Origin of the sequence: Pseudomonas sp. BW16M2 (assembly GCF_014268865.1) — a bacterium.
Classification (GTDB): Bacteria; Pseudomonadota; Gammaproteobacteria; order Pseudomonadales; family Pseudomonadaceae; genus Aquipseudomonas; species Aquipseudomonas peradeniyensis.
Map to the genome: position 1 here is coordinate 1 of NZ_JABWRI010000019.1, position 56,951 is coordinate 56,951.

General features: G+C 65.0%; 52 protein-coding genes and 4 tRNA genes (1 of these 56 running past the window's edge). 21 read left to right on the forward strand and 35 right to left on the reverse strand.

The window, feature by feature from the left end:
* The 20 genes from HU735_RS17230 to acs form a co-directional block, all read right to left on the reverse strand.
* Window positions 1-73, reverse strand: a tRNA-Arg gene (locus HU735_RS17230).
* Window positions 74-146: 73 nt separating this feature from the next.
* Window positions 147-223, reverse strand: a tRNA-Arg gene (locus HU735_RS17235).
* Window positions 224-293: 70 nt separating this feature from the next.
* Window positions 294-370 (reverse strand) — tRNA-Arg (locus HU735_RS17240).
* Between the two features lie 48 nt (window positions 371-418).
* A tRNA-Ser gene (locus HU735_RS17245) sits at window positions 419-509 on the reverse strand.
* Between the two features lie 72 nt (window positions 510-581).
* Window positions 582-770 carry a carbon storage regulator CsrA gene (csrA, locus tag HU735_RS17250; protein WP_003254503.1) on the reverse strand — a complete coding sequence of 63 codons (189 nt, stop codon included), beginning with the start codon at window positions 768-770 and terminating at the stop codon, window positions 582-584.
* A 167-nt stretch (window positions 771-937) separates the two neighbouring features.
* Window positions 938-2,173, reverse strand: a complete 1,236-nt coding sequence (locus HU735_RS17255; protein WP_028691060.1) for an aspartate kinase — start codon at window positions 2,171-2,173, stop codon at window positions 938-940.
* An 83-nt stretch (window positions 2,174-2,256) separates the two neighbouring features.
* Window positions 2,257-4,881, reverse strand: coding sequence for an alanine--tRNA ligase (alaS, locus tag HU735_RS17260; RefSeq protein ID WP_186714498.1), 2,625 nt, complete (start codon window positions 4,879-4,881; stop codon window positions 2,257-2,259).
* Between the two features lie 423 nt (window positions 4,882-5,304).
* The gene (astE, locus tag HU735_RS17265; protein ID WP_186714499.1) at window positions 5,305-6,312 is read right to left on the reverse strand and encodes a succinylglutamate desuccinylase; all 1,008 of its coding nucleotides are present in this window, start codon (window positions 6,310-6,312) and stop codon (window positions 5,305-5,307) included.
* Window positions 6,313-6,322: 10 nt separating this feature from the next.
* Window positions 6,323-6,613, reverse strand: coding sequence for a hypothetical protein (locus tag HU735_RS17270; RefSeq protein WP_011534960.1), 291 nt, complete (start codon window positions 6,611-6,613; stop codon window positions 6,323-6,325).
* Between the two features lie 15 nt (window positions 6,614-6,628).
* Complete coding sequence (astB, locus tag HU735_RS17275; RefSeq protein ID WP_186714500.1) at window positions 6,629-7,978, reverse strand: N-succinylarginine dihydrolase; 1,350 nt, start codon at window positions 7,976-7,978, stop codon at window positions 6,629-6,631.
* A gap of 23 nt (window positions 7,979-8,001) precedes the next feature.
* A complete protein-coding gene (astD, locus tag HU735_RS17280; protein WP_186714501.1) occupies window positions 8,002-9,465 on the reverse strand; it encodes a succinylglutamate-semialdehyde dehydrogenase in 1,464 nt (487 codons plus the stop codon).
* Window positions 9,466-10,494 carry an arginine N-succinyltransferase gene (gene astA / locus HU735_RS17285; protein ID WP_050706733.1) on the reverse strand — a complete coding sequence of 343 codons (1,029 nt, stop codon included), beginning with the start codon at window positions 10,492-10,494 and terminating at the stop codon, window positions 9,466-9,468. It abuts the gene before it with no gap.
* A 55-nt stretch (window positions 10,495-10,549) separates the two neighbouring features.
* Window positions 10,550-11,569: an arginine/ornithine succinyltransferase subunit alpha gene (gene aruF, locus HU735_RS17290; RefSeq protein ID WP_050706734.1), complete on the reverse strand. Its 1,020-nt coding sequence runs from the start codon at window positions 11,567-11,569 to the stop codon at window positions 10,550-10,552.
* 136 nt (window positions 11,570-11,705) lie between these two features.
* Window positions 11,706-12,926, reverse strand: coding sequence for an aspartate aminotransferase family protein (locus HU735_RS17295; RefSeq protein WP_186714502.1), 1,221 nt, complete (start codon window positions 12,924-12,926; stop codon window positions 11,706-11,708).
* A 279-nt stretch (window positions 12,927-13,205) separates the two neighbouring features.
* On the reverse strand, window positions 13,206-14,186 hold the full coding sequence (gene argR, locus HU735_RS17300) for a transcriptional regulator ArgR (protein WP_186714503.1): 981 nt from the start codon (window positions 14,184-14,186) through the stop codon (window positions 13,206-13,208).
* 103 nt (window positions 14,187-14,289) lie between these two features.
* Window positions 14,290-15,054, reverse strand: a complete 765-nt coding sequence (locus HU735_RS17305; RefSeq protein ID WP_186714504.1) for an ATP-binding cassette domain-containing protein — start codon at window positions 15,052-15,054, stop codon at window positions 14,290-14,292.
* 22 nt (window positions 15,055-15,076) lie between these two features.
* Window positions 15,077-15,775, reverse strand: a complete 699-nt coding sequence (locus HU735_RS17310) for an ABC transporter permease (protein WP_050706737.1) — start codon at window positions 15,773-15,775, stop codon at window positions 15,077-15,079.
* On the reverse strand, window positions 15,772-16,461 hold the full coding sequence (locus HU735_RS17315) for an ABC transporter permease (protein ID WP_028691070.1): 690 nt from the start codon (window positions 16,459-16,461) through the stop codon (window positions 15,772-15,774). Before HU735_RS17315 ends, HU735_RS17310 begins: the two co-directional genes overlap by 4 nt.
* A 91-nt stretch (window positions 16,462-16,552) precedes the next feature.
* Window positions 16,553-17,338, reverse strand: a complete 786-nt coding sequence (locus HU735_RS17320; RefSeq protein WP_186714505.1) for an ABC transporter substrate-binding protein — start codon at window positions 17,336-17,338, stop codon at window positions 16,553-16,555.
* A 549-nt stretch (window positions 17,339-17,887) separates the two neighbouring features.
* Window positions 17,888-19,849 (reverse strand): acetate--CoA ligase, encoded by a 1,962-nt coding sequence (gene acs, locus HU735_RS17325; protein WP_186714506.1) that lies wholly within the window; start codon window positions 19,847-19,849, stop codon window positions 17,888-17,890.
* Between the two features lie 406 nt (window positions 19,850-20,255).
* Between acs and HU735_RS17330 the strand changes: the two genes are divergently transcribed.
* A complete protein-coding gene (locus tag HU735_RS17330) occupies window positions 20,256-20,510 on the forward strand; it encodes a DUF2790 domain-containing protein (protein ID WP_023630669.1) in 255 nt (84 codons plus the stop codon).
* A 222-nt stretch (window positions 20,511-20,732) separates the two neighbouring features.
* Here HU735_RS17330 and HU735_RS17335 read toward each other — a convergent pair whose 3' ends face one another.
* Complete coding sequence (locus HU735_RS17335) at window positions 20,733-22,292, reverse strand: sigma-54-dependent transcriptional regulator (protein ID WP_186714507.1); 1,560 nt, start codon at window positions 22,290-22,292, stop codon at window positions 20,733-20,735.
* Between the two features lie 256 nt (window positions 22,293-22,548).
* Between HU735_RS17335 and phhA the strand changes: the two genes are divergently transcribed.
* From phhA to HU735_RS17355, 5 genes are all read left to right on the forward strand, one after another.
* Complete coding sequence (gene phhA / locus HU735_RS17340; RefSeq protein WP_062360651.1) at window positions 22,549-23,337, forward strand: phenylalanine 4-monooxygenase; 789 nt, start codon at window positions 22,549-22,551, stop codon at window positions 23,335-23,337.
* Window positions 23,338-23,375: 38 nt separating this feature from the next.
* Window positions 23,376-23,732: a 4a-hydroxytetrahydrobiopterin dehydratase gene (locus tag HU735_RS17345; RefSeq protein WP_023628481.1), complete on the forward strand. Its 357-nt coding sequence runs from the start codon at window positions 23,376-23,378 to the stop codon at window positions 23,730-23,732.
* The gene (locus tag HU735_RS17350; protein ID WP_186714508.1) at window positions 23,729-24,925 is read left to right on the forward strand and encodes an aromatic amino acid transaminase; all 1,197 of its coding nucleotides are present in this window, start codon (window positions 23,729-23,731) and stop codon (window positions 24,923-24,925) included. Before HU735_RS17345 ends, HU735_RS17350 begins: the two co-directional genes overlap by 4 nt.
* A gap of 238 nt (window positions 24,926-25,163) precedes the next feature.
* The gene (locus tag HU735_RS27300) at window positions 25,164-25,292 is read left to right on the forward strand and encodes a hypothetical protein (protein ID WP_256582346.1); all 129 of its coding nucleotides are present in this window, start codon (window positions 25,164-25,166) and stop codon (window positions 25,290-25,292) included.
* A gap of 96 nt (window positions 25,293-25,388) precedes the next feature.
* Window positions 25,389-26,576, forward strand: a complete 1,188-nt coding sequence (locus tag HU735_RS17355) for an MFS transporter (RefSeq protein ID WP_186714509.1) — start codon at window positions 25,389-25,391, stop codon at window positions 26,574-26,576.
* 49 nt (window positions 26,577-26,625) lie between these two features.
* Here the strand turns inward: HU735_RS17355 and HU735_RS17360 are convergent, their stop codons facing one another.
* Window positions 26,626-29,643 (reverse strand): FAD-binding and (Fe-S)-binding domain-containing protein, encoded by a 3,018-nt coding sequence (locus HU735_RS17360; protein WP_186714510.1) that lies wholly within the window; start codon window positions 29,641-29,643, stop codon window positions 26,626-26,628.
* A 152-nt stretch (window positions 29,644-29,795) separates the two neighbouring features.
* On the opposite strand from HU735_RS17360, the gene HU735_RS17365 reads away from it, so the two are divergent.
* On the forward strand, window positions 29,796-30,680 hold the full coding sequence (locus tag HU735_RS17365) for a LysR substrate-binding domain-containing protein (protein WP_186714511.1): 885 nt from the start codon (window positions 29,796-29,798) through the stop codon (window positions 30,678-30,680).
* Between the two features lie 70 nt (window positions 30,681-30,750).
* On the opposite strand, the gene HU735_RS17370 is transcribed toward HU735_RS17365, so the two are convergent.
* From HU735_RS17370 to HU735_RS17395, 6 genes are all read right to left on the reverse strand, one after another.
* Window positions 30,751-32,169, reverse strand: coding sequence for an amino acid permease (locus tag HU735_RS17370; protein ID WP_186714512.1), 1,419 nt, complete (start codon window positions 32,167-32,169; stop codon window positions 30,751-30,753).
* A gap of 642 nt (window positions 32,170-32,811) precedes the next feature.
* Complete coding sequence (gene rluB / locus HU735_RS17375) at window positions 32,812-33,876, reverse strand: 23S rRNA pseudouridine(2605) synthase RluB (protein WP_186714513.1); 1,065 nt, start codon at window positions 33,874-33,876, stop codon at window positions 32,812-32,814.
* Window positions 33,877-34,050: 174 nt separating this feature from the next.
* Complete coding sequence (gene scpB, locus HU735_RS17380) at window positions 34,051-34,812, reverse strand: SMC-Scp complex subunit ScpB (protein ID WP_186714514.1); 762 nt, start codon at window positions 34,810-34,812, stop codon at window positions 34,051-34,053.
* Window positions 34,813-34,826: 14 nt separating this feature from the next.
* On the reverse strand, window positions 34,827-35,525 hold the full coding sequence (locus HU735_RS17385; RefSeq protein ID WP_186714552.1) for a ScpA family protein: 699 nt from the start codon (window positions 35,523-35,525) through the stop codon (window positions 34,827-34,829).
* 125 nt (window positions 35,526-35,650) lie between these two features.
* Entirely contained in the window at window positions 35,651-36,280 is a 630-nt protein-coding gene (locus HU735_RS17390; protein ID WP_082337815.1) for an L-threonylcarbamoyladenylate synthase, read from the reverse strand.
* A gap of 13 nt (window positions 36,281-36,293) precedes the next feature.
* Entirely contained in the window at window positions 36,294-37,154 is an 861-nt protein-coding gene (locus tag HU735_RS17395) for a PHP domain-containing protein (RefSeq protein ID WP_186714515.1), read from the reverse strand.
* A 67-nt stretch (window positions 37,155-37,221) separates the two neighbouring features.
* Between HU735_RS17395 and HU735_RS17400 the strand changes: the two genes are divergently transcribed.
* The 6 genes from HU735_RS17400 (at window position 37,222) to HU735_RS17425 (ending at window position 41,407) form a co-directional block, all read left to right on the forward strand.
* Window positions 37,222-37,818, forward strand: a complete 597-nt coding sequence (locus tag HU735_RS17400) for a septation protein A (RefSeq protein ID WP_050706754.1) — start codon at window positions 37,222-37,224, stop codon at window positions 37,816-37,818.
* A gap of 1 nt (window position 37,819) precedes the next feature.
* Complete coding sequence (locus HU735_RS17405) at window positions 37,820-38,119, forward strand: YciI family protein (protein WP_186714516.1); 300 nt, start codon at window positions 37,820-37,822, stop codon at window positions 38,117-38,119.
* 141 nt (window positions 38,120-38,260) lie between these two features.
* The gene (locus HU735_RS17410; protein ID WP_050706756.1) at window positions 38,261-38,653 is read left to right on the forward strand and encodes a hypothetical protein; all 393 of its coding nucleotides are present in this window, start codon (window positions 38,261-38,263) and stop codon (window positions 38,651-38,653) included.
* 7 nt (window positions 38,654-38,660) lie between these two features.
* The gene (locus HU735_RS17415; RefSeq protein WP_186714517.1) at window positions 38,661-39,338 is read left to right on the forward strand and encodes a response regulator transcription factor; all 678 of its coding nucleotides are present in this window, start codon (window positions 38,661-38,663) and stop codon (window positions 39,336-39,338) included.
* 251 nt (window positions 39,339-39,589) lie between these two features.
* Window positions 39,590-40,006: a Spy/CpxP family protein refolding chaperone gene (locus HU735_RS17420; RefSeq protein ID WP_028691091.1), complete on the forward strand. Its 417-nt coding sequence runs from the start codon at window positions 39,590-39,592 to the stop codon at window positions 40,004-40,006.
* Window positions 40,007-40,018: 12 nt separating this feature from the next.
* Entirely contained in the window at window positions 40,019-41,407 is a 1,389-nt protein-coding gene (locus tag HU735_RS17425) for a HAMP domain-containing sensor histidine kinase (RefSeq protein WP_186714518.1), read from the forward strand.
* A gap of 132 nt (window positions 41,408-41,539) precedes the next feature.
* Here the strand turns inward: HU735_RS17425 and HU735_RS17430 are convergent, their stop codons facing one another.
* A complete protein-coding gene (locus HU735_RS17430; RefSeq protein WP_186714519.1) occupies window positions 41,540-42,097 on the reverse strand; it encodes an NAD(P)H nitroreductase in 558 nt (185 codons plus the stop codon).
* 158 nt (window positions 42,098-42,255) lie between these two features.
* On the opposite strand from HU735_RS17430, the gene HU735_RS17435 reads away from it, so the two are divergent.
* Window positions 42,256-43,710 (forward strand): TrkH family potassium uptake protein, encoded by a 1,455-nt coding sequence (locus tag HU735_RS17435; protein ID WP_186714520.1) that lies wholly within the window; start codon window positions 42,256-42,258, stop codon window positions 43,708-43,710.
* Here HU735_RS17435 and HU735_RS17440 read toward each other — a convergent pair.
* The gene (locus HU735_RS17440; RefSeq protein WP_050706761.1) at window positions 43,667-44,713 is read right to left on the reverse strand and encodes an AraC family transcriptional regulator; all 1,047 of its coding nucleotides are present in this window, start codon (window positions 44,711-44,713) and stop codon (window positions 43,667-43,669) included. The genes HU735_RS17435 and HU735_RS17440 overlap by 44 nt on opposite strands.
* 154 nt (window positions 44,714-44,867) lie before the next feature.
* Between HU735_RS17440 and HU735_RS17445 the strand changes: the two genes are divergently transcribed.
* Together HU735_RS17445 and HU735_RS17450 are read left to right on the forward strand one after the other, a co-directional pair.
* Window positions 44,868-45,179: a DUF962 domain-containing protein gene (locus tag HU735_RS17445; protein WP_186714521.1), complete on the forward strand. Its 312-nt coding sequence runs from the start codon at window positions 44,868-44,870 to the stop codon at window positions 45,177-45,179.
* A 103-nt stretch (window positions 45,180-45,282) separates the two neighbouring features.
* Window positions 45,283-45,867 carry an HD domain-containing protein gene (locus HU735_RS17450; RefSeq protein WP_186714522.1) on the forward strand — a complete coding sequence of 195 codons (585 nt, stop codon included), beginning with the start codon at window positions 45,283-45,285 and terminating at the stop codon, window positions 45,865-45,867.
* A 41-nt stretch (window positions 45,868-45,908) separates the two neighbouring features.
* Here HU735_RS17450 and HU735_RS17455 read toward each other — a convergent pair whose 3' ends face one another.
* A complete protein-coding gene (locus HU735_RS17455) occupies window positions 45,909-46,724 on the reverse strand; it encodes a UDP-2,3-diacylglucosamine diphosphatase (protein WP_050706764.1) in 816 nt (271 codons plus the stop codon).
* A gap of 124 nt (window positions 46,725-46,848) precedes the next feature.
* Here HU735_RS17455 and HU735_RS17460 point away from each other — a divergent pair, with 124 nt between their 5' ends.
* A complete protein-coding gene (locus HU735_RS17460) occupies window positions 46,849-47,643 on the forward strand; it encodes an AraC family transcriptional regulator (RefSeq protein ID WP_186714523.1) in 795 nt (264 codons plus the stop codon).
* Window positions 47,644-47,697: 54 nt separating this feature from the next.
* A complete protein-coding gene (locus HU735_RS17465) occupies window positions 47,698-48,585 on the forward strand; it encodes a DMT family transporter (RefSeq protein WP_186714524.1) in 888 nt (295 codons plus the stop codon).
* Here HU735_RS17465 and HU735_RS17470 read toward each other — a convergent pair whose 3' ends face one another.
* Window positions 48,586-48,867: a SelT/SelW/SelH family protein gene (locus HU735_RS17470; RefSeq protein WP_096049580.1), complete on the reverse strand. Its 282-nt coding sequence runs from the start codon at window positions 48,865-48,867 to the stop codon at window positions 48,586-48,588.
* Between the two features lie 66 nt (window positions 48,868-48,933).
* On the opposite strand from HU735_RS17470, the gene HU735_RS17475 reads away from it, so the two are divergent.
* Entirely contained in the window at window positions 48,934-51,120 is a 2,187-nt protein-coding gene (locus tag HU735_RS17475; RefSeq protein WP_186714525.1) for a patatin-like phospholipase family protein, read from the forward strand.
* Window positions 51,121-51,215: 95 nt separating this feature from the next.
* On the opposite strand, the gene HU735_RS17480 is transcribed toward HU735_RS17475, so the two are convergent.
* Window positions 51,216-51,653 carry a MarR family transcriptional regulator gene (locus tag HU735_RS17480; protein WP_028691103.1) on the reverse strand — a complete coding sequence of 146 codons (438 nt, stop codon included), beginning with the start codon at window positions 51,651-51,653 and terminating at the stop codon, window positions 51,216-51,218.
* Between the two features lie 138 nt (window positions 51,654-51,791).
* Window positions 51,792-53,939, reverse strand: coding sequence for a DNA helicase RecQ (gene recQ, locus HU735_RS17485; protein ID WP_186714526.1), 2,148 nt, complete (start codon window positions 53,937-53,939; stop codon window positions 51,792-51,794).
* A gap of 245 nt (window positions 53,940-54,184) precedes the next feature.
* Between recQ and HU735_RS17490 the strand changes: the two genes are divergently transcribed.
* Window positions 54,185-54,772 carry a YecA family protein gene (locus HU735_RS17490; RefSeq protein ID WP_028691105.1) on the forward strand — a complete coding sequence of 196 codons (588 nt, stop codon included), beginning with the start codon at window positions 54,185-54,187 and terminating at the stop codon, window positions 54,770-54,772.
* An 8-nt stretch (window positions 54,773-54,780) separates the two neighbouring features.
* On the forward strand, window positions 54,781-55,143 hold the full coding sequence (locus HU735_RS17495; RefSeq protein ID WP_186714527.1) for a DUF454 family protein: 363 nt from the start codon (window positions 54,781-54,783) through the stop codon (window positions 55,141-55,143).
* Window positions 55,144-55,227: 84 nt separating this feature from the next.
* Here HU735_RS17495 and HU735_RS17500 read toward each other — a convergent pair whose 3' ends face one another.
* Window positions 55,228-56,951, reverse strand: the final stretch of a protein-coding gene (locus HU735_RS17500; protein WP_186714528.1) for a retention module-containing protein. Its footprint extends 5,386 nt past the window's final position; 1,724 of the gene's 7,110 nt are visible here — the last part of the coding sequence; its start codon lies beyond the right edge, outside the window — the gene reads right to left on this strand; the stop codon is at window positions 55,228-55,230.

Sequence of the window (56,951 nt, forward strand, 5' to 3'; positions counted from 1 at the left end):
GGACTCAGCAGGATTCGAACCTGCGACCGCTCGGTTCGTAGCCGAGTACTCTATCCAGCTGAGCTATGAGTCCGTGGTCGGTAGTTTTAGGCCAGATTACCACTGGCTTGTTGAAGCGTCTTTGCAAGCAGAGCCACTTCAAAAAGTGGCGGACTCAGCAGGATTCGAACCTGCGACCGCTCGGTTCGTAGCCGAGTACTCTATCCAGCTGAGCTATGAGTCCGTGGGGTAGTTTTAGACCAGATTACCACTGGTGGTTTGAAGCAGCCTTGCATGCAAAGCCACTTCAAAAGTGGCGGACTCAGGAGGATTCGAACCTCCGACCGCTCGGTTCGTAGCCGAGTACTCTATCCAGCTGAGCTATGAGTCCGTGTCTTGCTGTGCCATTCGGATCGCTTGAAGCGCTCCAGGCAAATAATGGCGGTGAAGGGGGGATTCGAACCCCCGATACCCTTATGAGGTATACTCCCTTAGCAGGGGAGCGCCTTCGGCCACTCGGCCACCTCACCGCAACACGAGGCGAATATTAAACACACCCTTCCTCGTTTGCAACCCTTTTTTTGAAAAAAACTTCAAAAAAATTAAAGGCTTGGCTCCTCGTCCTTCTCTTTCTTGATCCGCAGGTAGATTTCCTCGCGGTGAACAGCCACTTCCTTGGGCGCGCTAACGCCAATACGCACCTGGTTGCCTTTGACACCCAGGACCGTCACGGTGATCTCACCGTCACCAATGATCAGGCTCTCGGCGCACCGACGAGTCAGAATCAGCATAGTTTTCTCCTCACATGAATCTTCAGGGACAACAGTCTTAAAAGCAGGGCCTTGGCCGGGAACGACGGCACTGGCCCGGATCGACCGCCACGGCTGCCTGGACAGGGACAGCCGCAGCGACCAGAAACGCGAAGGGCGCGGCAAGCCGCGCCCCTCCAGGCAGCGTGTCACTCACCCTGTCGGGCGGGTGCGTCGAGCTCGAACGCGGTGTGCAGCGCGCGTACGGCCAGCTCCAGGTACTTCTCTTCGATCACCACCGAGACCTTGATCTCGGAGGTGGAGATCATCTGGATGTTGATGCTCTCCTTGGCCAGGGCCTCGAACATGCGGCTGGCAACGCCCGCGTGGGAGCGCATGCCGACGCCGACGATCGACACCTTGGCGATCTTGGTGTCGCCGATCACTTCACGCGCGCCGATTTCGCGGGCGGTGTTCTCCAGCACGCTCAACGCCTTCTCGTACTCGTTGCGGTGCACGGTGAAGGTGAAGTCGGTGGTGTTATCGTGCGAGACGTTCTGCACGATCATGTCGACTTCGATGTTGGCCGCGCTGATCGGGCCGAGGATCTTGAAGGCGACGCCCGGGGTATCCGGGACGCCACGAATGGTCAGCTTGGCCTCATCACGGTTGAAGGCGATACCGGAAATGATCGGCTGTTCCATGGATTCCTCTTCATCGATGGTAATGAGGGTACCCGGACCCTCCTTGAAGCTGTGCAGCACGCGCAGCGGGACGTTGTACTTGCCGGCGAACTCCACCGAGCGGATCTGCAGCACCTTGGAGCCGAGGCTGGCCATTTCCAGCATTTCCTCGAAGGTGATCTTCTCCAGGCGCTGGGCCTGGGGCACGACACGCGGGTCGGTGGTATAGACGCCATCGACATCGGTGTAGATCTGGCACTCGTCGGCCTTCAGCGCCGCCGCCAGGGCCACGCCGGTGGTGTCGGAGCCGCCACGGCCGAGGGTGGTGATGTTGCCGTGCTCGTCGACGCCCTGGAAACCGGCGACCACCACGACCCGGCCGGCCTTGAGGTCGGCGCGGATCTTCTGGTCGTCGATCTGCAGGATGCGCGCCTTGTTGTGCGCGCTGTCGGTGAGGATGCGCACCTGGTTGCCGGTGTAGGACACCGCCGGCACGCCGCGCTTCATCAGGGCCATGGACAGCAAGGCGATGGTGACCTGCTCGCCGGTCGAGACGATCACGTCCAGCTCGCGGGGTTCGGGCTTGTCGGTGATCTGCTTCGCCAGGTCGATCAGGCGATTGGTTTCACCGCTCATCGCCGACAGCACAACCACCAGGTCGGTGCCTTGCTCGCGGAATTTCTTGACCTTGTCGGCAACCTGCTCGATCCGCTCGATGGAACCGACAGAGGTACCGCCAAATTTCTGTACGATCAACGCCATTTCAAAGGTGCCTCAGCCCTCAAGGGCCCCAAAAAACAATCCAACATGGCGGGGACGCCGACTAGACCGACGCCCCCGCCATCTCAAAGTCCCTGCTCGGCGAACGGCACGGCCAGGGCCAGCGCCTGGTCCAGCGCGGCGACGTCGACGCCACCACCCTGGGCCATGTCAGGACGACCGCCGCCCTTGCCACCGACCGCCGCAGCAGCTTGTTTCATCAGGTCGCCAGCCTTGAGTTGGCTGGAGAGGTCCTTGGTCACGCCAGCCACCAGCACGACCTTGCCCTCATGCTCGCTGCCCAGCAGGATCACTGCGTGGCCGAGCTTGTTCTTCAGTTGATCGACGAGCGCCAGCAGCGCCTTGCCGTCCTGCCCATCCAGGCGGGCGGCGAGGACCTTGGCGCCCTTGACCTCAACGGCCGCGTTGGAGAGATCATCCCCGGCGGCGCTGGCGGCCTTGGCCTGCAGCTGCTCGAGCTGCTTTTCCAGCTGGCGGTTGCGCTCGAGCACAGCCGACAGCTTGTCGATCAGGTTGTCGCGATTGCCCTTGACCAGCTGCGCGGCTTCCTTGACCTGCTCTTCGGCAGTGTTCAGGTAGGCCAGCGCGGCGGCGCCGGTGATCGCTTCGATACGGCGCACGCCAGAGGCCACGCCGCCTTCGCTGATGATCTTGAACAGGCTGATGTCGCCGGTGCGCTTGGCGTGGATGCCACCGCACAGCTCGACGGAGAAGTCACCGCCCATGCTGAGCACGCGCACGGTGTCGCCATACTTCTCACCGAACAGCGCCATGGCCCCCTTGGCCTTGGCGGTCTCGATATCGGTCAGTTCGGTCTGTACCTCGGTGTTGCGACGCACTTCGCGGTTGACGATGTCTTCCAGGGCCTTGATCTGCTCTGGCTTGACCGCCTCGAAGTGGCTGAAGTCGAAACGCAGGCGCTGGCTGTCGACCAACGAGCCCTTCTGCTGCACGTGCTCGCCCAGCACCTGACGCAGGGCTTCGTGCAGCAAGTGAGTGGCGGAGTGGTTCAGCGAGGTGGCGTGCTGCACGTCGGCATCGACGCGGGCGTCAACCGTGGCGCCGACGGTCAGCGCGCCGCTGGCGACCACGCCATGGTGCAGGAAGGCACCACCGGTCTTGGTGGTGTCGCGCACGTCGAAGCGCGCGGCGCCGGCCTGCAGGTAGCCGGAGTCACCGACCTGGCCACCGGACTCGGCGTAGAACGGGGTGCGATCGAGGACAACAACGCCCTCCTCGCCTTCTGCCAGTTGCTCAACCGACTGGCCGTCCTTGTACAGGGCAATAACCTTGCCCTGGCCTTCGGTCGAGTCATAGCCGAGGAAGTCGGTGGCGGTGTCGACCTTGACCAGGCTGTTGTAGTCCATGCCGAAGGCGCTGGCGGAGCGGGCACGCTCACGCTGGGCCTCCATCTCGCGCTCGAAGCCGGCTTCGTCGATGGTCAGCTCGCGCTCGCGGGCGATGTCGGCGGTCAGGTCCATGGGGAAGCCGTAGGTGTCGTACAGCTTGAACACCACGTCGCCCGGCACGACCTGCCCCTGCAGCTGGGCCAGATCCTGCTCGAGGATGCGCAGGCCCTGCTCGAGGGTCTTGGCGAACTGCTCTTCCTCGGTCTTGAGCACGCGCTCGATGTGCGCCTGCTGGCCCTTGAGCTCTGGGAAGGCTTCGCCCATCTCGGCCACCAGCGCGGCGACGATCTTGTGGAAGAAGCTGCCCTTGGCGCCCAGCTTGTTGCCGTGGCGGCAGGCGCGACGAATGATGCGGCGCAGCACGTAGCCACGGCCTTCATTGGACGGCAGCACGCCGTCGGCGATCAGGAAGCCGCAGGAACGGATGTGGTCGGCAACCACTTTCAGCGACGGCTGGTCGTCATTGGCGCAACCGATGGCTTTGGCGGCAGCAGCCAGCAGGCTCTGGAACAGGTCGATCTCGTAGTTCGAGTGCACGTGCTGCATCACCGCACTGATGCGCTCCAGGCCCATGCCGGTGTCAACCGACGGGGCGGGCAGCGGGTGCAGGACGCCGTCAGCGGTGCGGTTGAACTGCATGAAGACGTTGTTCCAGATCTCGATGTAGCGGTCGCCGTCTTCTTCCGGCGAGCCGGGTGGGCCGCCCCAGATGTCGGCGCCGTGGTCGTAGAAGATCTCGGTGCACGGGCCGCACGGGCCGGTGTCACCCATGGTCCAGAAATTGTCGGAGGCGTACGGGGCGCCCTTGTTGTCACCGATGCGCACCATGCGCTCGGCCGGCACGCCGACTTCCTGGGTCCAGATGTCGTAGGCTTCGTCGTCGCTGGCGTAGACGGTGACCCACAGTTTTTCCTTCGGCAGGTTCAGCCACTTGTCCGAAGTCAGGAAGGTCCAGGCGAAGGTGATGGCATCGCGCTTGAAATAGTCGCCGAAGCTGAAGTTGCCCAGCATCTCGAAGAAGGTGTGGTGACGGGCGGTGTAGCCGACGTTTTCCAGGTCGTTGTGCTTGCCACCGGCGCGTACGCACTTCTGGCTGCTCACGGCGCGAGTGTAGGCGCGCTTTTCCTGGCCGAGGAAGCAGTCCTTGAACTGGTTCATGCCGGCGTTGGTGAACAGCAGGGTCGGGTCATTACCCGGGATCAGGGAGCTGGAGGCAACGCGAGTATGTCCCTGCTCTTCGAAGAAGCGGAGGAAGGCTTCACGGATTTCTGCGCTTTTCATAGGTTCTTCCACGGAAACGGCGGCCACACGTCGAATCGACGAAACGACGGCAAAGGGCCGCATTATATCGGTCCTGCAGTCTCGGTGCAGTGTGTTTATGCGATAGAAACCGTCGAATGGACGGTTTGTCGGACTACAGCAATTGAAAACGGCATGACCGCGATGCTAAAGCCAGCGTTTCGCTACTGGCAAGCCAATTACGGTCCCGGGGCGGGGAAAATTAACAGGTTGGTGAATTAAAAGAATTTCATCACCGAAGGGATCCAAAACAGGACGGGGCAGAGCTCGACTGTAGGAGCGGCCTTGTGTCGCGAAAGGGTCGCAAAGCGACCCCGGCAATATCAGCTTCGCAACTGAGATCCCCGGGGCTGCTGCGCAGCCCTTTCGCGACGCAAGGCCGCTCCTACAGGGATCGCGCAAGGCTTAAGCCAGCCGCTGGCCCGAGTCGGGCACGATCAGGATGCCGGCGCGCAGCCCATTCTTCACCTTGGGGTTGGGGAAGATGATCCGCGCGCCCTCCTCCTCCACCACCCAGCGCGTCTCGGCCAGGTCTTCGGCCAGCAGGTAACCCTTGCTCAGCTCGGAGAAGTTCTCGATATCCGCCGGCAGGTGCAGGTGGAAGCTGTCGCTGTGCTTGATGATCTCGCGGGCGACGCTGAACAGCTTGAGGCCATCCAGGGACTGTTCGGTTTGCGGCTCGGTATCCTCGATGAGCTGGATCAGGCGCTCCTCTAGCCGGTCGAGGTTGACCTCTTCGTTCTGCCCGAACGGCCGGGCCTTGCCGAGCTCCAGGGTGAAGGCCTCGGCATCGAGCTGCTCATAGGTGAACGCGCTGAAGGTGATCGACGACTTGCTCTGCAGCAGGACCGCCTCCATGCCGGCCGCGGCCAGACGGGCCAGCTCACGGCGCGAGTGCCGGCGACCTTCCTTGTAGGGATACAGCGCGAACTGCTCGATCTTGGACCCACGAATGGCGGTATGCAGGTCGTAATGCAGGCGGGTGCGCTCGGGCTTGCTGAAGAACACCCGGGCGAACTGTTCGAGCTCGGCGGCGCGCAGCGCCTCGAAACCACTGGAGAGTTCGTGGCGGCCATTGAACAGGCGGTTGATGTCCTGCTCGATGAAACGCTCGCCCTTGCGGATCGCCGCCGGGTTGCCGAACAGGAACAGCACCCGCGCACGCGGCTTGATCTTGCCGTTAGCAACACCGTGCAGCAGCCTTTCAAGCAGCTCGATCGGCGCCGTCTCGTTGCCATGGATACCGGCCGACAACAGCAGGTCGAGCCCGCAATCCTCACCTTCGGGGGGACGCACTTCCAGTGCGCCCTCCCCCAGCCAGCGCAAACGCACGCCCCGGGTGGTCACTTGGGTCTTCTCGGCCGGTTCGTGATCGGTCAGGGTCAGCTCAAGCAGTTTGCCGAGGGCGAGCATAGGCGCTTCCTTAGTGGTGGTGGCCGCAGTCCGGGCCGTGGACGTGGTCGTCGTCACCGGCGACGTCGGCCGGTTCCATTTCCAGTTGCAAGCTGACCAGGTTGGTGGCCATCGGGCGCAGCAGCAGGTTGGCGTACTCGGTGTCGTCTTCCTCGACATCGACGCCGATCAGCAGCTGGCCGCGACCGTCCTGCTGGATCCACACTTCCTTGCCTTGCCAGACCACGGCAAAACGGGTGCAGGAGGTTTCCAGCTGGGTGCCGTCTTCATCTTCCAGGATCAGGCGCAGGGCGTCGGACATTGCAATTTCTCTCTATCAAGGTTGGCGTTGGAACGGATACACCGAGCCCAGCTTGAGGATCTGGGTCAGTTCATCCAGGGCCGTGCGGCATTCCACCAGCAACTGCGGGTCGGCCAGGTCCGCTTCGCCGAGGCGATCGCGGTAGTGCTTGTCGACCCACTGCACCAGGGTGTCGTACAGCGAGGCGGTCATGATAACGCCTGGATTGACCGCCGCCAGTTCGTTTTCCTTCAACGCCACGCGCAGACGCAGGCAAGCCGGGCCGCCACCGTTCTGCATGCTCTGCTTGAGGTCGAACACCTTGACCTCCTTGACCGGGCCGCCCTGGCCGGTCAGCTGGTTCAGGTAGGCCCAGACCCGCTCGTTGTGGCGGCACTCCTCCGGCACCACCAGCAGCATCGAACCGTCCTCGCGGCTGAGCAACTGGCTGTTGAACAGGTAGGAACGCACCGCGTCCTCCACCGTCACCGCCGCGCGCGGCACGCAGATACCCTGGAAGTTGCCGCCCTTGCTGGCCAGTTTAGCCTGCAGCTGGCCGAGCACCGTGTCGGTCTCGAGGAACGCGTCCTCGTGGTAGAACAGCACCTCGCCGTTGCCCACCGAGATCACGTCGTTGTGGAACACGCCCTGGTCGATCACTGCCGGATTCTGTTGAGCGTAGACCACGCCATCGTCGCTCAGCCCGTGCAGGCGAGCGACGGCCTGCGAGGCTTCCAGGGTCTGGCGCGCCGGATACTTCTGCGGCGCGGGATAGCGGCTGTCGAAGGCGCTGCGGCCATAGACGAAGAACTCGACGCCGGCCTCGCCATAGGCGCGGCAGAAGCGGGTGTGGTTGGCCGCGCCCTCGTCACCGAACTGGGCAACCGCCGGCAACGCCTCATGGTGGGCGAAGACCTTGTCATCGCTGAACATGGCGCCCAGCACACGGCTGGTGGTCGGATGCTCGATGCTGCGGTGGTACTTGCAGTTGAGGTTGGCGGCGGTGAAATGCACGCGGCCATCGGCGGTGTCGGCACTGGGGCTGACGGTAGCGGCGTTGGCCACCCACATGCTCGAGGCCGAGCAGCTGGCGACCAGCAGCGGCATGGCTTCCTTCGCGGCGCGCTGGATCACTTCGCCGTCGCTGCCGGTGAAGCCCAGGCGGCGCAAGGCCGCCACGTCCGGGCGCTCCTGCGGGGCCAGCACGCCCTGCTTGAAGCCCATCTCCGTCAACGCCTTCATCTTCGCCAGGCCCTGACGCGCCGCCTCGCGCGGGTTGGAACCCTGCTGGCTGTTGCTCTGCGAGGCCACGTTGCCGTAGGACAGGCCGCCGTAGTTGTGGGTCGGCCCCACCAGGCCATCAAAATTCACTTCAAAGGATTTCATCGGCAAGGCTCCGAGACCTGTTGTTATAGGGTGACGCCCGGCGTCAGGGTCGCCGGCAGTGCAAGGCTCGCGGTCTCCAGCGAAGCCACGGGGTAGGCGCAGTAGTCCGCCGCGTAGTAGGCGCTGGCGCGGTGGTTGCCGCTGGCGCCGACGCCACCGAACGGCGCGCTGCTGGCGGCACCGGTCAGCTGCTTGTTCCAGTTGACGATGCCGGCGCGGCTGCGCAGCCAGAAGTGCTGGTAGCGGGCGTTGGAGTCCGACAGCAGGCCGGCGGCCAGGCCGTACTGGGTGTTGTTGGCCTCCTCGATCGCCGCGTCGAAGTCGGCGTAGCGGATCACCTGCAGCAGCGGGCCGAAGAACTCTTCGTCCGGGCGCTCGGTCACGGCGCTGACATCGATGATGCCAGGCGTGAGCAAGGCAGCGTCGGCCTGCGGCTGGGTCATCTCCAGCAGCGCCACGGCGCCCTTGCCGAGCAGTTCGGCCTGGGCCGCAAGCAGTGCGCGGGCCGCCTGCAGCGAAATCACCGAGCCCATGAACGGCGCGGGCTGCTGATCGAAGGCACCGACACTGATACCGCGGCTCACCTCGACCAGGCGCTGGAGCAGCGCGTCACCCCAGGCGCCCTGCGGCACCAGCAGGCGGCGGGCGCAGGTGCAGCGCTGGCCGGCGGAGATGAAGGCCGACTGGATGATGGTGTACACCGCGGCGTCCAGGTCCTTGACCTCATCGACAACCAGTGGGTTGTTGCCGCCCATTTCCAGGGCGAGGATCTTGTCCGGGCGGCCGGCGAACTGCTGGTGCAGCAGGTTGCCGGTGCGGCTGGAACCGGTGAAGAACAAACCGTCGATCCCCGGGTTGGCGGCCAGCGCCACGCCGGTTTCGCGAGCGCCCTGGACCAGGTTGAGCACGCCGGCCGGCAAGCCGGCCTCGATCCAGCATTGCACCGTCAGCTCGGCGACCTTGGGGGTCAGCTCGCTGGGCTTGAACACCACGCAGTTGCCGGCCAGCAGCGCCGGAACGATGTGGCCGTTAGGCAGGTGGCCAGGGAAGTTGTACGGGCCGAATACCGCCACCACGCCATGGGGCTTGTGGCGCAGCACGGCGGTGGCGTCGGCCAGCGGGCCGCTCTTTTCGCCGGTGCGCTCGCGGTAGCTCTGCACCGAGATGGCGACCTTGTTGACCATGCTGGTCACTTCGGTGGCCGACTCCCACAGGGGCTTGCCGGTTTCTTCGCCGATGCAGCGCGACAGCGCCTCGGCATTGGCCTTGAGCTTGTCGGCGAAGGCCTCCAGCACGCTGATACGCGCTTCCAGGCTCAGCGATGCCCAGGCCGGGAACGCCTGGCGGGCGGCGTGCACGGCGGCTTCGACCTGGGCGGCGTCGGCGCCCTGCCCCTGCCAGATCACCGCCTGGGTGACGGGATTGAGCGACTGCAGGGTTTCACCCTGTCCGGCCAGCCAGTGGCCGGCGATGTAATGCGTGTTCATTTACTGGGCCTCCCGACCGGCGGACAGCGGCACGGCGCGGACATTGTCGCCAGCGCCCAGGCGCAGGCGCTTGGCGGTCTGCGGATCGACCACCAGGGTGCCTGCCGCCAGGCGCGCCGGTGCGGCGGTGATGCGGCAGTCTTCGCGCTTGCGGTTGTGAATGATGTAAGGGGTGGCGTCGTCACCCGGGGTGCCGACAGCCAGCACCAGTGTCTCGCTGTCACGCACGGCGCGGATCTTCGAGGTCTCGCACTCGATGGCGGGACCGGCGTCGAAGATGTCGACGTAGCCCTGGTAGTTGAAGCCTTCGCGCTTGAGCATGGCCAGCGCCGGCTCCGTGTCGGTGTGCACGCGGCCGATGACGTTGCGCGCCGCTTCCGAGAGGAAGCAGGTGTACAGCGGGAACTTGGGCATCAGCTCGGCGATGAACGACTTGTTGCCCACGCCGGTGAGGTAGTCGGCCTGGCTGAACTCCATCTTGAAGAAGTGCCGGCCCAGGCTCTCCCAGAAGGGCGAACGGCCTGCCTCGTCAGACATGCCGCGCATCTCGGCGATGATCTTGTTGCCGAACAGCTGCGGGAACTCGGCGATGAACAGCATCCGCGCCTTGGACAGCAGACGGCCATTGAGGCCACTGCGGTAGTCGCTGCGCAGGAACAGCGAGCACAGCTCGGAGTTGCCGGTCAGGTCGTTGGCCAAAAACAGCGTGGGAATCTCGCGGTAGATGTTCAGCTCCTGCGAGGCGCTGACGGTCAGCCCGACCCGATAGTTGTACCAGGGCTCGCGCAGGCCGACGGCACCGGCAATGGCGCTGATGCCGACCACCAGGCCTTCGTCGTTCTCCAGCACGAACAGGTAGTCGGTGTCGCCGCGCTCGGCTTCGCCGCGAAAGCTCTTCTCGGCCCAGCCGACGCGCTGGCCGAGGCGCTCCTCGTTGGCGGGCAGCGTGGTCAGCCCGGTGGTGCCGGTGCTGCGGGCCAATTCGATCAGCGCGGGTAAATCGCTGCTGCGTACAGGACGAACGATCATGCTATCTCCTTGTGCGGCGGTCTGTGCCTGCCGCGAAACTCTCTGTTCCGGCGGTTCAGACCGCGACCAGGCGCACGCTGGCGCCTTCGCCGACACCCAGGGCCTCGGCGGCTTCGCCGCTCAGGCTGACCGGTTTGCCCGGCACCCAGTCCAGCTCCAGCAGCACGGCGCGGTAATCCTGCAACTGGCCGTTGCACACCAGGTACGGACGGCCGCCCTTGACCGGCGTCTCGTCGAGCTTGACCGGCACCACGCGGCTCTGGGCGATGGAGCGGATGCCCGAGGCGCGGGCGTGCAGGGTCGGGCCGCCGTCGAAGATGTCGATGTAGTGCTCGGTCTCGAAGCCTTCGCGCATGAGGATGTCGAAGGTGATCTGCGCCCGCGGGTGCACCTGGCCCATGGCCTCCTGCGCCTCATCGGCCAGCAGCGGCACATAGATCGGGTAGTGCGGCATCAGTTCGGCGAGGAAGGTGCGGCTCTTCAGGCCGCACAGGCGCTCGGCGTCGGCGTAGTTGAGGTCGAAGAAGTTGCGGCCGATGGCATCCCAGAACGGCGACTCGCCCTGCTCGTCGCTGTAGCCGACGATCTCGGTCACCACCGAGTCGGCGAAGCGCTCGGGGTGCGAAGCCATGAACAGCAGGCGCCCGCGGGAGTTGAGCTCGGCGAAGGCGCTGCTCACCAGTTCCGGCACCACGTAGAAACTGGTCAGCAAGCTGTTGCCGGTGAGGTCGTGGCACAGTGACAGGACGTGGATCTTGTTGTGGATCTTCAGCTCGCGGGAGGCATGCACGAAGGTCTCGTTGCGAAAGCTGTAGAACGGCTCGGAGTAGCCGGCCGAGGCGACGATGGCCGAGCAGCCGACCAGCTTGCCGGTGGCGCTGTCCTCGAGCACGAAGAAGTAGCTCTCCTCGCCATTGAAGCTGACCTCGGCGGCAAAGGAGGTTTCCGAGGCGGCGATCTTGTCGCCCAGGCGGCCGGCGTCATCCGGCAGCGAGGTGACACCAATGGGGCTGTCGGCAGCCATGCGCTGCACTTCGTTCAGATCAGCCATTTGCGCGGGGCGCATCACCAGCATGGTGTCACTCCTTTCGGGAAAGCGCGCCGATCACATCGGCACGGAAAAACGGCGGGCACGCGCCACCACCTGCAAGCAGGTGCCCGCACTGGAATTCAGGTATCGCCAGCCCCGTCTCGGGGCCGGCGAAGGGCGATCAGCCCTTGGTCAGTTTTGCCACGGCGCGTTCGAAACGATCCAGGCCTTCGTCGATGTCGGCATCCTCGACCACCAGGCTCGGGGCGAAGCGCACCACGTCCGGGCCGGCCTGCAGGACCATCACGCCTTCTTTCTCGGCGGCATTGAGGATGTCCTTGGCCTTGCCTTTCCAGGCCTCGCTCAGCACGCAGCCGATCAGCAGGCCCACGCCGCGCACCTGGGTGAACAGGCCGGTTTGCTGGCCGATCTTCTCCAGGCGGTTCTTGAAACGCTCATGCTTGGCCTTGATGCCAGCCAGGGTTTCCGGGGTGTTGATCACGTCCAGCACGGCGCAGGCCACGGCGCAGCCCAACGGATTGCCACCGTAGGTGGTGCCGTGGGTACCGACGGCCAGGTGCTTGGCAATGTCGCTGGTGGTCAGCATGGCGCCGATCGGGAAACCGCCGCCCAAGCTCTTGGCGCTGGTCAGGATGTCCGGGGTCACGCCGTAGTGCTGGTAGGCGTACAGCGAGCCGGTACGGCCAACGCCGGTCTGCACTTCGTCGAAGATCAGCAACGCGTTGTGTTCGTCACACAGCTTGCGCGCGCCTTCCAGGTAAGCCTTGTCGGCCGGGACCACACCGCTCTCGCCCTGGATCGGCTCGATGACCACGGCGCAGGTCTTGTCGGAAATCTGCGCCTTCAGCGCTTCCAGGTCGTTGTACGGCACATGGCTGATGCCGGTGATCTTCGGACCGAAGCCGTCGGAGTACTTGGGCTGGCCACCGACGCTGACGGTGAACAGGGTGCGACCGTGGAAACTGTTCACGGTGGCGATGATCTCGTGCTTCTCGGGGCCGAAGCGGTCGTGGGCGACGCGACGGGCCAGCTTGAAGGCGGCCTCGTTGGATTCGGCGCCGGAGTTGCAAAAGAACGCGCGCTCGGCAAAGGTCGCGTCCACCAGCTTGTGCGCCAGGCGCAGGGCCGGCTCGTTGGTGAACACGTTGGAGACGTGCCAGAGGGTGTTGGCCTGCTCGGTGAGCGCCTTGACCAACGCCGGGTGGCAGTGGCCCAGGGCGTTAACCGCGATACCGCCGGCGAAGTCGATCAGCTCGCGACCGGTCTGGTCCCAGACGCGGGAACCCTCGCCTCGTACAGGAATGAACGCCGCCGGGGAGTAGTTGGGAACCATGACCTGGTCGAAATCGGCACGTTGCACCGGGGCTTGCTCAACGGACATCTGAGTCTCCTGAAGAGGAACGCTGGCCTGGAAGTGGCGAGCGATGAGGGGATTGTAAGGACTGATCGGCGCCTGTCCTTGCTGCCAGGCGACAACTTGTTACAGCGCCAAACCGTGTTTTCACGCGGTTTTCGGCAATGCGACAAACAGTGTCGCAATCGCGCAGTGTAACGGCAGACAGGAGTCGGGTGAACGACCGCTCACATATGAAAAGAGATTGCCTGCACCGGCCTCTTCGCGGGTAAACCCGCGAAGAGGCCGGTGCAGGCAATAGAGAAATCAGCCCCGCTCGGCCGGTGCCGAACTCAGCTCGAACGGGCTGCTGCTGCGCCGCTGGTTGCGATCTTCACGCGGCGTGGCGCCAAAGAAGTTGCGGTACGCACTGGAGAAATGCGGCCCCGAGGAAAATCCGCAGGACAGGCCGATCTGGATGATCGACTTGCTGGTCTGCATCAGCATCTGCCGCGCCTTGTTCAGGCGCAGCTCCAGGTAATACTGGCTGGGCACCCGATTGAGGTACTGCTTGAAGATTCGCTCCAGCTGGCGCCGGGACACGCACACATGCTGAGCGATCTCGTCGGTGGTCAGCGGCTCCTCGATATTGGCCTCCATCAGCAGCACCGCCTGGGTGAGCTTGGGGTGACTGGAGCCCAAGCGATTCTGCAGCGGAATGCGCTGGCGCTCGCCGCCTTCACGGATACGCTCGACCACCAGCTCTTCCGACACCGCGCCCGCCAGCTCCGCGCCATGATCGCGCGCCAGCACCGCCAGCAGCAGGTCGGTCACCGCCATGCCGCCGCAGGCGGTCAGACGATCACGGTCCCAGTCGAACAGGTGGCTGGTGGCGATCACCTTGGGGTGGCGCTCGGCGAAATCGTCCTGCCAACGCCAGTGCACCGCGGCGCGGTAGCCATCGAGCAGGCCCAGCGCCGCCAACGGGTACACACCGGCGGACAGGCCTCCGATCATGCAGCCGCTGCGCGCCAGCTGCTTGAGCGCGGCGGACAGCGACGAACCGATGGCCGCCGGCGGCTCGTCAGCCAGCAGGAACAGCTTGTGGCAACCCTCGAGACGACCGTTCCAGGCCTCGCCCGGCAGGCGCCAGGCGCCCTCCTGAACGGCTTCGGCCTGCAGGTAGGCCAGTTCGTAGACCACGTCCGGATGCACCCGCTGGGCCACCTGCAGCACCTCTTCGGCCAACGCCAGGGTCAGCGGCTTGGTGCTTGGCCAGATGAGAAATCCGATTCGCTGGGTGGTCATAGGGCGTGGTCCGAAACCTGGGAGGAAGGGTTCGCGCTTGTGGCGCCAGGGCATGCCGCGCGGATGGCGCAGCATGCCCCATTATGGTGCAAATGTGCAGCGATTACTTCAGGCTGCCGGAAAGGAACTGCTTGAGGCGCTCGGACTGCGGATTGACCAGCACCTCGCGCGGGCAGCCGCGCTCCTCCACCAACCCCTTGTGCAGGAACACCAGCTGGTTGGACACCTCGCGGGCAAAGCCCATTTCGTGGGTGACCACGACCATAGTGCGACCTTCCTGGGCCAGCGACTGCATCACCTTGAGCACATCGCCCACCAGCTCCGGGTCGAGCGCCGAGGTCGGCTCGTCGAACAGCATCACCTCCGGCTCCATGGCCAGGGCGCGGGCGATGGCCACGCGCTGCTGCTCGCCGCCGGACATGTGGCCGGGGAAGGCATCCTTGCGGTGGGAGACACCGACCTTGGCCAGGTAGTGCTCGGCCTTCTCCAGCGCTTCCTTCTTGTTCACGCCCAGCACGTGCACCGGCGCCTCGATGACGTTCTCCAGCGCGGTCATGTGCGACCACAGGTTGAAATGCTGGAACACCATCGACAGCCGCGAGCGCATGCGCTGCAGTTGTTTCGGGTCGGAGGCCTTGAGCGCGCCGTCCTTGCCGGCCACCAGCTTGAGTTCTTCATTGTTGAGCAGGATCTTGCCCGCGTGCGGCTGCTCCAGCAGGTTGATGCAGCGCAGGAAGGTCGATTTGCCCGAGCCGCTGGAGCCGATGATGCTGATCACGTCGCCTGCCTTGGCTTCGAGGGAGACGCCCTTGAGCACCTCATGGCTGCCGTAGCGCTTGTGCAGGTCTTGGATTTGGAGTTTGTACATGCTGTCGGATCTCACAGAGCGGTCAGTGCTTGCGCGGCGCCAGGTAGCCGAGCCAGCGGCGTTCGGCCATCTTGAACAGGCGCACGAGGATGAAGGTCAGGCACAGGTAGAACACGCCCGCCGTGATGTAGGCCTCGAAAGGCAGGTAGTACTGGGCGTTGACCGTGCGCGCGGCACCGGTGATGTCGATCAGGGTGACGATCGACGCCAGGCTGGTGGTCTGCAGCATCATGATCACTTCGTTGCTGTACTGCGGCAGCGCCCGGCGCAAGGCCGACGGCAGGAGGATGCGGCGGTACATCTTCATGCGCGACATGCCGATGGCCTTGGCCGCCTCGATCTCGCCGTGAGGCGTGGCCTTGAGGCTGCCTGCGATGATCTCGGCGGTGTAGGCGCTGGTGTTGATGGCAAAAGCCAGGCAGGCGCAGAAGGTCGCGCTGGACAGCCACGGCCACAGGAAACTCTCGCGCACCGCCTCGAACTGGGCCAGGCCGTAGTAGATCAGGAACAGCTGCACCAGCATCGGCGTGCCGCGGATCACGTAGGTGTACAACCAGGCGCTCATGTTCACCAGCGGCTGCTTGGAGACGCGCATCAAGCCAAGCGGAACAGCCGCCAGCAGGCCGAACAGCAGCGACAGCGCCAGCAGCTTGAGGGTGGTCAGCAGGCCGCCCAGATAAAGCGGCATGGCCTCCCAGATGACGTTGTAGTCGAAGATCATAGTTCAGCCGCCTTGACGCCCACCGAGTAGCGCTTCTCGAGATACTTCAGCGCCAGCAGCGAGACACTGGTCAGCACCAGGTACAACGCCGCCACCGCGAGGAAGAAGGTGAAGGGTTCGCGGGTGGCATCGGCCGCCTGCTTGGCCTTGAACATCATGTCCTGCAGGCCGACCACCGAAATCAGCGCGGTCGCCTTGGTCAGCACCAGCCAGTTGTTGGTGAAGCCCGGGATCGCCAGGCGGATCATCTGCGGCACCATGATCCGGAAGAACACCTGGACACCGCTCATGCCATAGGCCGCACCCGCCTCGGCCTGCCCCTTGGGAATGCCCAGGAAGGCGCCGCGGAAGGTTTCCGAGAGGTAGGCACCGAAGATGAAGCCCAGGGTGCCGATGCCGGCGACCAGCGGGTTCAGGTCGATGTAGTCGTCATAGCCGAGCAGCGGCGCCACCCGGTTGATGATGTCCTGGCCGCCATAGAAGATCAGCAGGATCAGGACCAGGTCAGGGATGCCACGGATCACCGTGGAATACAGATCCCCCAGCCAGGCCAGCCAGCGCACCGGCGACAAGCGCAGCGCCACGCCGATCAGGCCGAGGACGATGGCCAGGGCCATCGACGACAGGGCGAGCTGCAGCGTCAGCCACGCTCCGTCGAGGATGACTGCCCCATAGCCTTTCAACATGATTCGAATTCCTCAGGGCTTGGGAATGAAAAATGGTGCAAACCTCAGAGATTCTGCTGTTTGCACCATTGCACAGGTGAAACTCGATGGCTTACTTCGAGTCTGGACCGTAGATGTCGAAGTTGAAGTACTTCTTCTCGATCTCTTTGTATTTGCCGTTGGCACGGATCGCGTCGATGGCCGCGTTGATGCGGTCGGCGTTGGCCTTGTCACCCTTGCGCAGGGCGATACCGATACCGTCACCGAAGTACTTGGAATCGGTGAACGCCGGGCCTACGAAGGCAAAGCCCTTGCCGGCGTCGGTTTTCAGGAAACCGTCTTCGAGCAGGGTGGCGTCGGCCACGGTACCGTCCAGGCGGCCGGCGGCGACGTCCAGGTAGATTTCGTTCTGGGTGCCATAAGGCACCACGGTGGCGCCTTGCGCGCCCAGGACTTCCTTGGCGAAGCGATCATGGATCGAGCCGCGCTGCACGCCGATCTTCTTGCCCTTGAGCTCAACCAGGCTGTCGCTGACGGCAGTGCCTTCCTTCATGACCAGACGCGCCGGGGTCAGGTAGTAGCGCTTGGTGAAGTCGACCGACTTCTTGCGATCATCAGTGATCGACATGGACGACAGGATGGCGTCGATCTTGCGCACTTTCAGCGCCGGGATCAGGCCGTCGAACTCCTGCTCGATCCAGGTGCACTTGGCTTTCATCTCTTCGCACAGGGCATTGCCGATGTCGTAGTCGAAGCCGGCGAGGCTGCCATCAGGCTGCTTGAAGGCGAAGGGTGGGTAGGCGGCCTCGATACCGATCTTCAACGGCTTCTCATCGGCCTGCGATACCAGGGAAAACACGGAAAGCGCCAGGGCGCCAAGCAGTGCGAGCTTCTTCATCAGGTAACTCCATCGGTACGGGGCAATACAAGGCAGTTGTAACGGCTGCCCGATATGCGAATGGGTACAGCGCGAGCCGCGCAGGTTTCGACCAAGGTCGCAGACCACGAGCGAGTGAGTGGCATTCTAGCGACAGCCCGGTGGTCGATATTTCTTCAAAGCGACAACTAATTACAGAAGCGCCAGGAACCGCGGCGGGCGATATTGACAGCTCCTGCGAGATATGCAAGAGCAAAAGAGAAATAACCTATACCCAAAGCAATAAGCGGGCCCATTATTGGCAAAGCCTTGTATTCCGGCAAGCGCAGCGTGCGACCCTGCACAAAATGCTCGCAGCAATGCACTCAAATGGCACATGAATGTTTCCACAAGCCCCGCATTTGGGCGAAATCGGTGACAGACAAGGTTACCGATGAATGTCGGAGTAACAGTCTGTATCAGTAAAGCAAAAACCCCGCCGGGTGTGGGCGGGGCTTTTACTGATGGCCTCATCGCGGGGCAAGCCCGCTCCCACGACCTTCAGGAGCTGGCTTGCCGAGACGCTTCGACTCAGGCGGTGGCCAGGCTCATCGCCTTGTGGGTGTCGATCAGGTGCTGCACCACCCCCGGATCGGCCAGGGTGGAGATATCACCCAGCGCGTCGTACTCGCCGATGGCGATCTTGCGCAGGATGCGGCGCATGATCTTGCCCGAGCGGGTCTTCGGCAGCCCCGGCGCCCACTGGATCACATCCGGCGAAGCGATCGGGCCGATCTCCTTGCGCACCCAGTTCTTCAGCTCCAGGCGCAGTTGCTCGTTCGACTCCTCACCGGCATTGAGGGTGACATAGACGTATATACCCTGCCCCTTGATGTCGTGCGGCACGCCCACCACCGCCGCCTCGGCGACCTTCGGATGCGCCACCATCGCGCTCTCGATCTCGGCAGTGCCCATGCGGTGCCCGGAGACGTTGAGCACATCATCGACGCGACCGGTGATCCAGTAGTAGCCGTCTTCGTCGCGACGGGCGCCGTCACCGGTGAAGTACATGCCGCGGAAGGTCTTGAAGTAGGTGTCGACGAAACGGTCGTGGTCGCCGTACAGCGAACGCGACTGACCCGGCCAGGAGTCGAGGATCACCAGGTTGCCCTCGGCGGCGCCTTCAATCAGGTTGCCCAGGTTGTCCACCAGCGCTGGTACCACGCCGAAGAACGGACGGGTCGCCGAGCCCGGTTTCAGCGCGGTGGCGCCTGGCAGCGGGCTGATCAGCACACCGCCGGTCTCGGTCTGCCACCAGGTATCGACGATCGGGCAACGCTCCTTGCCGACGGTCTTGTAGTACCAGTTCCAGGCCTCGGGGTTGATCGGCTCGCCCACCGAGCCCAGCAGGCGCAGGCTGGAGCCATCGGCACCGGCCACCGCCGCCTCGCCTTCGGCCATCATGGCGCGAATGGCGGTCGGCGCGGTGTAGAGGATGTTGACCTTGTGCTTGTCGACGATCTTCGACACCCGGGTGATGTCCGGGTAGTTCGGCACGCCTTCGAACAGCAGCGTGGTGGCGCCGTTGGCCAGCGGGCCGTAGACGATGTAGCTGTGGCCGGTAACCCAGCCCACGTCGGCGGTGCACCAGTAGACCTCGCCCGGACGGTAGTCGAACACGCGCTCGTGGGTCAGCGCGGCATACACCAGGTAACCGCCGGTGGTGTGCAGCACGCCCTTGGGCTTGCCGGTGGAGCCGGAGGTATAGAGGATGAACAGCGCCTCCTCGGCGCCCATCTCTTTTGGCGCGCAGTGGCTGGAGGCGACCTTCATCAGGTCTTCGTACCAGATGTCGCGATGCTGGTGCCAGGCGATGTCGCCACCGGTGCGCCTGCACACGATGATCTTCTGCACACTGTTGGTTTCAGGGTTGGTCAGGGCCAGGTCGACGTTGGCCTTGAGCGGGGTGCGACGACCTCCGCGCAGGCCTTCGTCAGCAGTGATCACCACTTTCGACTTGCAGTCGATGATGCGTCCGGCCAGCGCCTCCGGCGAGAAGCCGCCGAACACCACCGAGTGGATCGCGCCGATGCGTGCGCAGGCCAGCATGGCGACCACGGCCTCGGGGATCATCGGCATGTAGATGGTCACCACGTCGCCACGGTGCACGTCCTGGCCACGCAGGGCGTTGGCGAACTTGCAGACCTGCTCGTGGAGCTCGCGGTAGGTGATGTTGCGGTGTTCGGAAGGGTCGTCGCCTTCCCAGATGATCGCCAACTGGTCGCCGCGCTCGGCAAGATGGCGGTCCAGGCAGTTGTAGGAAACGTTCAGAGTGCCGTCGGCGAACCACTTGATGTCGACATGGTGGTCGTCGAACGAGGTCTGCTTGACCTTGGTGAAAGGCTTGATCCAGTCCAGACGCTGGGCCTGCTCGCGCCAGAAGCCGTCCGGGTTGATCACCGATTGCTGGTACATGGCCTTGTAGGTGGCCTCGTCGGTCAGGGTACTGGCCGCAACCTCGGGACGAACGGGATACAGTGGAGCCGCACTCATCTGTGTTACCTCGGTGTAATAGTTGTTTTTGTATGGAATCGTTTGTAACTGTACCAGAGCGGCCAAGACCATTCGACGTTGGTAGTAACGCGACGGGCCGTCGACTCACCGATCAGGCGCGACCGCTCTAGAACATGGCATGCAGCCATCGCCGAGAGAAAAAGACAGGGTTTCGACGGCGATTGTTACAGATTCTGTCAAAAGACTTTATCAAAACCCCCTCTGTTTCAGCCGTGGGCGTCTCCCTAAAATTCATCTCGCCAGCAACGGCAACGCGATTAACTTGGTAACAGCCCCCACGAAGGCAGCGTTAATCCGTACCTCATTCCGATAGTTGAAACTTGCTGTACTCGCGGCGCCATAAGCGCCGCGTGCCCCCTCACGACCTTAGACAGGTAACTTGAAAATGAAAGCTTTACTGGTATTGGTACTTGGCGGTTTTTGCGGCGCGGCATTGGCCGGCGAAGCAAAAGATGTCGAGCAGATTCCGGTTGAACAGTACAGTTATTCGCAGCACCTGGACATCGCCCGCGTCATCTCCATGAGCGAAGTGCCGAACGTCTGCGAAGTGGTGCCAGCCCGCATGACCTACGAGGACTCCCAGGGCCAGAAGCACATTCTCGAATACCGCGTGATGGGGAACGGTTGTTCCAACGGCTGAGGCCATAAGTTTATCGCGGGGCAAGCCCGCTCCCACTCCGACCGCGCCAACCTCAAGCCTTGCGCGTCCCCTGTAGGAGCGGCCTTGTGCCACGAAAGGGCTGCACAGCAGCCCCGGTTTTTCAGCAGCACACAAAGATCGCCGGGGCCGCTTTGCGGCCCTTTCGCGGCGCAAGGCCGCTCTTACAGGAAGAAGTGTAACTTTCAAGGCAATTAGCCACACTCAATCCCCCGACTTGTTCAACGAATAATCCCGCAACTTGTTGGCAATGGTCGTATGGGAAACTCCCAATCTTTTCCCCAGCGCCCGGCTACTTGGAAAATCGCTCATCAGACTTTCCAATACCGCCTTTTCAAACCGCCCGACAATTTGCGAAAGATCGCCATCCAGGGAAAACTCGCCCAATGGTTGGCGTGCGCCATAGTCCGGCAAGCGGATATGTTCGCTCTTCACCACCCCGCCCTCGCACAACGACACCGCCTGGAACAGCACGTTCTCCAGCTGGCGCACGTTGCCCGGCCAATGATATTGGGCAAGCTTGTCCATCGCCGCCGGTGCCAGGCGCGGCATCGGGCAGCCGATCTGCCGGCTGGCCTGGTCAAGGAAGTGCTGCACCAGTCCCTCCAGGCCATCCATGCACTCGCGCAGCGGCGGAATGTGCAGCGACAGCACATTGAGGCGATGGTAGAGGTCCTGGCGGAACTCGCCCCGGGCGCACAGCTCGGACAGATCGACCTGGGTCGCGCAGATCACCCGCACGTCCAGGTACACCTCTTCGTCACTGCCGACACGACGGAAACAGCCATCCTGCAGGAAGCGCAGCAACTTGACCTGCAAGCGCGGGCTCATCTCCCCGACGCCATCGAGGAACAGCGTGCCCCCGGCGGTAAGCTCCAGCAGCCCAAGCTTGCCTTCGGCACGCGCGCCCTCGAACGCCCCCGGCCCGTAGCCGAACAGCTCGGTCTCGGCCATCGACTCCGGCAGGCCGGCGCAGTTGAGCGCCATCAGCGGCGCCTGGCCACGGGGGCTGGCCAGGTGGCAGGCGCGCGCCAGCAACTCCTTGCCGGTACCGGTCTCGCCCTCGATCAACAGCGGCGCATCCAGCGGCGCCATGCGCCGCGCCTCACGCACCACCGCGGCCATCACCCGCGAGCTCTGGAAGATGCTGTCGAAGCCACGCAGCTCCTGCTTGCGCACGTTGTAGATACGCTCGCCGATGCGATCGGCACGATGCAAGGTGATCACCGCGCCCGCCAGGGCCTCGCTGTCATCATGCTCCGACTGCAACGGCGCGATATCGGCGAGGAACACATCGCCCTTGACCTTGATGCGCAGGCCGTTGATCCGCGACTTGTTGGCGCGGATCAGCTCCGGCAGGTCGAAGTCCTCGACATAGCGCGACAACGGAATGCCCGGCACCTCGTCCACCCGCACCCCGAGCAACTGCGCCGCGCCACGGTTGGCGGCGACGATGCTGCCGCCCATGTCGATCGACAGCACCGGGAAATCCAGCGCACCCAGCAGCGCATTGAGCTCCATGTGCCGACGCTCGCTGGGCATCAGCCCGACGCGCTTGACCCCGAATACCCCGGCGATCGACTCGAACTTCGGCCGCAGGGCCTGGAACTGCAGGTTGATCAGGTTCGGGCAGTGCAGGTAGATGGCGTTGCCATGATCGCCGCCCACCTCGCCGCGCAGCACGTTGATGCCGTACTCCACCAGCAGGTTGAGGATGTCCCGCAGGATGCCGATGCGGTTCTGGCAGTGCACTTTGATACGCATGAAAGCTCTCGAAGCGGCCAAGGTTTTTACTTGGCACGCGGAAAAGTCGTAAAGATAAGCTGACAGAATCGCCCTTCCACTCAGCTCGATGCCCGTGATTTTCCGGCACAAGGGCATTTTTGTAAAATTATCGTTACGAATTCAGGACCAGCGGATAGCCACAAGTAGCCTCAACCCCGGTGCAAAGCCGCGTTTGTAGGGATATTCCTAAGGTATGTCCTGTACATAACAAGAACGCCCTCACCAGGAGAGCCACATGAAACAGACGCAATACGTGGCACGCGAGCCCGATGCGCATGGTTTTATCGACTACCCGCAGCAAGAGCATGCGGTGTGGAACACCCTGATCACTCGCCAACTGAAAGTGATCGAAGGCCGGGCATGCCAGGAATACCTGGACGGCATCGAGCAGCTCAAGCTGCCCCATGACCGCATCCCCCAGCTCGGCGAAATCAACAAGGTGCTGGGCGCCACCACCGGCTGGCAGGTCGCCCGCGTGCCGGCGCTGATCCCCTTCCAGACCTTCTTCGAACTGCTGGCCAGCAAGCGCTTCCCGGTCGCCACCTTCATCCGCACCCCGGAAGAGCTGGACTACCTGCAGGAGCCCGACATCTTCCACGAGATCTTCGGCCACTGCCCGCTGCTGACCAACCCCTTCTTCGCCGAATTCACCCACACCTACGGCAAGCTGGGCCTGGCGGCGACCAAGGAACAGCGTGTGTACCTGGCTCGCCTGTACTGGATGACCATCGAGTTCGGCCTGATGGAGACCGCGCAGGGTCGCAAGATCTACGGCGGCGGCATTCTCTCTTCGCCGAAAGAGACCGTCTACAGTCTGTCCGGCGAGCCGGAGCACCAGGCCTTCGACCCGATCGAGGCCATGCGCACGCCGTACCGCATCGATATCCTGCAGCCCCTGTACTTCGTCCTGCCGAACATGAAGCGCCTGTTCGACCTGGCCCACGAAGACATCATGGCCATGGTCCATCAAGCCATGCAACTGGGCCTGCACGCACCGAAGTTTCCACCCAAGGTCGCCGCCTGAGCGCCCCTGCCGATAACAACTCAAACCGGAAAACACCCATGAATGCCTTGAACCAAGCCCACTGCGAAGCCTGCCGCGCCGATGCGCCGAAAGTCACCGACGAGGAGCTGGCGGAACTGATCCGACTGATCCCGGACTGGAACATCGAAACCCGCGACGGCCACATGGAGCTCGAGCGCGTATTCCTGTTCAAGAACTTCAAGCACGCCCTGGCCTTCACCAATGCCATCGGCGAAATCGCCGAAGCCGAAGGTCACCACCCGGGTCTGCTGACCGAGTGGGGCAAGGTCACCGTGACCTGGTGGAGCCACTCGATCAAGGGCCTGCACCGCAACGACTTCATCATGTGCGCGCGCACCGACGAGGTCGCCAAGACCGCCGAAGGCCGCAAGTGATGCACTTCGCAGCCATCGGACGGGTCCCTGGCGACCCGATCCTGGGGCTGATGGAGGCCTACGCCCGCGACGCCAACCCGGCCAAGTTCGACCTGGGTGTCGGCGTGTTCAAGGACGCCCAGGGCCTGACGCCGATCCCTGCGGCGGTCAAGCAGGCCGAGCAGCGCCTGATCGAACACCAGGCCAGCAAGAGCTATGTCGGCGGCCATGGCGACGCGGCGTTCGGCCGCCTGGTCAGCGAGCTGGTACTGGGCAGCGATTCGCCGCTGCTGGCCAGCCAGCGCGCCGGCGCCACACAGACCCCGGGCGGCACCGGTGCCCTGCGCCTGGCGGCGGAGTTCATCGCCCATTGCCTGCCGGGGCACGGCATCTGGCTGAGCGACCCGACCTGGCCGATCCACGAGACGATCTTCGCCGGCGCCGGGCTCAAGGTGTCCCACTACCCCTACGTGGGCAAGGACAACCGCCTGAACGTCGACGACATGCTCGCCGCGCTGGAACAGGCGCCCGAAGGCGACGTGGTGCTGCTGCACGCCTGCTGCCACAACCCGACCGGTTTCGACCTGGGCCAGGACGACTGGCGCGCGGTGCTCGACATCGTCAAGCGCCGCAACCTGCTGCCACTGATCGACTTCGCCTACCAGGGCTTCGGTGACGGCCTGGAGGAAGACGCCTGGGCGGTGCGCCTGTTTGCCGCCGAACTGCCGGAACTGCTGATCACCAGCTCCTGCTCGAAGAACTTCGGCCTTTACCGTGAGCGCACTGGCGCCCTGCTGGTGTGCAGCCACAATGCCGAGAAACTGCTGGATGTGCGCAGCCAATTGGCGTTCATTGCGCGCAACCTGTGGTCGACGCCACCGGACCATGGCGCCGCGGTGGTCGCCGAGATCCTCGGTGACCCGGCGCTCAAGGCGCTGTGGGTCGAGGAAGTGAACGCCATGCGCCAGCGCATCGCCGAGCTTCGTGAAGGCCTGGTGCAGGCGCTGGCGCCACACGGCCTGGCCGAGCGTTTCGCGCACATCGCCGCGCAACGCGGGATGTTCTCCTACACCGGGCTGAACCCCGAGCAAGTGCGCCTGCTGCGTGAGCGGCACAGTGTGTACATGGTCGGTACCGGCCGGGCGAACATCGCTGGCGCGGATGCACGACGCCTGGAGCAATTGGCGGCGGCCATCGCCGACGTCTGTCGCTGAAATCAGGCAGTTGTAGCGTGGGAGCGGGCTTGCCTCGCGATAGTGCTATCGCGGGGCAAGCCCGCTCCCACGCCCCCTCCTGACGCACCCCTTGACCGATATCCGCCCGCTAAAACCGACCAGCGCCCGGCAAAAATCTCAAACTGTCATCCAGACTGCTGTATCCTGCCCCAGCTTTTCGAAGCCACACATGCGCCCTGGCGCCGCCTTTTCACTCACACTTGCGAGGAACGACGAGATGCATGAAATCCCGAATCTTCCCTTCCCAAGCCTGAACCCCGAAGAGCAATCCGTTGCCGCCCACGCCGAACCGACGCCCGCCGTCGACCAGGACGGTGACGATCAATCCAGCGCCGACCAGGAATAATCGCGCACCCCACCCGACTGTGTGAAAACGGCTGACCTGCGGGATATCCCCGTCATCGCGTTTTCACACCGTCCAGAACCTCTACCGAAGACCCTCATGCCCGACTCACCGCGCCCCCTTGCGGTCACCCTGCAAGTCGTTTCCATCGTCCTGTTTACCTTCATCGGCTACCTGAACATCGGCATCCCCCTGGCCGTGCTGCCCGGCTACGTGCACAACGACCTGGGTTTCAGCGCCGTGGTCGCGGGCCTGGTGATCAGCGTGCAGTACCTGGCCACCCTGCTCAGCCGCCCCACCGCCAGCCGCATCATCGACAACCTCGGCAGCAAGAAAGCGGTCATGTACGGCCTGTTCGGCGGCGGCCTGAGCGGCGTGTTCATGCTGGTCTGCAGCTTTCTTACCCACCTGCCCTGGCTGAGCCTGGCCTGCCTGTTCATCGGCCGCCTGGTGCTGGGCAGCGCCGAGAGCCTGGTGGGCGCGGGCTCGACCGGCTGGGGCATCGGCCGGGTCGGCTCGGAAAATACCGCCAAGGTAATCTCCTGGAACGGCATTGCCAGCTATGGCGCATTGGCCATCGGCGCGCCGCTCGGCGTACTGATGGTCAAGCATCTCGGGCTGTGGAGCATGGGCGCGAGCATCATCCTGCTGGGCGTCATCGGCCTGCTGCTGGCCTGGCCCAAGCGTGCCGCGCCGGTGGTCGCCGGCGTGCGCCTGCCGTTCCTGCAGGTACTGGGCAAGGTCTTCCCCCATGGCTCGGGGCTGGCCCTGGGCTCGATCGGCTTCGGCACCATCGCCACCTTCATCACCCTGTACTACGCCAGTCGCGACTGGCCCAACGCCGCGCTGACCCTGAGCCTGTTCGGCGCCAGCTTCATCTGCGCGCGCCTGCTGTTCGGCAACCTGATCAACCGCATCGGCGGTTTTCGCGTGGCGATTGCCTGCCTGTCGGTGGAGACACTGGGGTTGCTGATGCTGTGGCTCGCGCCCAGCGCCGAGATGGCCCTGGCCGGCGCGGCGTTGAGCGGGTTCGGATTCTCGCTGGTGTTTCCGGCACTCGGGGTGGAAGCCGTGAACCAGGTGTCGGCAGCCAACCGCGGCGCGGCGGTGGGGGCCTATTCGCTGTTCATCGACCTGTCGCTGGGGATCACCGGGCCGCTGGTGGGCGCAGTAGCGGCAGGGTTCGGATTTGCCTCGATGTTCCTGTTCGCGGCGGCGGCAGCGGGGTGCGGGCTGGTGTTGAGCCTGTACCTGTATCGCCAGGCACGACGCTTGCGAGCATCCTGAAGGCATCGCGGTTGCGTGGGAGCGGGCTTGCCCCGCGATGCCTTCATGGTCAACGCTGCGCGTACTGCAGCACCACCTCCAACGGATGGCGCAACTGCGTCTCGGTCATGCGCTTGACCTGGCTGCGGCACGAATAGCCGGTCGCCAATGCCTCCCCCTGCTTGTCCAGCTTGGTCGCCCAGGACTGCTCGAAGATGGTCTTCGAGGTTTCCTGGTTACGCGCCTCGTGCCCATAGGTACCGGACATGCCGCAGCAGCCGGTGGCCTCGGTGACCAGTTTCAACCCCAGACGGGCGAACACCTGCTCCCACTGCTTGGTACTGGCCGGCACATTGGTCTTCTCGGTGCAGTGGGCCATCAGGCGGAAGCTGTCGGCCTTGACCGGCGCCTGCTCGGGCAGCACGTTCATCAGCCACTCCTGGGGCAGCAGTACCGACGGGCACTCCACGCCATCGACCTTCTGGTACTCCTGGCGGTAGACCAGGGTCATCGCCGGATCCAGCCCCACCAGCGGCACACCGCAGTCAGCCAGGGCCTTGAGCTGGGTGGCGTTACGGATCGCCGCCCTGGCGAAGGCACCGAGGAAACCCTGCACATGCAACGGCTTGCCGTTGGCGCTGTAGGGCGCGAGGAACACCTTGTGCCCCAGGCGATGGGCCAGCTCGATGAACGAGGCCAACAGTGGCGTCTCGAAATAGCGGGTGAAGGCATCCTGCACCAGCACGATGCTGCGCTCGCGCTGGGCCGGGGTCAGCTCGCGCAGGGCCGGCACGCTCGCCACCTGGACCCGGCAACGGGTCAGGGTGGCCTGGAAGTTGAAACGGCTGATCAGCGGGCTGTCGACCATGCCGACCTTGTCCGCCAGCAGCCTGCTCACCCACTTCGAGCCCATCACCGCGTTGTACAGGCCCGGCGCATGGGCCAGGTACGGGATGGTGAATTCCAGCGAGCCGATCAGGTAATCGCGCAACGGACGCTGGTAGCGGCCGTGGTACAGCTCGAGGAAGCGCGAGCGGAAGTCCGGCACGTTGACCTTGATCGGGCACTGCCCGGCGCAGGACTTGCACGCCAGGCAGCCGGCCATGGCGTCGTACACCTCGTGGGAGAAATCCGCCTGCCCCTGCTGGCGCGCACGGCTGTTGCGCAGGCGCGCCGGCAGCCCCTTGAACCAGGACGCCTTGCGCTGGGCGGCGGCGAGCACATCGATATTCGCCTCGCCCTGCAGGCGCAGCCATTCGCGGATCAACGAGGCACGCCCCTTGGGCGAATGCTGGCGTTCGCGGGTGGCCTTCCACGACGGGCACATGGCGTCGTTGGGGTCGTAGTTGTAGCAGGCGCCGTTACCGTTGCAGTGCACGGCGCTGCCGAAACTTTGCCAGACGCGCTCGTCAATACTGCGATCAAGGTCACCGCGCAGAGTCACGCCATCCACCGGGGTCAGGCCTTCGGCGCTGTCCGGTGGGGTGCAGATCTTGCCCGGATTGAGCTGGTTGTGCGGGTCGAATGCGCCCTTGAGACGCTGCAGCGCCGGGTACAGTTCGCCGAAGTACTCCGGTACATACTCGGAGCGCAGGCCCTTGCCATGTTCGCCCCAGAGCAGGCCGCCATAACGCTGGGTCAGCGCCGCCACGGCATCGGAGATCGGCTTGACCAGCGCGGCCTGGGCCGGGTCCTTCATGTCCAGCGCAGGACGCACATGCAGCACGCCGGCATCGACATGGCCGAACATGCCGTAGGCAAGACCATAACCGTCGAGCAGCGCGCGGAAGTCGGCGATATAGTCAGCCAACTGCTCCGGCGGCACGGCGGTGTCCTCGACGAACGGCTGTGGCCGTACCTCGCCCTCGACGTTGCCCAGCAGCCCCACCGAACGCTTGCGCATGGTGTAGACCCTGGTGACCGCCTCGGCGCCCTCCGCCAGGGTATGCCCCAGGCGCTCGACGCTGGTGTCGCGCTGCAGGTGCGCGACGAACGCCTCGACCCGGGCATTGACCTCGGCCGGCTCGTCGCCACAGAACTCCACCAGGTTGATGCCCAGCGTCGGGCGCTCGGCGTCGGCCGGGAAGTACTCGGCGACGCTATGCCAGACGATGTCCTTCATCGCCAGCATCAGCACCTTGGAGTCGACGGTCTCGATCGACAGCGGCTTGTGCGCCATCAGCGCGTTGGCGTCGCGCAGGGCGTCCATGAAGCTGGTGTAGCGCACGTTGACCAGCACCGCGTACTTCGGGATCGGCAGCACATTGAGCTTGGCCTCGACCACATAGCCCAGCGAGCCTTCGGCGCCGCATAGCACGCTGTTGAGGTTGAAACGGCCCTGCTCGTCGCGCAGGTGCGCCAGGTCGTAGCCGGTCAGGCAGCGATTGAGCTTGGGGAAGGTACTTTCGATCAGCCCGGCCTGGGTTTCCTGGATCTCGCGGGCCATGCGATACACCTCGCCAACCCGGCCGGGCGCGGCGCAGGCCTGCTCCAGCGCCGCGTCATCGATCGGCAGGCTGTGCAGGCGCTCGCCGCCGAGCAGCACGCTGTGCAGCTCGAGCACGTGGTCGCGGGTCTTGCCATAGGTGCAGCTGCCCTGGCCGCTGGCGTCGGTGTTGATCATGCCGCCGACGGTGGCGCGGTTGGAGGTGGACAGTTCCGGCGCGAAGAACAGCCCATGGGGCTTGAGTGCGGCGTTGAGCTGGTCCTTGACCACGCCCGCCTGAACCCGCACCCAGCGCTGCTCGACATTGATCTCGAGAATGCTGTTCATGTGCCGAGACAGGTCGACGACGATGCCGTCGGTCAGCGACTGGCCGTTGGTGCCGGTGCCGCCGCCACGCGGGGTCAGCTTGATGTCGCGAAAGCGTGGCTCGGCCATCAGCGTGGCGACCCGCGCCACATCGTCGGCATCCAATGGGAACACCGCCGCCTGGGGCAGGCGCTGGTAGATGGAGTTGTCGGTGGCCAGCACGGTGCGGGTGCCGTAGTCGGCACTGATCTGGCCTCGGAAGCTGCTGTTTTTCAGGGCTTCGAGGAATTCAGGGTAGTGGGCGGCGGGCGCACGGGGCGGCAGCTGGGCGATCATCGAAGGATGCCTCTTTGATATCGGGCTAATTCACGGAAATCTTGTCACTCCTGCATGAATGACTCATGGGAGGATTTCGAATAGGCCAATGTTCCTGTAGTTTCGCGCCAGGGGCAAACGGATATTCCTGCCGCTATCGATGAGCTTTATGAATGAATTACCGCCACCTCACCCCGTCCATGTCGCTGCTGCTGGCCTTCGAGGCCGCCGCCCGGCATGAAAGCTACACCCGCGCCGCCGCCGAGCTGTCGCTCACCCAGAGCGCGGTGAGCCGCCAGGTGCAGGCGCTGGAGCAGCAGCTGGGGCTCACCCTGTTTCGCCGCGAGGGGCGCCAGGTGCAACTGACCGATGTCGGCCGCCTGTACCAACGCGAGCTCAGCGAGGCCCTCGGACGCATCCGCAGCGCCACCCTGCAGGCCCTGGCCTACCAGTCCGGAGTCGGCACCCTGCGCCTGGCGACCCTGCCGACCTTCGGCTCGAAATGGCTGCTGCCGCGCCTGCATGCGTTCTACGGCGCCCACCCCGGCATGCTGGTGCACATTCATTCCCGTATCGAAGCGATCAACTTCGACACCAGCGAGATCGACGCGGCCATCGGCGTGGCCACCCACGACCTGCCCGGGCTGGTCTGCCATCGCCTGCACGCCGAGGAACTGGTGGTGATCCTGCCGCCGGACAGCGCTCGCGATGGCCAGGACTGGAGCCCGGCGCGAATCAGCGAAGAGGTGCTGCTCAACGTCGCCAACAACCCCCACGCCTGGGGGGAATGGTTCTCCCACCACACCCTGCCCCACCGGGCGATGCGCCTGGGGCCGAGTTTCGAGCTGACCTCACACCTGATCCAGGCGGTGCGGGCGGGGATTGGGATCGGCCTGGTGCCCAGGATTCTGGTGGAGGAGGAACTGGCCAGCGGCGAGCTGTTCAGCCCGGGGGCGCCGTTTGCCAGCCAGCGTAGCTACTACCTGATCTATCCACCAAGGAATGAGGCACTGCCTTCGTTGCGGGCGTTTCGCAGCTGGCTGCTGGAACAGATCTGAGGCTGGCACAGACAACAAAAAACCCGATGCCAGTCACCCGGCATCGGGTTTTCTCGAAGCGCCTCGGCGCTTACTTGGCCACGCTACCGGCAGCGCCGTTGGCCTGCGCCCCACGCTTGCTCTTGAGCACGTAGAACACATACATCACCACCAGCCATACCGGCATGGCGTACACCGACACCTGGATGCCCGGAATCTGCAGCATGATGCCGAGGATCAGCACCACGAAGGCCAGCACCAGGTAGTTGCCGTACGGGTACCACAGCGCCTTGAACAGCGGCTTCTGACCGGTGCGGTCGAGGTGCTGGCGGAACTTCAGGTGCGAGTAGCTGATCATCGCCCAGTTGATCACCAGAGTCGCCACCACAAGCGACATCAGCAGTTCCAGGGCGTTCTGCGGCATCAGGTAGTTGAGCAGCACCGCAATCAGGGTCACGGCCGCCGATGCCAGGATCGAGCGTACCGGCACGCCGCGACGGTCGACCTTGGCCAGCGCCGCCGGGGCATCGCCCTGCTCGGCCATGCCCAGGAGCATGCGGGCGTTGCAGTAGGTACCGCTGTTGTACACCGACAGCGCCGCGGTCAGGACCACGAAGTTCAGCAGGTGCGCGGCCACGTCGCTACCCAGCAGCGAGAAGACCTGGACGAACGGGCTGCTGCCGTAGCTGCCGCCGGAAGCGTCGATGCTGGCCACCAGGCTGTCCCATGGGGTCAGCGACAGCAGCACCACCAGGGCGCCCACGTAGAAGATCAGGATGCGGTAGATGACCTGGTTGATCGCCTTGGGGATCACGGTCTTCGGCTTGTCGGCCTCGGCCGCGGTGAAGCCGAGCATTTCCAGGCCACCGAAGGAGAACATGATGAAGGCCAGGGCCATGACCAGGCCGCTGACGCCATGCGGGAAGAAGCCACCATGGGCCCACAGGTTGGTCACCGACGCTTCCGGGCCGCCACTGCCGCTGGTCAGCAGGTAGGCACCCAGGCCGATCATGCCGACGATGGCGGCGACCTTGATGATCGCGAACCAGAACTCGGCCTCGCCGAAGAACTTCACGTTCATCAGGTTGATGGCGTTGATCAGCAGGAAGAACGCCGCCGCGGTGACCCAGGTCGGGATCTCCGGCCACCAGTAATGGACGTACTTGCCCACCGCCGACAGCTCCGACATGCCCACCAGGATGTACAGCACCCAGCAGTTCCAGCCCGACAGGAAGCCGGCGAAACCGCCCCAGTACTTGTGCGCGAAATGGCTGAAGGAGCCGGCCACCGGCTCTTCGACGATCATCTCGCCGAGCTGGCGCATGATCATGAAGGCGATGAAGCCGCAGATCGCATAGCCGAGAATCATCGACGGACCGGCGGACTTCATCACGCCGGCCGAGCCCAGGAACAATCCGGTGCCGATCGCGCCACCCAGGGCGATCAGTTGGATATGGCGGTTCTTCAAGCCACGCTTGAGTTCGCCAGACTGTGAGTTATGTCCACTCATGAACGAAGTCACCTGCTTGTTTTTATCTGTGACGGAATCGGACCCACCGCACTCGTGGCGCAGCGGAATGGGCAAGGTGGTTACCTTGGATACTTGTGACGGGCAGTCGCTCGTGGCCTTGGTGGCCAGGGGCGGATCAACCGGGTGTCAGCAAGCGTGCGCGGTACGCAAGGGGGTCACAGGTAAAACGCGGCGCATTGTATACCCCTGCAAACGCGCAGGCGTCAACGCGTTGCATCGTTTCCTGTGGAAAAAACGCAGCGGTCCTGGGGTGAAGGCCTGAAAAGGCGGAGTGATCGGCGTACATGGCGCCTCCATTTTGTTGTTTTCGATGCCTGGCTATCCTGCCTGGCTCTGCACACGGCAATGGCGCTATCTCAGCGTTTGGGCGGGGGTTTGGGAAGGGGGTGAAGGGGGCCGGGGAGGCTCTGGCGCGCAAGTCTTGGAAAGATTTTGTGACGAAGAGCGGGAAAGTACAGGCAAGCCGGGGAAAAGGCCAAGAATCGTATAATTTTCTTTACAAGGTGGTTTGAAAATTTGCCACTGGTTGGGAAAATTTCTGTCTGTTCAGGCACTTGGGGCCGTATACCGCAGGCACAAAAAAGCCAGCCCGAAGGCTGGCTCTTTCGCTACCGGGGCGAATCAGCCACGCGGCTTGCCGCGACCACGGCCAGCAGGCTTGTCGCCTTCAGGACGGGCAGGACGCTTGCGCATCTCGCTCGGGCGCTCGGCCACCGTGCTGCCACGACCACTCTTGCGCGGTGCAGACTCTTCACGCGGCGCGCGTGCCGGGCGCTCGGCCTGCCCTTCGGCGGCCGGGCGCAGGGTGCGCACACGCTCGCCACGGCCCAGCGGACGGGTCGACTTGCGCTGCAGACGCTCGAGCTTGTCCTTGGCCTTGAGCTTCATCTCCGGCAGCGCCACCGGCTGCAGGCCGACTTCGGCGGCCAGGATGTCGATCTCGCCCTGGCTCATTTCGCGCCAGCGGCCCATCGGCAGGTCGGAGTTGAGGAACACCGGACCAAAACGCACGCGCTTCAGGCGGCTGACCACCACGCCCTGGGATTCCCACAGGCGGCGCACTTCACGGTTACGGCCTTCCATCACCACGCAGTGATACCAGTGGTTGAAGCCTTCGCCGCCCGGTGCCTTCTGGATGTCGGTGAACTTGGCCGGGCCGTCCTCGAGCACCACGCCGGCCTTGAGGCGGTCGACCATGTCGTCATCGACCTCACCGCGCACGCGCACCGCGTACTCGCGGTCCATTTCATAGGACGGGTGCATCAGGCGGTTGGCCAGCTCACCATCGGTAGTGAACAGCAGCAGGCCAGTGGTGTTGATGTCCAGGCGACCGATGTTGATCCAGCGGCCCTCTTTCGGGCGCGGCAGGCGGTCGAACACGGTCGGGCGGCCTTCCGGGTCGTCACGGGTGCAGATCTCGCCGTCGGGCTTGTTGTACATGATCACGCGGCGGGTCGCCTCGGCGGCCTCGACACGCTTGATCAGCTTGCCGTCGACGGTGATGGCGTCGTGCAGGTCGACGCGCAGGCCCAGGGTGGCCTCGACGCCGTTGACCTTGATACGGCCCTGGCCGATCCAGGCCTCGACGTCACGACGCGAGCCGACGCCGATGCGTGCCAGTACTTTCTGCAGCTTTTCGCCGGACGGCGGGGTGGGTTGTTGGTCTTGCAGGTCTTTGTCACTCATCTGGGCACCTCCCGGTGTAGTAGTGAAAGCGGGCGCGCATCATACGCGGTTCGGCGGGGGAACGCACTGGAGGGTAGAAGGTTTTTGCTGATAGCTCTGTAGATTCTGCCCAAAGGCATGCGTTGACGATGCCAGCCTCATCGCGGGACAAGCCCGCTCCCACAAAGCCGGCAGTCAGGCCTTTGGTTCATCCTCGGGCTCGATGGACGCCTCATCGCGCAAATCATCGAAATCGGTCTTGAGCCCCTCTTCCATCGCATCCAGCTCAACCAGCAGCGAACGGAAGCTGGTCTCCTCCTTGGGCTCCACCTCTTCACCCTCCTCGCCCAGGCTGGCATCGGCCAGGGCCTGCAGGTGAGCGGGCACCGGCGCCTCGTCCGGATCGAGCAGCGGTTCCGGCTCCAACTCGCGCAACTCGGCCAATGCCGGCAGCTCGTCGAGGCTCTTGAGGTTGAAATGATCGAGAAACGCCTTGGTGGTGGCGAACATCGCCGGCCGGCCAGGCACCTCGCGATAGCCGACGATGCGAATCCACTCACGCTCCATCAGGGTCTTGATGATGTTGCTGTTGACCGCCACGCCGCGCACGTCCTCGATCTCGCCACGGGTAATGGGCTGTCGGTAGGCGATCAGCGCCATGGTTTCCAGCAGCGCGCGGGAGTAACGCTGCGGGCGCTCCTCCCACAGGCGACCGACCCAGGGCGCATAGTCTTCACGGATCTGCAGGCGATAGCCGCTGGCCACTTCCTTGAGTTCGAAGGCACGGCCGCTGCAGGACTTGCCCAGCACGTCCAGGGCCTTCTTGAAAACGGCTGGGGCCGGGCGCTCGGCCTCCTCGAACAACTCGTAGAGGCGCTCGAGGGATTGCGGCTTGCCCGAGGCGAGCAGGAAGGCCTCGATCAGCGACGCCAGTTCGCGGGGTTCGTTCAGGTTCATCGGTAGTCGTCAGGTCACTCTGCCCGGGCACGGACGTGGATCGGGGCGAAAGGCTCATTTTGCACGAGTTCGATCAGCGATTCCTTAACCAGCTCGAGAATCGCCATGAAGGTGACCACCACGCCGAGCTTGCCCTCCTCGCGAGTGAACAGCTCGACGAACGGCACGAAGCCACCGCCCTTGAGGCGTTCGAGCACCTCGCTCATGCGCTCGCGGGTCGACAGCACCTCGCGGGTGATCTGGTGGCTCTCGAACAGGTCATTGCGGCGCATGACCTCGGCCATGGATAGCAGGATCTCCTCCAGCGCCACCTCCGGCAGCAGCTTGCGCACCTTGGCCTGGGGGGCCTCGAGGCGAGGCACGACGACGTCGCGGCCAACCCGCGGCAGCTCATCCATGCCTTCGGCGGCAGCCTTGAAGCGCTCGTACTCCTGCAAGCGGCGGATCAGCTCGGCGCGCGGGTCACCCTCCTCGTCCTCGATCTCGCTGGAGCGCGGCAGCAGCATGCGCGACTTGATCTCGGCGAGCATGGCGGCCATCACCAGGTATTCGGCGGCCAGCTCCAGGCGCACGCTCTTCATCAGCTCGACATAGCCCATGTACTGGCGGGTGATCTCGGCCACCGGGATGTCGAGGATATCGATGTTCTGCTTGCGGATCAGGTACAGCAGCAGGTCCAGCGGGCCTTCAAAGGCCTCGAGGATCACTTCCAGCGCGTCCGGCGGGATGTACAGGTCTACCGGCAGTTCGGTCAGCACCTCCCCGTAGACCAGGGCCAGCTGCAACTGCTGGGGGGCATCGGCCTCCTCGGCCGGCGCCTCGGGCGCTTCCATCTGGCTCATGCGTTGACCAGGAACGGCGTCGGATCCCCGCACCCTTCGCGAATCAGCTCCGGCTCGTCACCGGACAGGTCGATGACAGTCGAAGCCTTCAAATCACCAAAGCCGCCGTCGATGATCAGGTCGACGTGGTGCTCCAGACGCTGGCGGATCTCGTAGGGATCGGTCATCGGCTCATCGTCGCCCGGCAGGATGAGGCTGACGCTCATCAGCGGCTCGCCAAGCTCTTCGAGCAGGGCCAGGACAATGGGGTTGGACGGCACGCGCAGGCCGATGGTGCGGCGCTTGTCGTGCAACAGCAGGCGCGGCACTTCACGGGTGGCGTTGAGGATGAAGGTGTAGGGGCCTGGAATGTGCGCCTTGAGCAGGCGGAACGTCGCCGTGTCGATCTTGGCGAAGGTACCCATCTCGGACAAGTCGCAGCACAGCAGGGTGAAGTTGTGGTTCTTGTCCAGCTGGCGCAGCCGACGCACCCGCTCGATGGCGCCCTTGTCGCCGATCTGGCAGCCCATCGCATAGGCCGAGTCGGTCGGGTAGACCACCACCCCACCCTTACGGATGATCTCGACCGCCTGCTTGATCAGGCGCGCCTGCGGGTTTTCCGCATGGATCTGGAAAAATTGGCTCACGTAGTCGTCCTGTTCATACCGCCATAGACTGTTCATGTCGGAATCGACGCCACAGAGGTGGCAGGTCCTCAGGCAATGGCCGGTAAGCACCGATCTCACCCCAGGTGCCAGGGCCGTGGAAGTCACTGCCGGCGCTTGCCAGCAAGCCGAACTCACGAGTGAGGATCGACATTGTCCCCACCTGCTCGGGCGGCATCATCCCATTGACCACTTCCAGTGCCTGCCCCCCTGCCTGAATATAGTCGGCAATCAGCCGTCTGCGCTTGCTGCGGGTCAGGTCGTAGTGCATGGGATGAGCCAGGCTCACCCAGGCATTGGACTCACGCAACGTGACGACGGTTTCCTCCAGCGTCGGCCAGTGCAGCTTGACGTCCCCTAACTTGCCGGCGCCCAGCCACTTGCGAAAGGCCTCGCCACGGTCCTTGACGAAGCCTGCGCGCACCAGGAATTCGGCGAAGTGCGGGCGCGCCGGGGCGTTGCCGCTGTCACCCAGTTCCTGCTGGACGGCCCGCGCGCCGTCGAGCGCGCCGGGCATGCCCTTGGCCGCCAGCTTGCGGTCGATTTCCTCGGCGCGCAGCCAGCGGCCACGGTGCAGGTTGTCGATGGCCTCGAGCAAGGGCGGGGCATCGAGCGAAAAATCGTAACCCAGCACATGGATGGTGGCGCCGCCCCAGGTGCACGACAACTCTACCCCGCTGACCCACTGCATGCCGTTGTCCAGGCAGGCCTGGCGGGCCTCGGGCAGGCCTTCGAGGGTGTCGTGGTCGGTGAGCGACAGCGTCCGCACCCCGTGCTCGTGGGCCCGGGCGACCAGTGCCGTGGGCGACAGGGCGCCGTCGGAGGCCGTGCTGTGACAGTGCAGATCAACATTCATGGAGGAGCGCTTTCGCAGGAATCGATGTTTGTTATTATGCCGTCACATCCCGCTTCTGGCTGCCACTGTGAAACAATTCATCGATTTCATCCCGCTGCTGCTGTTCTTCATCGTCTACAAACTGGATCCGCGCCCGGTCGAATTCGCCGGCCAAAGCTTCGAGTTCGGCGGGATCTACAGCGCCACCGCCATGCTGATCGCCAGCTCCGTGGTGGTCTACGGCGCGCTGTTCCTGCGCCACGGCAAGCTGGAAAAGGGCCAGTTGCTGACCCTGGTCGCCTGCCTGGTGTTCGGCGGCCTGACCCTGGCCTTCCACAGCGAGACCTTCCTCAAGTGGAAGGCGCCGGTGGTCAACTGGCTGTTCGCCCTGGCCTTCGCCGGCAGCCACTTCATTGGTGACCGGGTGCTGATCAAGCGCATCATGGGCCACGCCCTGACACTCCCTGAAACAGTCTGGACCCGCCTGAACCTGGCGTGGATCGGTTTCTTCCTGGTGTGCGGCGCCGCCAACCTGTTCGTCGCCTTCACCTTCCAGGACATCTGGGTCGATTTCAAGGTCTTCGGCAGCCTGGGCATGACCGTGCTGTTCCTGGTGGCCCAGGGTGTCTACCTGTCGCGCCACCTGCACGATGCCGACCCTTCCACCTCCAAACCCAAGGACTGACATGCTCTACGCCATCATCGCCAGCGACGTCGAAAACTCCATGGAAAAACGCCTGGCCGCCCGTCCCGCCCATATCGAGCGCCTGCAGCAGCTCAAGGCCGAAGGCCGCGTGATCCTCGCCGGCCCGCACCCGGCCATCGACAGCAACGACCCGGGCGCCGCCGGTTTCAGCGGCAGCCTGATCGTCGCCGAGTTCGATTCGCTGGCCGCCGCCCAGGCCTGGGCCGACGCCGACCCGTACATCGCTGCGGGCGTCTACGACAAGGTCGTGGTCAAGCCGTTCAAGCAAGTCCTGCCCTAACAGGCTTTGAGGGACGGGCTTGGTGGGAGCGAGCTAGCCCGCTCCCACCAAGCCGCCCCCAACTACACCCCACGCGGCACTATTCATAAATTCCGACAACCGGCCGACAACCTCCTGAATCGATACGAATCAGGAGTTCCAATGCGTCAAGGTCCGATGTCCCTGCTGCTTTGCCTGTTACTGCTGTCCCCTTTCGCCGCGGCCGAGCAGCCGCTGTCGCTGGAAGCCGGGGCGCGGATCACCGAGCTGCAGCAGCGCCTGGAAGAGAGTGAGAAACAGCGCGACGCGCTGACCCTGCAACTGCAGAACCAGGACAGTGAGCGCGAAAGCGCCCAGCTCTCGCGCCTGCGCCAGGACAACCAGCGCCTGAAGCTGGCGGTCAAGGAGCTGCAGGCCGCCAGCAGCGCGCCCCAGCGCCTGCTCACCGACCAGCAGCAGTGGTTCCTGATCGGCTCGGTCGTTGCACTGTTGTCGGCAGTCTGCGGTATCTTAGCCAGCGGCGGACACAGAAGACGCCGGCAATGGTTGAATTGAGTGAGACATGAGCGAGCTGTTACTGATTGATGATGACCAGGAACTGTGCGAGCTGCTCGGCAGCTGGCTGACCCAGGAAGGGTTTGCGGTGCGCGCCTGCCACGATGGCCAGAGTGCGCGCCAGGCCTTGGCCACCCACGCCCCGGCGGCGGTGGTGCTGGATGTCATGCTGCCCGACGGCAGCGGCCTGGAACTGCTCAAACAGTTGCGCAGCGAGCACACCGACCTGCCGGTGCTGATGCTCTCGGCCCGCGGCGAGCCGCTGGACCGCATTCTCGGCCTGGAACTAGGCGCCGACGACTACCTGGCCAAGCCCTGCGACCCCCGCGAGCTCACCGCCCGCCTGCGCGCCGTCTTGCGTCGCAGCCACCCCAGCGCGCCCAGCAGCCAGGTCGAGATCGGCGACCTGACCTTCAGCCCGGTGCGCGGCGTGGTCAGCATCGAGGAGCGCGAGATGACCCTCACGCTGTCCGAGAGTCGCATCCTCGAGGCACTGCTGCGCCAGCCCGGCGAGCCGCTGGACAAGCAGGAACTGGCACAGATCGGCCTGGGTCGCAAGCTCACGCTCTATGACCGCAGCCTCGACATGCACGTCAGCAACCTGCGCAAGAAGATCGGCCCGCACCCGGACGGCCGCCCGCGCATCGTCGCCCTGCGCAGCCGCGGCTACTACTACAGTCTCTGACAGACAACACGACCTCTGTAGGAGCGGCCTTGTGTCGCGATGGGGCGCGAAGCGGCCCCAGAATCGCGGCGGTATGCAAAATTGCCGGGGCTGCTGTGCAGCCCATCGCGACACAAGGCCGCTCCTACAGGGTCCGCACGGTGTCTACCGGCATCTTTACCCAGCCTTTACCCTCGCCTGACCGCCCTTGACCTTGATCTCCCTAGACTGGGCTCATCCGGTAACCACCGGCCCCTGAAAGGAGAGATACCATGCGCAAGACCCTGATCGCCCTGATGTTCGCCGCCGCCCTGCCGACCGTGGCCATGGCCATGCCTGACGGCGGTCCGCGCCACGACGGCCCGCATCATCGTGGTGACGCGCCTTTCGCCCAGCTGGACCTGAGCCGCGACCAGCGCCAGCAGATCGGCAAGCTGATGGGCGAGCAGATGCAGCAGCGCCGCGACATCACCGAGCGCTACATGGCCAAGCTGCCGGCCGCCGAGCAGAAAGCCATGAAGGACGAACTCAAGGCCAGCCACGACAAGACCGACGGCCAGATCCGCGCCCTGCTCAAGCCCGAGCAGCAGAAAAAGTTCGACGAACTGCAGAAGGAACGCGCCGCGCGCAAGGCCGAATGGAAGGAGTTCCAGGCCTGGAAGGCTGAAAAAGCCGGCAAGGCCCAGTAAGCTGTCAGCCCGATGCCCGGCCCGCGCCATCGCGGGCCGGGCTTTCGCCCTTTCTCGGAGGTGCTCTTCTTGCGTTCACTGTTCTGGCGCATCCTGGCCAGCTTCTGGCTGGCCATCGCCCTGGTCGCCGGGCTGTCGATCCTGCTCGGGCACATGCTCAACCAGGACACCTGGATCCTCAGCCGCCATCCGGGCCTGAACAACCTGGCCAGTCACTGGGCCCAGCACTATGAACAGGACGGCCTGGAGTCGTCGCAGCGCTTCCTGGAGCGACGCAAGCAGCGCTACAAGATCGATGTGCAGGTGCTCGACGACAGCGGCGATGCCGTGGTGCCCGGCACCTTCCCGCGCCGCGCCGCAGCCTTCGAGGCGCGCCAGCACAACGACGAGCGCCGCCTGCCCTGGCGCCGCCTGACCGAGGAATACACCAGCCCCACCAGCGGCGAGACCTACCTGCTGATCTACCGCATTCCCCACCCCGAACTGGCCGCCTGGCACCGCGAGAGCCTGATCTGGCCGCTCAGCGCCCTGGGGATCGCCCTGGTGGTACTGACCCTGTTCAGCCTGCTGGTGACCCTGTCGATCACCCGCCCGCTCAGCCGCCTGCGCGGCGCGGTGCACGACCTGGGGCAGACCAGCTACCAGCAGAACAGCCTGGCGCGGCTGGCGGTGCGCCGCGACGAGTTCGGCGTGCTGGCCAACGACTTCAACAAGATGGGCGCGCGCCTGCAGAGCCTGATCGGCAGCCAGCGCCAGCTGCTGCGTGATGTGTCCCACGAACTGCGCTCGCCGCTGGCGCGCCTGCGCATCGCCCTGGCCCTGGCCGAGCGCGCCGAGCCGCAGCAGCGCCAGGCCCTGTGGCCGCGCCTGACCCGCGAGTGCGATCGCCTGGAAGACCTGATCAGCGAGATCCTGGTGCTGGCCCGGGTCGATGCCGACCAGGCCCATGCCGAACCCGTGGACCTCAATGCCTTGCTGGGCGGCGTGCGCAAGGACGCACAGCTGTCAGCGCCGGAACAGGAAGTGCGACTGGAGGCGCAGGCAGGCCTGACCTTGCACGGCTGGCCGACCTTGATCGAACGGGCGGTAGACAACCTGCTGCGTAATGCCCTGCGCTTCAATCCGGCCGGGCAGCCGATCGAGGTGCATGCCCGCCGCGAACAGGATCGCATCGTGCTGAGCGTGCGTGATCATGGACCAGGGGTGGCAGCAGAGCACTTGGCGCAGCTGGGCGAGCCGTTCTTCCGGGCGCCGGGACAGGAGGCGCCGGGGCATGGCCTGGGGCTGGCGATTGCGCGCAAGGCGGCAGAGCGCCATGGTGGCAGCCTGGTGCTGGGAAATCATCCGCAGGGTGGGTTCATTGCGACGCTGGAGATTCCCTGCAATATCAGTGCAGGCTGACAGATCGCGGGGCTGCTGCGCAGCCCTTTCGCCGGCAAGCCGGCTCCCACAAGTAGTTACAGACCTTGAGACCTCCACGGTACCTGTGGGAGCCGGCTTGCCGGCGAAAGGGCCGCAACGCGGCCCCAATGCTCACTCACCCCAGGCGCTGACGTACTGCGCCGTCTCCAGGACCGGCGCCGTGCGTGGCTCGCCCATCGGCGTGCCGACATACAGGTAGCCGATCACCTCTTCATTCGCCTCCAGGCCCAGGCCCTCGTGCACATGGGCATCGAAGGCCATGTCACCGGTGCGCCACACCGCGCCGATGCCCTGGGCATGGGCGGCGATGAGGATGCCGTGGGCGGCGCAGCCAGCGGCCAGGCGCTGCTCGATCTTCGGCACCTTGAAATGATCCTGCAGCCGAGCGATCACCACGATCAGCAGCGGCGCCCGCAGCGGCATCGCCCGGGCCTTGTCCAGCGCGGCCGGGGTGGCATCGCCCTTGGCCTGTACCGCCTCGGCGAACAGCTCGCCGAGCTTCTCGCGACCCTGCCCCTCGATGGTCAGGAAGCGCCAAGGGCGCAGCTGGCCATGGTCCGGCGCGCGCAGCGCGGCCTGGAACAGCGCCTCGCGCTGAGCGGCATTGGGCGCAGGTTCGGTCAGGCGTGGCACGGAAACACGGTTGAGCAATGCGTCGAGAGCCTCCATGGGCTACCCTCCTGAAAGATTGAAAGTGCCGCCATTCTGCACCAACCAGAAGGCAACGTGGGAGCGGGCTTGCCCCACGCCCCCGCCAATCGTGCGTTTACAAGACCCGGTCCACAGGTAGAATGGCGCCCTTTCCGTAGCGAGTCAGAGCAGATCACATGGCGTTGCCGACCTTAAGGATCATTGGTTTCATCATCGGCATCTTCCTGATCACCCTGGCAGTGAGCATGGTGGTGCCCATGGCGACCCTGGTGGTCTTCGAGCGCACCGGCGACATGCCGTCGTTCCTCTGGTCGAGCCTGATCACCTTCCTCGCCGGGCTTGGCCTGGTCATCCCCGGCCGCCCCGAGCACGTGCACCTGCGCCCCCGCGACATGTACCTGCTGACCGTCAGCAGCTGGCTGGTGGTCTGCGTGTTCGCCGCCCTGCCGTTCCTGCTGACGCAGCACATCAGCTACACCGACGCCTTCTTCGAAAGCATGTCCGGCATCACCGCCACCGGCGCCACCGTGCTCAGCGGCCTGGACAACATGTCGCCGGGCATCCTGATGTGGCGCTCGATGCTGCACTGGCTGGGCGGCATCGGCTTCATCGGCATGGCGGTGGCGATCCTGCCGCTGCTGCGCATCGGCGGCATGCGCCTGTTCCAGACCGAGTCCTCGGACCGTTCGGAGAAGGTCATGCCGCGCTCGCACATGGTCGCCAAGTCGATCGTCGCGGTGTATGTCGGCATCACCGTGCTCGGCAGCCTGGCCTTCTGGTGGGCGGGCATGAGCCCGTTCGACGCGATCAACCACGCCATGTCGGCGATCTCCACCGGCGGGTTCTCCACTTCCGACCAGTCCCTGGCCAAATGGGACATCCCCGCGGTGCACTGGGTCGCGGTGGTGGTGATGATCCTCGGCAGCCTGCCGTTCACCCTGTACGTAGCCACCTTGCGCGGCCACCGCAAGGCGCTGATCAAGGACCAGCAGGTGCAGGGCCTGCTGGCCATGCTGCTGGCCACCTGGCTGGTGCTCGGCACCTGGTACTGGGCCACCACCGAGCTGCACTGGCTCGACGCCCTGCGCCACGTGGCGCTGAACGTCACCTCGGTGGTCACCACCACCGGCTTCGCCCTGGGCGACTACAGCATGTGGGGCAACTTCTCGCTGATGCTGTTCTTCTACCTGGGCTTCGTCGGCGGCTGCTCGGGCTCCACCGCCGGCGGCATCAAGATCTTCCGCTTCCAGGTCGCCTACATCCTGCTCAAGGCCAACCTCAACCAGCTGATCCACCCCCGGGCGGTGATCAAGCAGAAGTACAACGGCCATCGCCTCGACGAAGAGATCGTGCGCTCGATCCTGACCTTCTCGTTCTTCTTCGCCATCACCATCTGCATCATCGCCCTGCTGCTGTCGCTGCTGGGCGTGGACTGGATGACCGCGCTGACCGGCGCCGCCGGCACGGTGTCGGGCGTAGGCCCCGGACTGGGCGAAGTGATCGGCCCGGCCGGCAACTACGCCAGCCTGCCGGACGCGGCCAAGTGGATCCTCTCCGGCGGCATGCTGCTGGGCCGCCTGGAGATCATCACGGTGCTGGTGTTGTGCATGCCGGCGTTCTGGCGTCACTGACCGACAACCGCGTGCGGTACTCGCTCGGGGTGGTGTCGAACCAGCGGCGGAACGCCCGGTAGAAGTTGCTCGGATCGGCGAAACCCAGCAGGTATGCGGTCTCCAGCAAGGTGGTGCCGGGCTGCGCCAGGTACTGCTCGGCCAGTTCGCGGCGGGTGTCGTCAAGCAGGGTCTGGAAGCTGGTGCCCTCGTCCTGCAGGCGCCTTTGCAAGGTGCGCTGCGACAGGTGCAGGGCCTGGGCCACGGTTTCGCGCTTGGGCTCGCCCTGGGGCAGGATGCGGCACAGTACCTGGCGTACCCGGTGGGTCACGCGGCTTTCCGAGAAGCGCGCCAGGTATTCCCCGGCAAAGCGATCATGCAGCACCGCCATCGCCTCGTTGGCGGTGGGCAGCGGCGCCTCCATGTCGGCACGCTCGAGTACCAGCGCGTCATGGGGCGCGCCAAATACCAGCGGCGCATGGAAGGCCACCTTGTACGGCTCGACATTCTTCGGCTGGCCGCCCTGGATCAGCACCCGCCGCGGCTGGATCGGCCGCCCGCTGAGCCAGGTGCACAGGGCCAGGGCGCAGGCCAGGGACGCCTCGGCGCTGTGCCGGGTCGGCGGCAGGTGGTCGCCATGCACGGTCAGCACCAGGGCGTAGCCGTCGGGCTCGCGGCGAAAGCTAAGGTCCGAGCTCTCGGCGATGATCCGCTGGTAGCGCACCAGGCGTTCGAAACCCTCGGCCAGGGTGCGACTGGACATCAGCGCATAGCCCACCACATGGAACGAGGCCGGACGCACCACCCGGGCCATGTTCAGGCCGATGGCCTCGTTGCCCGACAACTCGACCGCCAGCTGCCACAGCCGGGTCATCGAATCCTGGGTGAATCGCGCATCGGGGTCGTCGAGGGCGGAAAAGTCGAGCCCGAGCTGCTTGAACATGGCCGGACAATCGAGCCCTTCCAGCTCGAGTGCCTTGACGATCCCTGATGCCCAGCTGGCTGACGTGGTTCTCTCACTCATGACAGGCTCTTGTGCTGACCGCTCCTGCGGTGAACCGAAAGGATACTCAATTGGCGCCTATTGTCACTGGCCACTGCCCCCAGTGACTCTAGACTCGATTCAGGCTCCACGCCGTGTATCCTTTAAGCACGACCCGCAGATCCGGAAGCCCGCCATGACCCGCACAGCGCAGTTCCGCAGTTTTGCCGAGTTCTATCCCTACTACCTGGGCGAGCACAGCAACGCCACCTGCCGCCGCCTGCACTTCGTCGGCACCAGTCTGGTGATCGCCCTGCTCGCCTACAGCATCGGCAGCGGCCAGTGGCTGTTGCTGCTGGCCGTGCCGCTGGCCGGCTATGGCTTCGCCTGGGCCGGGCATTTCTTCTTCGAGAAGAACCGACCGGCCACCTTCACCCATCCCTGGTACAGCCTGGTCGGCGACTTCGCCATGTTCCGCGACATCCTGCTGGGCCGCCTCAGCCTCTGAATCGGCCCGCAAGGCCAGGTTCGCGTCCCGGCCGGCCACTGCCAAAGCCCGCGTCCTGGCCAACACTGCCAGGCATGTCCCCCGACACGAGTGGCCCGCGGCGATGAACAAGCAAGCGAACTTCAGCCACATGCGCGACGGCACCGCCCAGGACTGGGCGATCATCGCCGACGACTTTCGCGCCTATGCCCGGCAGTTGCCCCAGCGCATCGTCGCCCACCTGCGCCTGCTCGATGGCGACTTCGGCGGCTTTCCCATCGATCGCCTGAGCCACTCGCTGCAGACCGCCACCCGCGCCTACCGTGACGGTCGCGACGAGGAATACGTGGTCTGCGCCCTGCTGCATGACATCGGCGACACCCTCGGCAGCTACAACCACCCGGATATCGCCGCGGCGATCCTCAAGCCCTTCGTCAGCGCCGAGAACCTGTGGATGATCGAGAAGCACGGGATCTTCCAGGGCTACTACTTCTTCCACCACCTGGGCATGGATCGCCACCTGCGCGAGCAATTCAGCGATCACCCGCAGTACCAGCGGACCATCGAGTTCTGTGCGCGCTACGACGCGGCGGCGTTCGACCCCGAGTACCCGAGCCTGCCGCTGTCGTTCTTCGAACCGATGATGGAGCGGCTGTTCGCCCAGCCCAGGCAGTCGATCTACAAGGCGGCCCTGAAAGCCTCAGCCTGATTCCGGGCACCCGTCACCTGTAGGAGCGGCCTGAGGCCGACCTAGGCCGGTTCACCCAGCTCCGCCAGCCGCGACGCGGCTTCCCGCGCCTGCGCCTCGGCGAACCGGTACAGCTCGATCCTTCCATCCCAGTGCTCGATCAGCGCCGTGCACGACTCCACCCAGTCGCCGCAGTTGAGGTACTCCACCTCACCCACCCGGCGAATCTCGGCATGGTGGATATGCCCGCACACCACGCCCTGAAAGCCACGCCGGGTGCACTCGTGGGCAATGGCGTCCTCGAAATCGCTGATGAAGTTCACCGCGCCCTTGACCTTGTGCTTGAGGTACGCCGACAGCGACCAGTAGCCATAGCCATAACGGGCGCGCCAGTGGTTGAGCCAGCGGTTGAGCACCAGGGTGAACTCGTAGGCCCGGTCGCCGAGAAACGCCAGCCAGCGGTGGTAGCGGGTAATCACGTCGAACTGGTCGCCGTGGATCACCAGCAACCGCCGGCCATCGACGGTAAGGTGCTCGGCTTCATCCACCAGCTGGATATTGCCCAGGATCAGTTTCGAGTAGCGGCGCAGGAATTCGTCGTGGTTGCCGGTGACGTAGATCACCTCGGTGCCGCGCTTGCTCAGGGTCAGCAGGCGACGGATGACGTTGGTGTGGGCCTGAGGCCAGTAGATGCCGCCGCGCAGTTTCCAGCCGTCGATGATATCGCCGACCAGGTAGATGCGCTCGGCCTGGTAGCCCTTGAGGAAGTGCGCGAGATGTTCCGCCTGGCAATCCCGGGTGCCCAGGTGCACATCGGAAATCCACAGGGTACGGACACGCTGCTTGCGTGACGGGCGGAGAGGTTCGGCGTGGGTCATGGGCAGGCTCCGGCGCTGTTTGCTGGAGACTGGCAGGCACAGGTGACAGATTGGTGGCAGGCGCATGACCATCCTGCGCGCGCCTGGAGGTGTACACTCTTCACCTGCTTCGTGAGGACTCACCATGACCGCCGCCCCCCTGCTTTCGCTGCGCCATTACCGCCACGACCTGATCGCCCACAGCCACGACCACCCGCAGCTGGTGTTCGGCCTGGGCGGGCGCCTGGACTTCGAGGTGAATGGCCGCGGCGGTCGGGTCGGCCGCCAGGACCTGATGGTGGTGCCTGCCGGTGCCCACCACACCTGCGGCAGCCCCGAGGGCAGCCACTGCCTGGTGCTGGACGTGCCGGGCGGGCACTGGCTCGGCGACCACCTGGGCGAGCACGCCGACAACAGCCGCCGCCTGCTCGACCGCCCCGGCCCCCTGGGCCTGAACAACCGCCAGCAGCAGTTGGTCGACTGGCTGGCGGCAAGCCCGGTGGACGACCCATTGATTGCCCGCCAGGGCGCCGTGCTGTTGCTGGCCAGCCTCAACCCGCAGGCCGGTGCCCCGGTACTGGCCAGCAGGCGCCTGCCCTATGCCGCCTTCGATCGGCATATCGAGCAGCACGCCGCCTATCCGTTGCAGGTCGCCGACCTGGCGCGCCTGGCCAGGCTCTCCAGCGCACGACTGCATGCGCGTTTTGCCAGCGAGTGCGGCATGACGCCGATGGACTATATCCGTCAGCGGCGGCTGTCGATGGCGCGGCGATTGTTGCGTGAGACGCTGTTGCCGGTGGGTGAGGTCGCGGCGCAGGTGGGGTACGGCTCGCAGAGTGCCTTCAGCGCGGCGGTGATGCGGGCGTTCGGCTGCACGCCGCTGGCGTTGCGGCGCGAGTCTGGCGACAACGGGCGCGAGGTGGGCGACAGATCTGCCTGAGGATCGAACATACACTGCTGCCTGTATCGACCTCATCGCACTCAAAGGACCACCATGAACCACCGCACCGCCCTCGGCGCCCTGCATATCGGCGCGCTGTTCTTCGGCCTCACCGGCGTCTTCGGCAAACTGGCCGCCAGCGCCAGCCCCTCGATCATCGTCTTCGGCCGCGCAATGTTCGCGGTGCTGGCCCTGGGCCTGTTCGCCAGCCTGGCGCGCCAGGCCTGGCAACCGCTGCGCGGGCAGGACCTGCGCCGCCTGCTGCTGGGCGGCGCGCTGCTGGCTGGGCACTGGGTGAGCTTCTTCATCGCGGTCAAGGTCGGCGGCGTGGCCATCGCCACCCTCGGCTTCGCCAGCTTCCCGGCCTTCACCGTGATCCTCGAGGGCCTGCTGTTCCGCGAACGCATCCGCCGCAATGAAGCGCTGCTGGTGCTGCTGGTGAGCATCGGCCTGGTGCTGGTCACCCCGGCCTTCGACCTGGCCAGCGAGGCCACCGGCGGGCTGCTCTGGGCGCTGCTCTCGGGCCTGCTGTTCTCGCTGCTGTCGCTGACCAACCGCGCCGGTTCCGGGCGCCTGCCCGCCGTGCAGGCGGCGCTATGGCAGAACCTGGTGGTGAGCCTGTGCCTGCTGCCGTTCGCCGCGTCCGGCCTGGGCGCGGTGGCGCCACTGGACTGGCTGTGGATCGCCCTGCTAGGCGTCTTCTGCACCGGCGTCGCCCACAGCCTGTTCGTCGCCAGCCTGGCGGTGATCAAGGCGCGCACCGCCGCGGTGGTGTTCGGCATGGAGCCGGTCTATGGCATCGCCGTGGCCTGGGTGGTGTTCGCCGAACAGCCGACCCTGCGCATGCTCGCCGGCGGCGCCTTGATCATCTTCGCCATCGTGCTGTCCAGCCGCCTGGCCGCCGAGCAACCGGCCCGCCAGCCGCAGCCCGAAAGCGCCTGATCAGCGATCGTTGTGGCCCAGGTCGCGCTGCGGATCGATCTGGTCACGCACCCGCTGCTTGAGCACCTTGGCCTCGGGGAAGCCGCCGTCGGCCTTGCGTTCCCAGATCTGCACGCCGTCGCAGGTGATGCGGAACACCCCACCGGTTCCGGGCTCCAGCGCCACCTGGCCGAGGTCGTCGGCAAAGGTGCTGAGCAGCTCCTGGGCCAGCCAGGCGGCGCGCAGCAGCCACTGGCACTGGGTGCAATAGGTGATGACGATTTGTGGCTTGCTGTCTGCCATGTAGGGAAACTCCGTAGGAAGGGCCGCTTATACTAGCGGTCTTTATCCTCTGGTTTGAGACTCACGATGCGCCGCCTGCTGTACTGCCTCCTGCTGATGCTCACCTCCTTCACCGTGCTGGCCGCCGAAGCGACACGACCAAAGATCGGCCTGGTGTTGTCGGGCGGTGCCGCCCGCGGCCTGGCCCATATCGGCGTGCTCAAGGCCCTGGAGGAACAGGGCGTGCGCATCGACGCCATCGCCGGCACCAGCATGGGCGCGGTGGTCGGCGGGTTGTACGCCTCGGGCTACAGCATCGCCGAACTGGAAAAACTGGCCACCACGCTGGACTGGCAGCAGGCGCTGTCCGATGCGCCGCCGCGCAAGGATGTGCCGTTCCGACGCAAGCAGGACGACCGCGACTTCCTGGTCAAGCAGAAGCTGAGCTTTCGCGACGACGGCAGTCTGGGCCTGCCGCTGGGGGTGATCCAGGGCCAGAACCTGGCCCTGCTGCTGGAAAGCAAGCTGGCCCACACCGCCGACATCCGCGACTTCGACAAGCTGCCAATCCCCTTCCGCGCCGTGGCCACCGACATCACCAGCGGCGAGAAGGTGATCTTCCGCCGCGGCCACCTGCCCCAGGTGATCCGCGCCAGCATGTCGATTCCGGCGGTGTTCGCCCCGGTGGAGCTAGACGGCCGGCTGCTGGTGGACGGCGGCATGACCGACAACATCCCGGTGGACGTGGTGCGCGAGATGGGCGTGGACCTGGCCATCGTCGTCGACATCGGCACTCCGCTGCGCAACCGCAAGCAGCTGGCCACCGTGGTGGACGTGCTCAACCAGTCGATCACCCTGATGACCCGGCGCAACTCCGAGGAGCAACTGGCCAGCCTGCGCCGCGAAGACATCCTGGTACAGCCGCCGCTGTCGGCCTTCGGCGTCACCGATTTCGGCCGCGCCCAGGACATGATCGACGCCGGCTACCGCGCCACCCGCGCCCTCGACCCGCGCCTGGCGGCGCTGCGCCAGACCGAGGGCGACAGCAACCTGGCGGTGGCCCGCTCACCGAAACAGCGCACGCCGATCATCACCGCCATCCGCGTGGAGAACGACTCCAAGGTCAGCGACGACGTGATCCGCTACTACATTCGCCAGCCCATCGGCGAGCCGCTGGATCTCGGCCGCCTGCAGACCGACATGGGCACCCTCTACGGCCTGGACTACTTCGACCAGGTGCAGTACCGCGTGGCGCACAAGGGCGACGAGCATACCCTGGTGATCAACGCCCGTGGTCGGCGTGGCGGCACCGATTACCTGCGCCTGGGACTGAACCTGTCGGACGACCTGCGCGGCGACAGCGCCTTCAACCTCGGCGCCAGCTACCGGGTCAACGGCATCAACCGGCTCGGCGGCGAATGGCTGACCCGCGCGCAGATTGGCGACGAGCAGGAGTTGTACAGCGAGTTCTACCAGCCCCTGGACGTAGGCTCGCGCTACTTCATCGCCCCCTACCTGGCCCTGGGCTCGCAGAACGTCGAGGCGACCCTGGACAACGACCCGGTGGCCGAGTACCGCCTGGAACGCTACGGCTTCGGGCTCAATGTCGGCCGGCAGATCGGCACCTACGGCGAGGTGCGCCTGGGCGTGGGCAAGGCCTGGGGCAACGCCGAGGTGCGCATCGGCGACCAGGACCTGCCCAAGGTCAGCTTCAACGAGGGCTTCTACGAGCTCAAGTACTCGTTCGACACCTTCGACAACGTCTACTTCCCCCACAGCGGCGAGGACATCGGCCTGACCATGCGCAAGTACGACAAGTCACTGGACTCGGACCAGGACTACCGGCAGTGGTTGTTCAACCTGGACAAGGCCATCAGCAGCGGGCCGAACACCCTGGTGCTGGGTGGCAGGTATGGACGAACGCTGGATGACGCCGAGGTGGTCACTTCGAGCTTCGTGTTCGGCGGCGCCCGCCAACTCTCGGGCTTTCGCCAGGACTCGATCTCGGGGCAGAACATGAGCCTGCTGCGCATGGTCTACTACCGCCGCCTGACGCCACGGGCCTACCTGCCGCTGGACTTCCCGCTGTACCTGGGCGGCTCGCTGGAGCGTGGACGGGCGTGGAACAACGACAATGAGTTCGACAGTGGCTATATCAATGCGGCGAGCATTTTCCTGGGGCTGGAAACGCCGCTGGGGCCGTTGAACCTGAGCTATGGGGCCAACGATGCCCATGAGAAGGCGGTGTACCTGAACCTGGGGCATACCTTCTAGAAATGATCGCGGGGCAAGCCCGCTCCCACACGTCATGCGGCCTATTGTGGGAGCAGACTCGTGGGAGCGGGCTTGCCCCGCGATTGATGAAGGGTTCAAGACTTCTCGAGATTATCGAGAATCTTCGCATGCACGCGCATGCACACTTCCATGTCGGCCTCGTCTATGCCGGTGAACAGCTCGAGGCGCAGGGCGTTGGCGATGGTCTCGATCTGGTCGATCAGCGGCTTGGCCGGCGGGCACAGCAGGATCTTCTTGGCCCGACGGTCTTCCATCACCGCCTGGCGGCGCACCAGCCCCTGGCTCTCGAGGCTGTCGAGCAGGCGCGCCAGGGTCGGGCCCTCGACGCCCACGCTCTGGGCCAGCTCACGCTGGGTCGGCGCCTCGTCGAACCTGGCCAGGTGCAACAGCACCAGCCAACGGGCTTGCGACAGGTTGAGCCCGGCCAGGCGGCGGTCCAGTTCGGCACGCCAGCCCCGGGACATCTGGGCCAGCTGCATGCCGAAGCGGTGTTGGTTGTCGGTCAGGGGCATAAGCAACTCAATGAATAGAACTAATTATTAGCCAGCTAATCATGGCCCGGCCAATCAGGCAAGGTTGGACGCCTCGGAAATGACTGATAATCATGTAAGGGAATGACAAAGGTCAGCAATTGGCGCAAATGCCGGCAATCACAGGCCGAACTCCACCGCCAGCGCCGCCCGTACGCAGTGCAGGACGCCCTCCGGCACCCGCTGGCCGAACAACGGCGCCACGCCGGACACCGGCGGCAACTCGCCCTCGCCGTCGAGGAAGGCGTCCTGCACTTCCATCATCAGCTCTTCCGGCAGGTCCAGCGCCTGCTCCAGGCTCAGTTCCTGACGGCCGATGGCCTCGGCCAGCAGGCTGTAGACGTTCTTCTCGGTGCAGTTCAGTTGCCCGGCGATCTGCGCCGGGGTCATGCCGGCGCGGGCCAGGCTGACCAGTTCGTGGCGCAGGTCGAGCACCACCTTCGGCGCCTCCTCGGTACCACCGGCGCCGTTGAGCACTTCGAGGAAGGCCTGGCCGTAGCGCTCCAGCTTGCGCGCACCGACGCCACTGACCTGGGCCATGTCGCTGAGGCTGGCGGGCATGCTGCGCAGCATCTCCAACAGGGTGGAGTCGGGGAAGATGACGTAGGGCGGCACGCTGTGCTCCTCGGCCAGCTTGCGCCGCAGGGTGCGCAGCGCTTCCCACAGCTCGCGCTCCTCGGCCCGCACCAGCTGGCTGGCCGGGCTGCCGCCGCCGCTGGAGGAAGACTTGGCCACGGTCTGCGGCTTGAGGTCGCGGCGCAGTTGCAGGTTCACCTCGCCGCGCAGCAGCGGCCGGCAGCTGTCGGACAGACGCAGGCCACCGTAGCCTTCCAGGTCGATGTCCACCAGGCCGCGCGCCACCAACTGGCGGAACAGCGAGCGCCACTCGGCTTCGGCCAGCGCCTTGCCGACGCCGAACACCGACAGCTTCTCGTGGCCGAAATTGCGCACCTTCTCGGTGTCCTTGCCCAGCAGCACATCGACCAGATGGCCGACGCCATAGCGCTGGCCGGTGCGAAACACCGTCGACAGGGCTTGACGCGCAGGCTCGGTGGCATCCCAGGTCTGCACATTGTCGACACAGTTGTCACAATGCCCGCACGGCTGCTCGAGCACTTCGTCGAAGTAGGCCAATAGCGACTGGCGGCGGCAGCGGGTCTCCTCGCACAGCGCCAGCATGGCGTCGAGCTTGTGCTGCTCGATGCGCTTGTGGCGCTCGTCGCCCTCGGAGTTCTGCAGCATCTGCTTGAGCATCACCATGTCCTGCAGGCCGTAGGCCATCCAGGCATCCGAAGGCAGGCCGTCACGGCCGGCGCGGCCGGTCTCCTGGTAATAGGCCTCGAGCGACTTGGGCAGGTCGAGGTGGGCGACGAAGCGCACGTTGGGCTTGTCGATGCCCATGCCGAAGGCGATGGTGGCGACCATGATCAGCCCTTCCTCGTTGAGGAAGCGGTGCTGGTTGGCGGCGCGGGTCTCGGCGGCGAGGCCCGCATGGTACGGCAGCGCCGGGAAGCCCTGGTCGCACAGGAAGGCAGCGGTCTCGTCGACCTTCTTGCGCGACAGGCAATAGACGATGCCGGCGTTGCCGCGACGCTCGCCGAGGAACGCCATCAGCTGCTTGCGCGGCGACTCCTTGGGCACGATACGGTAGAAGATGTTCGGCCGGTCGAAGCTCGACAGGAAGCGCTCCGCGCCCTGCAGGTGCAGGCGCTGGACGATTTCCTCGCGGGTACGCATGTCGGCGGTGGCGGTCAGGGCGATGCGCGGCACATGCGGGAACAGCTCGGCGAGCTGGCCCAGTTGCAGGTACTCGGGGCGGAAGTCGTGACCCCATTGCGATACGCAGTGAGCCTCGTCGATGGCGAACAGGGAAATGTCCAGGCCACGCAGGAAGTCCAGCATACGCGGCTGCACCAGGCGCTCGGGGGCCAGGTAGAGCATCTTCACCTCGCCACGGCGCAGGCGCCCGGCCAGGTCGCGCTGCTGCTCGGCGCTGAGGGTGGAGTTCAGCGCCGCGGCGGCCACGCCCAGCTCGTCGAGGGTGGCGACCTGGTCGTCCATCAGCGCGATCAGCGGCGACACCACCACGGTCAGGCCCGGGCGCAGCAGGCCAGGCACCTGGAAGCACAACGATTTACCGCCACCAGTGGGCATCAGCACCAGGGCGTCGCCACCACCTGCCACACATTCGATGATCGCTGCCTGGCGCCCGCGGAAACTGTCGTAACCGAAGACATCCTTGAGGACGCGCTGAGCCTGTTCGAGCATTTGCCACTCCAAAATCGCCGTACCATCCTGGACTCAGGCTGGACGATAAATCCGCCGCGCACACAACGAATGCGTAAGCGGTTTTTGCCAGATGACGGGAAAACGCCACCGGAGCACGAAAAACCGCGGAGTATACCCGACTGCCGCGCTGTGCCGCATGCCCCGGTGACAGACGTTCCCTTTGCCCCGCAGCCGCCGCAAGGTGCTAGAATTCACTATCGTTTATTCCCCAAGGTAGCCCTGTAATGTCCTTCGCCGAGCAACTGACCCGCCTGCAAGCCTTCCTCGACGCCGATGAGCTGCACGAAGAAGCGCTGGACTACGTCGCCGCCCACGGCTACCTGACCGCGCTGTCGATCTGCTCCGAGGAAGTTCCAGAACGCGAATGGATCGACGCGCTGTTCGCCGAAGAACCGCACTACGCCAGCGATGCCCAGCGCACCGAGATCGAGGCCACCCTGGTCGCGCTCAAGGCGCACATCGCCCGCCAACTGGCCAGCGACGAGGAATTCGACCTGCCCTGCGAGCTGGACCTGACCGACGAGCCGGACGATTCCGACCTGCGCGGCTGGTGCATCGGTTTCATGGAGGGTGTCTTCCTGCGTGAAGAGGCCTGGTTCGAGAACGCCGAGGAAGAAGTCAGCGAAATGCTGCTGCCGATCATGGTCGGCTCGGGTCTGTTCGACGAGCAGCCGGAGTTCGCCGACATCGCCGGCAACGCCAACCTGCAGGACGACATGATCGTGCAGATCCCCGAGGCACTGAGCGCGCTGTTCCTGCTGCTGCACGCCCCTGAAGAGAAGCCTGCCCTGCTCAAGCCGCGCCACCACTGATCGACGTGGTGCGCTACCTGCTGCTGGCCGCCGGCTGGCTCAGTGTCGCGCTCGGGGTGGCGGGGATCTTCCTGCCGGTGCTGCCCACCACCCCGTTCCTGCTCTTGGCGGCGGCCTGCTTCGCCCGCAGCTCGCCGCGCTTTCACCACTGGTTGGTGAATCATCCGAAACTCGGGCCGTGGATCCGCGACTACCTCAGCGGCGAGGGGATTCCGCTGCGAGGCAAGGTCTATGCGATCGGCCTGATGTGGGCCAGCATCGGGCTGTCCTGCTACCTGGTGCCGTTGTTCTGGGCACGGGTGTTCATGCTGACCAGCGCGGTGCTGGTCAGTGCCTGGATCCTCAAGCAGAAGACCCTGCAGCGACCGTAGTGACGCCATCGCGGGGCAAGCCCGCTCCCACAAGGCCAATACAGCGCTTGTGGGAGCGGGCTTGCCCCGCGATGCGCGCCTGCGTTACACCGTATCCACCTTCAACGAATGGTCATTGAGCATGCCAGTGATGATGGTCGCGGTGTCATGCCCCGCCGCGATCACCCCGCCCGCCCCGGCCGCGACCCCGTAGTGCTGCGCCAGGTCCACCCCGGCCAGGTCGATGGTCTGGGTCGGCGCCGCGCCGGCGACGCTGCTCACTTCGATGGTCGACACCACGTTGACGCCGCTGCCACTGACCTTGAAGTGCAGGTAGTCGTCCAGCGACGCGCTGGTGGCATTCTCGCCTTGCAACAGTTGCGACAGGTCCAGCCGGTCACTGCCCGGGGTGAAGTCGGTCACGGTGTCGTGCCCGGTATCGCCCTTCTGCCAGACGAAGGTGTCGTTGCCGCTGCCACCAGTGAGGGTGTCATCGCCGCGCCCGCCGATCAGGATGTCATTGCCGCCACCGCCCCTGAGCACATCGTTACCCGCGCCACCGTTGAGCAGGTTGTCGCCGTCGTTTCCGGTCAGGGTGTCGTTGTAGTCCGAGCCTATCAGGTTCTCGATGCCGTTGAGGGTATCCAGCCCCGCGCCGACGGTGTTCTGCTGGCCGACATGGCCCAGGTCGACGGTCACGCCGCTGCTTGCCCTGGCATAGCTGGCGGTGTCGTTGCCGGGGCCGCCGTCGAGCAGGTCATTGCCCGGCCCGCCGATCAACAGGTCGTCGCCGTCGCCGCCATACAGGCTGTCGTTGCCTGCGCCGGCCACCAGCACATCGTTGCCGGCGCCGCCGTGCAGGGTGGTGTCGCCCGTTCCGGCCAGCAGCACATCGTCCCCTGAAGTACCTGTGAGGGTGTTGCCGGCCTGATAGGTGATTTCCACCGCGCCGGTGGCCGTACCGCCGTGGTTGTCGCTGACGCTGTAGCTGCCGTGGTAGTCGTCATTGCTGGCGTTGCTGTAGTCCACCACCAGGCTCAGCTTGTAGTTCTCGGCGGCCTTGCTGTTGCCCGAGGCGTTCTCGGTGTTGATCACATGGATGCTGTACACACCGTCATGGGTGGCCGTGAAGCTGCCGCCATCGGCGATGGTCTGGTAGCTGCCGCTGCCATCCTTCCATTCCATCAGCAGGTTGCCGGCGGGCCGGTCATGGTCGAGGGTCAGGGTCTCGCCCTTGCGCAGGGTGACCGTCAAGGTGTCTTCGTCGTTGGCGTTGGCACTGCTGATCGAGCCCAGGTAACCGGCCACCACCAGGGCGGCGGTCATGCTGCCGTTGAGGCTGGTGAACTCGCTGCGGGCCAGGTCGCGCAACTGGTTCTCGGCCTTGTTGGCGGTGGCGTTGAAGGTGATGGTCTGCGCCTGCGTGCCCGCCGTGAAGCCCGCGCCCTTGTCGGCGAAGTTGGTGTTGAAGGTGGTCGGCGCGGCGCTCAGGGTGTCGTGGTCCGGATCGCTGTCATTGGCCAGCAAGGCCTCTGCCGGCACGCTCAGGGTGGCGCCCTTGATGTTGGTGATGATGTGGTCGGCGCCGGCGACCGGCGCGCCGTTGCTGTTGATGTTCACCGTCAGGCTGGCGCTGCGGGTATCGCCGTCGTTGTCGCTGGCGGTGAAGCCGAACTTCTCCACCTGGCCGCTGCCGTTGTCCTTGGGCGGCGTGTAGGTGAACTCGCCGTTGTCCATGTCCACCACCAGGGTGCCGCCCAGGGCGGTCTTGATGTTCAGGCTGTTGCTCACGGTGTCGAACGAGGCCTTGTCCACCCCGCCACTGACCG

Coding starts and splice junctions, on each gene's coding strand:
- csrA (WP_003254503.1), bottom strand. CDS start 770: ATGCTGATTCTGACTCGTCGGTGCGCCGAGAGCCTGATCATTGGTGAC.
- HU735_RS17255 (WP_028691060.1), bottom strand. CDS start 2,173: ATGGCGTTGATCGTACAGAAATTTGGCGGTACCTCTGTCGGTTCCATC.
- alaS (WP_186714498.1), bottom strand. CDS start 4,881: ATGAAAAGCGCAGAAATCCGTGAAGCCTTCCTCCGCTTCTTCGAAGAG.
- astE (WP_186714499.1), bottom strand. CDS start 6,312: ATGCTCGCCCTCGGCAAACTGCTTGAGCTGACCCTGACCGATCACGAA.
- HU735_RS17270 (WP_011534960.1), bottom strand. CDS start 6,613: ATGTCCGACGCCCTGCGCCTGATCCTGGAAGATGAAGACGGCACCCAG.
- astB (WP_186714500.1), bottom strand. CDS start 7,978: ATGAAATCCTTTGAAGTGAATTTTGATGGCCTGGTGGGGCCGACCCAC.
- astD (WP_186714501.1), bottom strand. CDS start 9,465: ATGAACACGCATTACATCGCCGGCCACTGGCTGGCCGGACAGGGTGAA.
- astA (WP_050706733.1), bottom strand. CDS start 10,494: ATGATCGTTCGTCCTGTACGCAGCAGCGATTTACCCGCGCTGATCGAA.
- aruF (WP_050706734.1), bottom strand. CDS start 11,569: ATGCTGGTGATGCGCCCCGCGCAAATGGCTGATCTGAACGAAGTGCAG.
- HU735_RS17295 (WP_186714502.1), bottom strand. CDS start 12,926: ATGTCCGTTGAGCAAGCCCCGGTGCAACGTGCCGATTTCGACCAGGTC.
- argR (WP_186714503.1), bottom strand. CDS start 14,186: ATGACCACCCAGCGAATCGGATTTCTCATCTGGCCAAGCACCAAGCCG.
- HU735_RS17305 (WP_186714504.1), bottom strand. CDS start 15,054: ATGTACAAACTCCAAATCCAAGACCTGCACAAGCGCTACGGCAGCCAT.
- HU735_RS17310 (WP_050706737.1), bottom strand. CDS start 15,775: ATGATCTTCGACTACAACGTCATCTGGGAGGCCATGCCGCTTTATCTG.
- HU735_RS17315 (WP_028691070.1), bottom strand. CDS start 16,461: ATGTTGAAAGGCTATGGGGCAGTCATCCTCGACGGAGCGTGGCTGACG.
- HU735_RS17320 (WP_186714505.1), bottom strand. CDS start 17,338: ATGAAGAAGCTCGCACTGCTTGGCGCCCTGGCGCTTTCCGTGTTTTCC.
- acs (WP_186714506.1), bottom strand. CDS start 19,849: ATGAGTGCGGCTCCACTGTATCCCGTTCGTCCCGAGGTTGCGGCCAGT.
- HU735_RS17330 (WP_023630669.1), top strand. CDS start 20,256: ATGAAAGCTTTACTGGTATTGGTACTTGGCGGTTTTTGCGGCGCGGCA.
- HU735_RS17335 (WP_186714507.1), bottom strand. CDS start 22,292: ATGCGTATCAAAGTGCACTGCCAGAACCGCATCGGCATCCTGCGGGAC.
- phhA (WP_062360651.1), top strand. CDS start 22,549: ATGAAACAGACGCAATACGTGGCACGCGAGCCCGATGCGCATGGTTTT.
- HU735_RS17345 (WP_023628481.1), top strand. CDS start 23,376: ATGAATGCCTTGAACCAAGCCCACTGCGAAGCCTGCCGCGCCGATGCG.
- HU735_RS27300 (WP_256582346.1), top strand. CDS start 25,164: ATGCATGAAATCCCGAATCTTCCCTTCCCAAGCCTGAACCCCGAAGAG.
- HU735_RS17355 (WP_186714509.1), top strand. CDS start 25,389: ATGCCCGACTCACCGCGCCCCCTTGCGGTCACCCTGCAAGTCGTTTCC.
- HU735_RS17360 (WP_186714510.1), bottom strand. CDS start 29,643: ATGATCGCCCAGCTGCCGCCCCGTGCGCCCGCCGCCCACTACCCTGAA.
- HU735_RS17365 (WP_186714511.1), top strand. CDS start 29,796: ATGAATTACCGCCACCTCACCCCGTCCATGTCGCTGCTGCTGGCCTTC.
- HU735_RS17370 (WP_186714512.1), bottom strand. CDS start 32,169: ATGAGTGGACATAACTCACAGTCTGGCGAACTCAAGCGTGGCTTGAAG.
- rluB (WP_186714513.1), bottom strand. CDS start 33,876: ATGAGTGACAAAGACCTGCAAGACCAACAACCCACCCCGCCGTCCGGC.
- scpB (WP_186714514.1), bottom strand. CDS start 34,812: ATGAACCTGAACGAACCCCGCGAACTGGCGTCGCTGATCGAGGCCTTC.
- HU735_RS17395 (WP_186714515.1), bottom strand. CDS start 37,154: ATGAATGTTGATCTGCACTGTCACAGCACGGCCTCCGACGGCGCCCTG.
- HU735_RS17405 (WP_186714516.1), top strand. CDS start 37,820: ATGCTCTACGCCATCATCGCCAGCGACGTCGAAAACTCCATGGAAAAA.
- HU735_RS17410 (WP_050706756.1), top strand. CDS start 38,261: ATGCGTCAAGGTCCGATGTCCCTGCTGCTTTGCCTGTTACTGCTGTCC.
- HU735_RS17415 (WP_186714517.1), top strand. CDS start 38,661: ATGAGCGAGCTGTTACTGATTGATGATGACCAGGAACTGTGCGAGCTG.
- HU735_RS17420 (WP_028691091.1), top strand. CDS start 39,590: ATGCGCAAGACCCTGATCGCCCTGATGTTCGCCGCCGCCCTGCCGACC.
- HU735_RS17425 (WP_186714518.1), top strand. CDS start 40,019: ATGCCCGGCCCGCGCCATCGCGGGCCGGGCTTTCGCCCTTTCTCGGAG.
- HU735_RS17430 (WP_186714519.1), bottom strand. CDS start 42,097: ATGGAGGCTCTCGACGCATTGCTCAACCGTGTTTCCGTGCCACGCCTG.
- HU735_RS17435 (WP_186714520.1), top strand. CDS start 42,256: ATGGCGTTGCCGACCTTAAGGATCATTGGTTTCATCATCGGCATCTTC.
- HU735_RS17440 (WP_050706761.1), bottom strand. CDS start 44,713: ATGAGTGAGAGAACCACGTCAGCCAGCTGGGCATCAGGGATCGTCAAG.
- HU735_RS17445 (WP_186714521.1), top strand. CDS start 44,868: ATGACCCGCACAGCGCAGTTCCGCAGTTTTGCCGAGTTCTATCCCTAC.
- HU735_RS17450 (WP_186714522.1), top strand. CDS start 45,283: ATGAACAAGCAAGCGAACTTCAGCCACATGCGCGACGGCACCGCCCAG.
- HU735_RS17455 (WP_050706764.1), bottom strand. CDS start 46,724: ATGACCCACGCCGAACCTCTCCGCCCGTCACGCAAGCAGCGTGTCCGT.
- HU735_RS17460 (WP_186714523.1), top strand. CDS start 46,849: ATGACCGCCGCCCCCCTGCTTTCGCTGCGCCATTACCGCCACGACCTG.
- HU735_RS17465 (WP_186714524.1), top strand. CDS start 47,698: ATGAACCACCGCACCGCCCTCGGCGCCCTGCATATCGGCGCGCTGTTC.
- HU735_RS17470 (WP_096049580.1), bottom strand. CDS start 48,867: ATGGCAGACAGCAAGCCACAAATCGTCATCACCTATTGCACCCAGTGC.
- HU735_RS17475 (WP_186714525.1), top strand. CDS start 48,934: ATGCGCCGCCTGCTGTACTGCCTCCTGCTGATGCTCACCTCCTTCACC.
- HU735_RS17480 (WP_028691103.1), bottom strand. CDS start 51,653: ATGCCCCTGACCGACAACCAACACCGCTTCGGCATGCAGCTGGCCCAG.
- recQ (WP_186714526.1), bottom strand. CDS start 53,939: ATGCTCGAACAGGCTCAGCGCGTCCTCAAGGATGTCTTCGGTTACGAC.
- HU735_RS17490 (WP_028691105.1), top strand. CDS start 54,185: ATGTCCTTCGCCGAGCAACTGACCCGCCTGCAAGCCTTCCTCGACGCC.